At 64.4% G+C, this 46,444-nt stretch carries 34 protein-coding genes and 1 pseudogene (1 of these 35 cut by a window edge); 14 read left to right on the forward strand and 21 right to left on the reverse strand.

Going from position 1 to position 46,444, the window contains the following annotated elements:
- Positions 1 to 5,659 carry the 5' portion of a retention module-containing protein gene (locus tag E3U47_RS09250; protein ID WP_134690977.1) on the reverse strand. The gene continues 713 nt to the left of window position 1, outside the view, so only the first 5,659 of its 6,372 coding nucleotides appear in the window; the start codon lies at positions 5,657 to 5,659; its stop codon lies beyond the left edge, outside the window.
- A 490-nt stretch (positions 5,660 to 6,149) separates the two neighbouring features.
- On the opposite strand from E3U47_RS09250, the gene E3U47_RS09255 reads away from it, so the two are divergent.
- From E3U47_RS09255 to E3U47_RS09265, 3 genes are all read left to right on the forward strand, one after another.
- Positions 6,150 to 7,523 (forward strand): TolC family outer membrane protein, encoded by a 1,374-nt coding sequence (locus tag E3U47_RS09255; RefSeq protein ID WP_134690978.1) that lies wholly within the window; start codon positions 6,150 to 6,152, stop codon positions 7,521 to 7,523.
- Between the two features lie 77 nt (positions 7,524 to 7,600).
- Positions 7,601 to 9,736 carry a type I secretion system permease/ATPase gene (locus E3U47_RS09260; RefSeq protein WP_134691044.1) on the forward strand — a complete coding sequence of 712 codons (2,136 nt, stop codon included), beginning with the start codon at positions 7,601 to 7,603 and terminating at the stop codon, positions 9,734 to 9,736.
- A gap of 55 nt (positions 9,737 to 9,791) precedes the next feature.
- A complete protein-coding gene (locus E3U47_RS09265; RefSeq protein ID WP_134690980.1) occupies positions 9,792 to 11,147 on the forward strand; it encodes an HlyD family type I secretion periplasmic adaptor subunit in 1,356 nt (451 codons plus the stop codon).
- Positions 11,148 to 11,168: 21 nt separating this feature from the next.
- Here the strand turns inward: E3U47_RS09265 and E3U47_RS09270 are convergent, their stop codons facing one another.
- The 5 genes and pseudogenes from E3U47_RS09270 to E3U47_RS09285 all read right to left on the reverse strand — a co-directional run bounded on the left by E3U47_RS09270 (position 11,169) and on the right by E3U47_RS09285 (position 18,872).
- A complete protein-coding gene (locus E3U47_RS09270; protein ID WP_134690982.1) occupies positions 11,169 to 15,491 on the reverse strand; it encodes an NEL-type E3 ubiquitin ligase domain-containing protein in 4,323 nt (1,440 codons plus the stop codon).
- 86 nt (positions 15,492 to 15,577) lie between these two features.
- Positions 15,578 to 16,177, reverse strand: coding sequence for a tRNA-uridine aminocarboxypropyltransferase (locus E3U47_RS09275; RefSeq protein ID WP_134690984.1), 600 nt, complete (start codon positions 16,175 to 16,177; stop codon positions 15,578 to 15,580).
- A gap of 95 nt (positions 16,178 to 16,272) precedes the next feature.
- Positions 16,273 to 17,301, reverse strand: a complete 1,029-nt coding sequence (locus E3U47_RS09280; protein ID WP_372239497.1) for a methyl-accepting chemotaxis protein — start codon at positions 17,299 to 17,301, stop codon at positions 16,273 to 16,275.
- 234 nt (positions 17,302 to 17,535) lie between these two features.
- Positions 17,536 to 17,880 (reverse strand): annotated as a pseudogene (locus E3U47_RS25485) (PAS domain-containing protein); the annotation flags it as partial.
- A gap of 98 nt (positions 17,881 to 17,978) precedes the next feature.
- Positions 17,979 to 18,872: a LysR family transcriptional regulator gene (locus tag E3U47_RS09285; RefSeq protein ID WP_134690988.1), complete on the reverse strand. Its 894-nt coding sequence runs from the start codon at positions 18,870 to 18,872 to the stop codon at positions 17,979 to 17,981.
- A 225-nt stretch (positions 18,873 to 19,097) separates the two neighbouring features.
- Between E3U47_RS09285 and speB the strand changes: the two genes are divergently transcribed.
- Entirely contained in the window at positions 19,098 to 20,048 is a 951-nt protein-coding gene (speB, locus tag E3U47_RS09290; protein WP_134690990.1) for an agmatinase, read from the forward strand.
- Positions 20,049 to 20,333: 285 nt separating this feature from the next.
- Positions 20,334 to 21,713, forward strand: a complete 1,380-nt coding sequence (locus tag E3U47_RS09295) for a sodium:solute symporter (protein ID WP_134690992.1) — start codon at positions 20,334 to 20,336, stop codon at positions 21,711 to 21,713.
- A 137-nt stretch (positions 21,714 to 21,850) separates the two neighbouring features.
- Here the strand turns inward: E3U47_RS09295 and E3U47_RS25210 are convergent, their stop codons facing one another.
- Positions 21,851 to 21,979, reverse strand: coding sequence for a PA1414 family protein (locus E3U47_RS25210; protein ID WP_256660254.1), 129 nt, complete (start codon positions 21,977 to 21,979; stop codon positions 21,851 to 21,853).
- A gap of 115 nt (positions 21,980 to 22,094) precedes the next feature.
- Positions 22,095 to 22,988, reverse strand: coding sequence for a LysR family transcriptional regulator (locus E3U47_RS09300; RefSeq protein ID WP_134690994.1), 894 nt, complete (start codon positions 22,986 to 22,988; stop codon positions 22,095 to 22,097).
- 105 nt (positions 22,989 to 23,093) lie between these two features.
- Here E3U47_RS09300 and E3U47_RS09305 point away from each other — a divergent pair, with 105 nt between their 5' ends.
- Positions 23,094 to 24,314, forward strand: coding sequence for a YbfB/YjiJ family MFS transporter (locus E3U47_RS09305; RefSeq protein WP_134690996.1), 1,221 nt, complete (start codon positions 23,094 to 23,096; stop codon positions 24,312 to 24,314).
- Here the strand turns inward: E3U47_RS09305 and E3U47_RS09310 are convergent.
- A complete protein-coding gene (locus E3U47_RS09310) occupies positions 24,265 to 25,191 on the reverse strand; it encodes a DMT family transporter (protein ID WP_134690998.1) in 927 nt (308 codons plus the stop codon). The two genes, E3U47_RS09305 and E3U47_RS09310, sit on opposite strands and share 50 nt — an antisense overlap.
- Before the next feature lie 91 nt (positions 25,192 to 25,282).
- Positions 25,283 to 25,687: a transcriptional regulator gene (locus E3U47_RS09315; protein WP_134691000.1), complete on the reverse strand. Its 405-nt coding sequence runs from the start codon at positions 25,685 to 25,687 to the stop codon at positions 25,283 to 25,285.
- A 141-nt stretch (positions 25,688 to 25,828) separates the two neighbouring features.
- On the opposite strand from E3U47_RS09315, the gene E3U47_RS09320 reads away from it, so the two are divergent.
- Positions 25,829 to 26,098 carry a hypothetical protein gene (locus E3U47_RS09320; protein WP_134691001.1) on the forward strand — a complete coding sequence of 90 codons (270 nt, stop codon included), beginning with the start codon at positions 25,829 to 25,831 and terminating at the stop codon, positions 26,096 to 26,098.
- A 12-nt stretch (positions 26,099 to 26,110) separates the two neighbouring features.
- Here E3U47_RS09320 and E3U47_RS09325 read toward each other — a convergent pair whose 3' ends face one another.
- The 3 genes from E3U47_RS09325 to E3U47_RS09335 all read right to left on the reverse strand — a co-directional run bounded on the left by E3U47_RS09325 (position 26,111) and on the right by E3U47_RS09335 (position 28,112).
- The gene (locus E3U47_RS09325; RefSeq protein ID WP_134691003.1) at positions 26,111 to 26,344 is read right to left on the reverse strand and encodes a BrnA antitoxin family protein; all 234 of its coding nucleotides are present in this window, start codon (positions 26,342 to 26,344) and stop codon (positions 26,111 to 26,113) included.
- The gene (locus E3U47_RS09330; protein ID WP_372239496.1) at positions 26,319 to 26,627 is read right to left on the reverse strand and encodes a BrnT family toxin; all 309 of its coding nucleotides are present in this window, start codon (positions 26,625 to 26,627) and stop codon (positions 26,319 to 26,321) included. The genes E3U47_RS09325 and E3U47_RS09330 overlap by 26 nt, the downstream gene beginning before the upstream one ends.
- 159 nt (positions 26,628 to 26,786) lie before the next feature.
- Positions 26,787 to 28,112, reverse strand: a complete 1,326-nt coding sequence (locus E3U47_RS09335) for a DEAD/DEAH box helicase (protein WP_134691005.1) — start codon at positions 28,110 to 28,112, stop codon at positions 26,787 to 26,789.
- Positions 28,113 to 28,256: 144 nt separating this feature from the next.
- Here E3U47_RS09335 and E3U47_RS09340 point away from each other — a divergent pair, with 144 nt between their 5' ends.
- Together E3U47_RS09340 and E3U47_RS09345 are read left to right on the forward strand one after the other, a co-directional pair.
- The gene (locus E3U47_RS09340; RefSeq protein ID WP_134691007.1) at positions 28,257 to 29,558 is read left to right on the forward strand and encodes a mechanosensitive ion channel family protein; all 1,302 of its coding nucleotides are present in this window, start codon (positions 28,257 to 28,259) and stop codon (positions 29,556 to 29,558) included.
- A 139-nt stretch (positions 29,559 to 29,697) separates the two neighbouring features.
- Positions 29,698 to 30,903 (forward strand): MFS transporter, encoded by a 1,206-nt coding sequence (locus E3U47_RS09345; protein ID WP_134691009.1) that lies wholly within the window; start codon positions 29,698 to 29,700, stop codon positions 30,901 to 30,903.
- 12 nt (positions 30,904 to 30,915) lie between these two features.
- Here the strand turns inward: E3U47_RS09345 and E3U47_RS09350 are convergent, their stop codons facing one another.
- From E3U47_RS09350 to E3U47_RS09360, 3 genes are all read right to left on the reverse strand, one after another.
- Complete coding sequence (locus tag E3U47_RS09350) at positions 30,916 to 31,788, reverse strand: carboxylate/amino acid/amine transporter (RefSeq protein ID WP_134691011.1); 873 nt, start codon at positions 31,786 to 31,788, stop codon at positions 30,916 to 30,918.
- A 271-nt stretch (positions 31,789 to 32,059) separates the two neighbouring features.
- Positions 32,060 to 32,659: an FMN-dependent NADH-azoreductase gene (locus tag E3U47_RS09355; protein WP_134691013.1), complete on the reverse strand. Its 600-nt coding sequence runs from the start codon at positions 32,657 to 32,659 to the stop codon at positions 32,060 to 32,062.
- A 110-nt stretch (positions 32,660 to 32,769) separates the two neighbouring features.
- Entirely contained in the window at positions 32,770 to 33,084 is a 315-nt protein-coding gene (locus E3U47_RS09360) for a 3-phosphoglycerate kinase (protein ID WP_134691015.1), read from the reverse strand.
- Between the two features lie 49 nt (positions 33,085 to 33,133).
- Here E3U47_RS09360 and E3U47_RS09365 point away from each other — a divergent pair, with 49 nt between their 5' ends.
- Genes E3U47_RS09365 through E3U47_RS09380 form a run of 4 tightly spaced genes read left to right on the forward strand, consistent with a single transcriptional unit; the run spans position 33,134 to position 37,318 of the window.
- Positions 33,134 to 34,057 (forward strand): LysR family transcriptional regulator, encoded by a 924-nt coding sequence (locus E3U47_RS09365; protein WP_134691017.1) that lies wholly within the window; start codon positions 33,134 to 33,136, stop codon positions 34,055 to 34,057.
- 13 nt (positions 34,058 to 34,070) lie between these two features.
- A complete protein-coding gene (locus E3U47_RS09370; protein ID WP_134691019.1) occupies positions 34,071 to 34,883 on the forward strand; it encodes an alpha/beta fold hydrolase in 813 nt (270 codons plus the stop codon).
- Positions 34,877 to 35,434, forward strand: a complete 558-nt coding sequence (locus E3U47_RS09375) for a peptidylprolyl isomerase (protein ID WP_134691021.1) — start codon at positions 34,877 to 34,879, stop codon at positions 35,432 to 35,434. The genes E3U47_RS09370 and E3U47_RS09375 overlap by 7 nt, the downstream gene beginning before the upstream one ends.
- Before the next feature lie 51 nt (positions 35,435 to 35,485).
- Positions 35,486 to 37,318, forward strand: a complete 1,833-nt coding sequence (locus E3U47_RS09380) for an ABC transporter ATP-binding protein (RefSeq protein WP_134691023.1) — start codon at positions 35,486 to 35,488, stop codon at positions 37,316 to 37,318.
- Between the two features lie 50 nt (positions 37,319 to 37,368).
- Here the strand turns inward: E3U47_RS09380 and E3U47_RS09385 are convergent, their stop codons facing one another.
- A complete protein-coding gene (locus tag E3U47_RS09385; protein WP_134691025.1) occupies positions 37,369 to 38,496 on the reverse strand; it encodes a GNAT family N-acetyltransferase in 1,128 nt (375 codons plus the stop codon).
- 239 nt (positions 38,497 to 38,735) lie between these two features.
- Between E3U47_RS09385 and E3U47_RS09390 the strand changes: the two genes are divergently transcribed.
- On the forward strand, positions 38,736 to 39,980 hold the full coding sequence (locus E3U47_RS09390; RefSeq protein ID WP_134691026.1) for a putative porin: 1,245 nt from the start codon (positions 38,736 to 38,738) through the stop codon (positions 39,978 to 39,980).
- A 181-nt stretch (positions 39,981 to 40,161) separates the two neighbouring features.
- On the opposite strand, the gene E3U47_RS09395 is transcribed toward E3U47_RS09390, so the two are convergent.
- The 4 genes from E3U47_RS09395 to E3U47_RS09410 form a co-directional block, all read right to left on the reverse strand.
- The gene (locus E3U47_RS09395) at positions 40,162 to 41,283 is read right to left on the reverse strand and encodes a beta-ketoacyl-ACP synthase III (protein WP_134691028.1); all 1,122 of its coding nucleotides are present in this window, start codon (positions 41,281 to 41,283) and stop codon (positions 40,162 to 40,164) included.
- Between the two features lie 219 nt (positions 41,284 to 41,502).
- The gene (gene hrpA / locus E3U47_RS09400; RefSeq protein ID WP_134691030.1) at positions 41,503 to 45,408 is read right to left on the reverse strand and encodes an ATP-dependent RNA helicase HrpA; all 3,906 of its coding nucleotides are present in this window, start codon (positions 45,406 to 45,408) and stop codon (positions 41,503 to 41,505) included.
- Positions 45,409 to 45,512: 104 nt separating this feature from the next.
- Complete coding sequence (locus E3U47_RS09405) at positions 45,513 to 45,761, reverse strand: hypothetical protein (RefSeq protein ID WP_102684407.1); 249 nt, start codon at positions 45,759 to 45,761, stop codon at positions 45,513 to 45,515.
- 12 nt (positions 45,762 to 45,773) lie between these two features.
- Entirely contained in the window at positions 45,774 to 46,271 is a 498-nt protein-coding gene (locus E3U47_RS09410) for a hypothetical protein (RefSeq protein ID WP_134691032.1), read from the reverse strand.
- Between the last annotated feature and the right edge of the window lie 173 nt (positions 46,272 to 46,444).

Genomic DNA, 46,444 nt, shown 5'->3' on the forward strand with positions numbered 1-46,444 from the left:
CCGCCCCCGCCACCAGCACATCGTTGCCGGCACCACCGTTGAGCGTGGTATCGCCGGCCCCGGCCAGCAGTACATCGTCACCGCCGGTGCCGGTAAGGGTGTTGCCGGCCTGGTAAGTGATATCCACCGCTGCGCTGCCATAGCCGCCATGGTTGTCGCTGACGGTGTAGCTGCCGTGATAATCCTCGTTGCTGGCATTGCTGTAGTCCACCACCAGGCTCAGCTTGTAGTTCTCGGCAGCCTTGCTGTTGCCGGCGGCGTTCTCGGTATTGATCACATGGATGCTGTACACCCCGTCATGGGTGGCCGTGAAGTTGCCGCCATCGGCGATGGTCTGGTAGCTGCCGCTGGCATCCTTCCATTCCATCAGCAGGTTGCCCGCGGGACGGTCATGGTCGAGGGTGAGGGTTTCGCCCTTGCGCAGAGTCACCGTCAGGGTGTCCTCGTCGTTGGCATTGGCGGTGCTGATCGAGCCCAGGTAACCAGCCACCACCAAGGCTGCGGTCATGCTGCCGTTGAGGCTGGTGAACTCGCTGCGGGCCAGGTCGCGCAACTGGTTCTCGGCCTTGTTGGCGGTGGCGTCGAACTTGATGGTCTGCGCCTGGGTGCCCGCCGTGAAGCCTGCGCCCTTGTCGGCGAAGTTGGTATTGAAGGTGGTCGGCGCGGCACTCAGGGTATCGTGGTCCGGGTCACGGTCATTGGCCAGCAGCGCCTCTGCCGGCACTGTCAGGGTGGCGCCCTTGATATTGGTGATGATGTGGTCGGCACCGGCGATCGGCGCGCCATTGCTGTTGATGTTGACCGTCAGGCTGGCGCTGCGGGTATCGCCGTCGTTGTCGCTGGCGGTGAAGCCGAACTTCTCCACCTGGCCGCTGCCGTTGTCCTTCGGTGGCGTGTAGGTGAACTCGCCGTTGTCCATGTTCACCACCAGGGTGCCGCCCAGGCCGGTCTTGATGCTCAGGCTGTTGCTCACGGTGTCGAAGGTGGCCTTGTCCGCGCCGCCACTGGCCGCGTAACCGCCCTGCCCAGCATTGGCCTTCGGATCGTAGGTGTAGGTGGTGCCATCGACCAGCAGCGCCTTGATGAAGCCGCCATCAGCCCCGAAATCGCCGCCGCTCATGAGGCTGCCGGTAATCGGCGCGCCCTGTACCGTGCCGGAGAGCACAGCGCCGAGCTGGCTGAGGTCGGTGACCACTACCGAGTTGGTATCGGTATGGCTGCTGCCGTCGTAGGCCAGCGGATTGAGGTTGCCCTCGTTGACCCCGCTGCCCATGCCGATGGCGTAGGACTTGATGCCGTTGCTGTCGAGGAAGGATTCCCAGGCGGCTTCCCGTGGAGCGGTCATGGCATGACCATTGGTGGGCTCACCGTCGGAGAAGAAGTAGCTGATGTTCTGCGCGCCCACCAGCTTGCCGGTGGTGGCGAAGGCTTCCTGGGCCTTGGTCGCCGCCGAATCGTAGTAGGTCGAGCCACCTGGGCTGAGCCCGGCGATCAGGTTCTTGGCCTCGCCGATCGTGACCCACACCGGGGTCTGCACCTGCGCACCGGTGCCGAAGGTGACGATCTGCACCTTTATGTCGCCCATCTCGTCGTACTTGTCGAGCAAGGCATTGATCGCCTGCTTGGCCAGTTCCAGGCGGGTCAGCCCCGGCACGCCGGAGCTTGCCGCCATGCTGCTGGACACATCCACCACCAGCAGGATGTTCGAGTCCACCTGGCCGGGCGTGATGCTGCGTACCGCGCACTGCACCGTCGGCACATCGTCGACGATATTGATGGCGATGGTGCTGGTGACATTGTTGCCCAAGGCGTCGGTAGCCTTGTAGATAAAGTACTCGTTGACCGTGTTGGCGCCGTCGTTGGCCCCCCCCGGGGTCTTCGGCGCCGAGGTCAGGGTGTAGGTGTAGGAACCGTCGGCATTGAGCTGGATCTGCCCGTACTGGCCCACGGCATTGCCGACCAGGCTGTAGGTCAGCGCGCCAACGCCGCCCTGGACCGAACCGACCAGGCTGCCGGAGGCCGTCTCGCCAGTGGAGCCCGGGTCGCTGCCAGTGACGGTGCCGGCGGCCAGGTCATTGCCGTCCTTGTGCAGGTCCAGGGCTTTTTCATACACGGTGACGTCGTTGTCCTCGCACGCCACCAGCTTGCTGTCCTGCACATTGATGCGAATGGTCGTGGTGCTCTCGTCGCCGTCGGCGTCACGGATGGTGTAGACGAAGCTGTCGGTCGCGCCGGCGGCCGGCACGCTGTCGGGGTTGGCGTGGTAGGTGGCGTTGCCCTGGCTGTCCAGGGTCAGGTAGCCGTACTGGCCGACGATGGTGTCGCCGACATGGCCGATGGCCGAGGTCGAGGTGTCGGAGCCGGCACGCACACCGACCACGTACTGCCCATCGGCTCGCACATCGGCGCCGACCACATCGTTGTCCAGCACGTTGCCGCTGACACTGGCGCCCTCCTTGACCGAAGCCACGTCGCAATGGGCCTTGGGCACGTCGTCGACGATGCTGACCACGATGGTGCTGGTGGTGGTATTGCCGAGCGAATCCTTGACCTGGTAAGTGAAGCTCTCGGTGACCACGTTCGGGCCATCGTTGATGTGGTTGGGCGAGTTCGGCGCCGAGGTCAGGGTGTAGGTGTAGCTACCATCGCTGTTCAACTGGATCTGGCCATACTGGCCGCTGGCATTGCCGACCAGGGTGAAGGTCAAGGCACCGATACCGCCGCTGACCGAGCCTGCCAGCGAACCGCTGGTGGTTTCCGTGGTGGCGTGCGGGTCGCTGCCGGTGACGTTGCCTGCAGCCAGGTCGTTGCCGTCCTTGGTCAGGTCCAGGGCTTTCTCGTAGACCTTGGCCGTGTCATCCGGGCAGGCCACCAGCGAAATGTCGTGCACATCGATGGTGATGGTGGTGGTGCTCTCGTCGCCATCGGCATCGCGGATGGTGTAGACGAACACGTCCATGGCACCGGCTGGCGCCACCGCATTGGGGTTGGCGTGGTAGGTGGCATTGCCCTGGGCGTCGAGCGTCAGGTAGCCATATTGCCCCGCCACGTTGCTGCCCAGCTGGCCGATGGCCGAGGTCGAGGTGTCGCTGCCTGCGCGCACGCCGACCACATACTGCCCGTCGGCACGCACATCGGCGCCGGTCACATCGTTGACCAGCACATTGCCGCTGACCGTGCCGCCTTCGTAGACATTGGCGAAATCGCTATGGGCCTTGGGCACGTCGTCGACGATGCTGACCACGATGGTGCTGGTGGTGGTGTTGCCGAGCGAATCCTTGACCTGGTAGGTGAAGCTCTCGGTGACCACGTTCGGGCCGTCGTTGACGTGATTCGGCGAGTTCGGCGCGGAGGTCAAGGTGTAGGTGTAGGTACCATCCGTATTGAGCTGGATCTGGCCATACTGGCCGGTGGCGTTACCGACCAAGGTGAAGGTCAGCCCGCCCACGCCACCGCTGACGGAACTGGCCAACGAACCGCTGGCCGTCTCGCCGGTGGAGCCCGGTTCACTGCCGGTAACATTGCCGCCTGCCAGGTCGTTGCCATCCTTGTTCAGGTCAAGCGCTTTCTCGTAGACCGTGACCTCGCTGTCAGGCCCGGCGATCAGCGAGCAATCGCGCACGTCGATGGTAATGGTGGTGGTGCTTTCGTCGCCGTCACTGTCACGCACGGTATAGACGAAGACATCCGTGGCGCCCGCCGGCGCCACGGCATTGGGGTTGGCGTGGTAGGTGGCGTTGCCTTGGGCATCGAGGGTCAGGTAGCCGTACTGGCCCTGGACCGGATCGCCCAATTGGCCACTGGCCGATGTCGAGGTATCGGAGCCGGCTCGCACACCCACCACGTAGCGACCATCGGCCCGTACGTCCGCGCCGGACGTATCGTTGTCGAGCACGTTGCCGCTGACCGTGCCGCCTTCGACGACACTGGCCGCATCGGGATTGGCCTTGGGCAGGTCGTCGATGATGTTCACGTCCAGCGAACCAGTGGCCGTGCTGCCATCGGTGTCCGTGGCGGTGACGGTGAAATGCTCGGACAGGCTGTTGGCGCCGTCGCCGTTGGCGTGGCTCTCGTTGTCCAGCAAGGTGTAGCTGTAGCTGATCACCCCCGTGGCCGGGTTGTAACCGGTGATGGTCAGGGTGTTGCCCAGCGCCGTGGTGATCGACTGCGGGAAACTTGCCGCCACGCCGCCGCTGACCACGGTGATGCCGCCGACGCTCAAGGTCTGCAGGCCATCGGGCGCCGCCACCGTGAAGGTGCCGCTCTGCGTCAGCGCAGCGGGATTGGGCGCACTGCCGTCGGCCAGGTTCTTCTCGTAGACGGTCAGCTCGCCGCCATTGACATCCAGGCCGCCGAGGGTCACCGGGTCATCGAGGTTGCTGACGTTGAGGGTCAGGGTCGCGGTGCTGGTGTCGCCGTCGGCGTCTTTCAGGGTGTAGGTGAAGTTCTCCACCCCACTGCCGCCACCGTGCAGGTTCTTGAAGTCCGGATCGTTGGTATTGAGGGTGTAGGTGTAGGAACCATCCGCCGCCAGCACCAGGGTGCCGTAGGTGCCGACGAAGGTACCGGCCACCACCGGGCCGCTGGGGATGCGGTCCGCGCCCTGGATATCGTTGGTCAGCACATTGCCGCTGAGTTCCAGATGCTGCTCGGTGGCGGTGCTGGCATTGCTGTCGTTCACGGCGCGTGGCACGTCGTCACGAACGATTACGTCCAGCGTGCCACTGGCCACATCGCCATCAGTGTCGCTGACCAGTACCGGGAACTGCTCGCCCAGCGTATTGCTCCCGGCACCGTCCGGATGATGTTCCGCGCCGGTCAGGGTGTAGCTGTAGCTCACCACGCCCGTGGCCGGGTTGTAGCCCGTGATGGTCAGCACATTGCCGAGCCCGGTGACGATGGACTGGCCGACGCCGGTCACCACGCCCGCGGTGACCACATTGATGCCACCGACACTGAGGTTGAACACGCCATCGGCGGCAACCACCGTGAAGCTGCCCGACTGGGTCAAGGCCGCAGGATTGCTGGCCGAGCCCTGGGGCAGGTGCGCCTCGTCCAGGATCAACTCGGCAGGGCTGACCTCCAGGCCGGTGAGGCTGACCGGGTTGTCCGCGGGTGGCGTAGTGGCCGGCACAGGTGCGTCGTCATTGCCATCGAGGCCACCGAGTTCGAGATTGGCCAGCAAAGGGAAGCCGTTGAAGCCCGCCGTGGGGAAACCAATGGTGGGATCCACCCGGCCGGCCACCTCGGTCAGTATCACGAAACTGTGGCCGCCACCGAGCGCACCCGCCACGCCACCAGGGTTGCCGCCCGCCGCGGTCGCTTCGGCTTCCTGCGTGGGGTCGGCGCCTGCGGCAATGGCTTTTTGCAGTTGCTCGACGTCACTGAGCTGGGCGTTGCTGGGCTGCGCGTCCGGCGCTTGTACATGAGGAGCGCGATCGGCCAGCAGGTCGGGGGTCATCTCCAGGCTGCTGCCACGGCCCAGGGTCAGTTCGGCACCGTTTTGCAAGCGCACCGCCACCGCGCCCTCGCTCCCGGTTTCCAACTGCTCGCCGGCGAACAGGCGATCCCCTTCCACCAACAGACGGCGATGACCGTCATCGCCCACCGCGAATACCTGGCCGACTACCTTGCCGACCACACCGACTAATTTAGCCATGAGCGTACGCCTCCCCTGCCGATGGGCTTTTCGCAGATCAAGGCGTGCCGGGTAATGTGCGCAAGGTTCCGAGTGCCATGGTTGTTGGAACCGTTGCTGTCACGCTCGTGAGAAACCACGCTCCCTGTGACGACTGCCGCGATAGTGGACGGGGCGAATGGCCATTATTGAGTGCCATTTTTTTGTCGCCAAATTCCGCTTTCGCCTTCCTCCCCTGTCTCCTTAGCTGCAAAAAATCTGGAACTTTCACCAAGGCCCGAAAATCGCCTGTCCCAGCCAATTCCCGTAACCACCTGAATGAAACAATGTCGCGGATTCCTTAGATCGCATAAGTTTTTTTTCGCATATAACTTATGAAAAAATCTTCTTAGCTCGCCCGGTAAATGTTCTTAGCTCTGTTGTTACAAACCTGAAACGGTTTGATTCTAATTTTTCGTCATTTTTTTGGCGAATCAGCAGGACATTATTCAAGACCAGGGAGATGTACCCCATGCGCGCTTTAACCCCCATCACCAGTGCGATTTTGTTGGCCATGGCGTGTGCCAACAGTCAGGCGATGTCGATTACCGAGGCTGTCCAGAACGCCGTGGACCAGCATCCCGAGATCAGCGCCAGCCGCAACAGCAGGCTGTCGGCCGACGAGGATGTGAAGTTCGCCCGCGGGGGGTACTACCCAACCGTCGATCTGGTAGCAGGCTACGGCCGGCAACGTTCGGACAACACCAACACCCGCGGCTTCAACCCGGACAACACGCGTAACCACAACAAGGAAACGCTCAACTACACCCAATCGGAACTGCGTCTGCGGCAGATGCTGTTCGACGGCTTCAATACCTCCAACGAGGTCGCCCGCACCGAAGCGGTGGCCACCTCGCGCGCCTACTACACCCAGGCCACCGCCGAGAGCATCGCCCTGCGTGCCATCGAGGTCTACCTCGAGGTGCTCAAGCGCCGTGAACTGGTAACCCTGGCCAAGAACAACCTGCAGGCCCACCTGCGGGTCAACGACCAGATCGGCCTGCGCAGCGAACGCGGTGTGGGCAGCAACGCCGACCTCGACCAGTCCCGTGCCCGTCGCGCCCTGGCCGAAAACAACCTGGACACCGCCGAGGTCGACCTGGCCGACGCCGAGGCCAACTTCTACAGCGTAGTCGGGCGCCTGCCCGACGAGCTGGAAACACCCGTCACGATCAAGGGCGAAGTGCCGGGCGACCTGCTCAATGCCCGCCAGGGCATGCTGGAGAACAACCCCTACCTTAAGTCGGCGCAGGCTGACGTGCGCTCCGCCGAGCAACAGTACGAAGTGGCCAAGTCGCCCTTCTACCCGCGGCTGGACGCGGTGCTGGCCACCGGTGCCAACAACAACCTCGGCGGCCAGAAGGGGCACGACAACAATGACTGGCAGGCCGGCGTAGAGCTCAGCTACAACCTGTTCCGCGGCGGCAGCGACAAGGCCCGCCTGCAGTCGGACGCGCACAAGATCAACCAGGCGATGGACATCCGCAACAACGCCCTGCGCGAGCTGAACGAAAACCTCAGCCTGGCCTGGAACGCGATGAACAACGCCCGCAAGCAGACCCCGAGCGCCCGCGAGTACGCCGAGACCACCCAGCGCGTGCGTGCCGCCTACCAGGACCAGTTCGGCCTGGGCCAGCGCACCCTGCTCGACCTGCTCGACAGCGAGAACGAGCTGTACAACGCCAACCGTCGCTACACCGAGGTGCGCTATACCGAAGAGTTCTCCATGTACCGGGTGCTGGCGACCATGGGCGAGCTGCTGAGCAAGCAGCGTATCTCGCTGCCGCCGGAAGCCATCGCCAAGACCGAAGTACGCAACGAGGCGAAATTGCCTGACATGCGTTAGGTTCTGACGAGACAAGGGACTTTTCGCCAGCGCCCATTTCCCGTCCACCGCGGCAGGAGTAGGCCATCGTGACCAGTATGCAAAGCGCGCAACCGCGCCTGGATGTTGATGATCCGTTGCTCGATGGCCTGCTGATCCTGTGCAAGCTGCATGGCTGCACGGCCAGCCGTGCCAGCCTGTGCAGCGGCCTGCCACTGGCCGAGCAACGCCTGGGCCTGGGCCTGCTGCCCCGCGCCGCCGCACGCGCCGGGTTGCAGGCTCGCGTGCTGCGGCGTGACCTGGACGCCATCTCCCCGCTCAACCTGCCGGTGCTGCTGATCCTCGATGATGGCCGCAGCGCCGTGCTGCAACGCTGGGGCGAAAACGGCCGGGCATTGCTGCTGCCCTGCGAGGCCGAAGGCGGTGAGCAGTGGGTCGAGCGCGAGGCCCTGGCGCAGGCCTACAGCGGCCAGGCCCTGTTCGCCCGCCCCCGGCATACCCTGGAGGATGTGCGCGCGCCGCTGATCCCGCGGGTCAACGCCTGGTTCCGCGACACCCTGCGCCACTCCCGCTGGCTGTACGGCGATGCCCTGCTGGCCAGCCTGTTGATCAACCTGCTGGGCCTGATGGTGCCGCTGTTCGTCATGCAGACCTACGACCGCGTGGTGCCCAACCAGGCGGTGTCGACCCTGTGGGTGCTGGTCGCCGGCCTGTTCATCGGCACCGCCTTCGAGCTGGTGCTGCGCATGGTCCGCGCCCACCTGCTGGACCAGGCGGGCAAGAAGACCGACCTGATCCTTTCCGCCACCCTCTTCGAACGCATCACCGGCATGAGCATGAAGGCGCGCCCGGCCACCATCGGTGGCTTCGCCCAGAGCATCCATGACTTCCAGGGGCTGCGCGAATTTCTCACCGCAGTGACCCTGACCAGCATCATCGACTTGCCCTTCGTCGCCCTGATGCTGCTGGTGATCGGCCTGCTCGGCGGCTGGCTGGTGGTGATCCCGCTGATCGCCTTCCCGCTGGCGGTAGGCCTGGCACTATTCATCCAGGTGCGCCTGCGCGACACCGTGCAAAAAAGCCTGAGCCTCGGCGCGGTGCGCCAGGCGCTGCTGATCGAGACCCTCGGCGGCCTGGAAACCCTCAAGGCCTGCGGCGCCGAAAGCGAGCGCCAGTACCAGTGGGAACACACCAACGGCGCCATCGCCCGTCTCGACGCCCATGCCCGCAACCTGTCGTCGCTGGCCAGCAACGGCACGCTGTTCATCCAGCAGTTCTGTGGCATGGCGACGATCGTCGCCGGGGTATACAGCATCATCGCCGGCAACCTCAGTGTCGGCGCCCTGGTGGCCAGCTACATGCTCGGCAGCCGGGTGCTCGCCCCACTCGGCCAGATCGCCGGGTTGATCACCCGCTACCAGCAGGCCCAGCTGACCATGCGCAGCACCGACGCCCTGATGAGCCTGCCTCAGGAGCGCGAGGCCGAGCACCAGGCGCTGGAGCACACCGCGCTGCAAGGTGGCATCACCATCAACCACGCCACCTTCCGCTATGCCGGGCAAACGACGTCAGCCCTCAACGACGTGAGCGCCACCCTCAAGCCGGGCGAACGCATCGGTATCATCGGCCGCAGCGGCTCGGGCAAGAGCACCCTCGCCCGGCTGCTGATGGGTTTCCATCACCCCGACGAAGGCCAGGTGCTGCTGGACAACCTCGATCTGCGCCAACTGGATATCAGCGATCTGCGCAGCCAGCTCGGCTACGTGGCACACGACCTGCCACTGCTGGCCGGCAGCCTGCGCGACAACCTCACCCTCGGCGCACGGCACGTCAGCGATGCGCGCATGCTCGAGGTGGCCGAACTGACCGGCGTCAGCGAGCTGGCCCGCCAGCACCCGCAAGGCTTCGACCGCCCGGTGGGCGAGCGCGGCCAGCTGCTCTCCGGCGGCCAGCGCCAGGCCGTGCTGCTGGCCCGGGCCCTGCTGCTGGAGCCGCCGATCCTGATACTCGACGAGCCCACCAGCCACATGGACAACAGCAGCGAGGAGCAACTGCGCCAGCGCCTGTTGAACTGGGTGCCCGGCAAGACCCTGCTGCTGGTCACCCACCGCACCTCGATGCTCAGCCTGGTGGACCGGCTGCTGGTGCTGGACAACGGCAAGATTGTTGCCGACGGGCCGAAGGACGCGGTCATCGACGCGCTGCGCAAGGGCCGTATCGGCGCGGCACTGTGAACCAACAAACCTGAAGCCCGTTCCCAAAGGCCCCGGTCTGCATCGGAGGTAGAACATGCCCCTCAGCCACAGCGTGCGCAGCTACCTCCAGGGCGGCGATAGCCGCGCCGAACGCGACTATATGCCAGAGCTGGCGGGCGCCACCCTGCAGGAGTCCCCCAGCCTGTCGCGCCTGACCGTGTGGCTGGCGGCGATCCTGCTGCTGGTGGCCCTGGCCTGGGCCAACTTCGCGGTGCTCGACGAAGTCACTGTCGGCGAAGGCAAGGCCATCCCGTCTAGCAAAGTCCAGGTGGTGCAGAACCTCGAAGGCGGCATCGTCACCGAGATCTTCGTGCGAGAGGGGCAGATGGTCGACAAGGGCGCCACCCTCCTGCGCCTGGACGACACGCGCTTCAAGTCGAACAAGGGTGAAAGCGAGGCCGACCGTTACGCCCTCAGCGCGCAGGTGGAACGCCTGTCGGCCGAGTCCGAAGGCCGCCCCTTCGTGCTGTCGAGCGAAGTCCGCGCCAAGGCGCCGCAGGTAGCCGAGGACGAGGCCGCTCTTTACCAATCACGCCAACGCCGTCTGGCCAGCGAAAAACAGACCCTCAACGAACAATTGCGGCAAAAGACCCAGGAGCTGGCCGAGTTCCGTTCCAAGGTCGACCAGTACCGTTCGGCGGTGGGCCTGTTGCAGCAGGAACTGGACATGTCCTCGCCACTGGTGAGCAAGGGCGCCATCTCCCCGGTGGAGATCCTGCGCCTCAAGCAGCGCAGCGTCGAGGCCCGCGGCCAGCTGAACGCCACCAACCTGGCCATTCCCCGCGCCGAAGCGGCGATCGCCGAGATCCGCAGCAAGATCCAGGAATCGGACGCGAGCTTTCGCTCCGACGCCGCCAAGGAACTCAACGACAAGCGCACCGAACTGTCGAAGATCACCGCCACCAGCATCGCCATCGACGACCGGGTCAACCGCACCACCGTGGTGTCGCCGGTGCGCGGCATCGTCAAGCTGCTCAAGGTCAACACCATCGGCGGCGTGGTGCAGCCCGGCAGCGACCTGGTGGAGATCGTGCCGATCGAGGACAACCTGCTGATCGAGGCCAAGGTACGGCCACAGGACGTGGCCTTCCTGCACCCGGGACAGACCGCGATGGTCAAGTTCAGCGCCTACGACTACACCATCTACGGTGGGCTCAAGGCCAAGCTGGAGCTGATCGGCGCGGACACCGTCAGCGACGACAAGGGCAATGCGTTCTACCTGATCCAGGTGCGCACCGACAAGAACCACCTGGGCGGGGACAACAAGCCGCTGCTGATCATCCCGGGGATGGTCGCCACGGTGGATATCATCACCGGGCAGAAAAGCGTGCTGGACTACCTGCTCAAGCCGGTGCTCAAGGCGCGTACCGAAGCCTTGCGTGAACGTTGAGGGTATCCAGCACGCCCTCCGTCAGTCTGGATGACGGGCGTAAGCTTGCTCGGTCAGCTCGTCCATCAGTTGTCCCTCGGCAAGGTTGCGTTCGGCCATCAGATCTTCCACTTGATCCAGGTACTCTTGTTCCGTACTTGACTTCGCCTGCTGCTCCAAGGTCGCCAAGCGATCACGATAGGGGGCATCGAACGCCTCGAAACGTTCTCCATGACGGGTACGCAAAAAGTCCTGCCAGAAATCTCGATTCGCCAACGACCTACGCAAGACCTGCGTGTTTTCACCCGCGAGCACCGTCGCCCGGGCATCGCGCAGGTCAGCCTGAGTGACGCCGCTGGCATAGTGGTAATTCATGTACTCAGGCTGGGCCGGCAATCCCAGGGGCGCGGCCAGACCGATACGGTAAGCCAGATACACTTCGACGTCGTCCACCGTTTGGGTGGGGTCTGACGCTTGTACCTCGCTGATGTGTTCGGCGGCGATCCGATCGACCGCGTCCCGACGATAGAGCCCGCGTCCCAGGCGCAGCAATCGCGCTTCGGCCTCGTCGCTGGCCAGCCCTGCCGTGTTGCGTACCACCAGTGTGGTCAGCTCCAATTCACTCAGAATGAACAACAACTGGTCCGAACACGTACGCGGCCCAGCCGCCTGCGCAAACAACGCTTCACGGACTTCGCTGTTCTGCTCGCAACTGTCGAGGATCGCCCACACCCGTCGGCGCAAGTGCCCTGGCTGGTTCAGATAGTCTTCCGAACGCCCCAGATCACGCAGGAAGCGGAAGAAGTCAGCGGTGTTCTCGCCATCGGCATCCACCAGGTGCTGCCAGACCTGCGAGCAACGCACGTGCTCGGCGGGGCTCAACCCCTGCAGCCAAATCGCCCGGGCAGCCTCCTCGGCGCCGGCATGCACGGGGCGTGACAGTTGCCGGGAAAACGACCGTAACCGTCTCAGCGCATCCGCCGTCAGCGGGTTGTCATGCAAGACCAGGCGCCCCAGCCGGGCCCTGTGCAACTGGATCACCAGTTCACTCACCGTGGTGATCCGGTTGTCGCGCAAGTCGATGGTTTCCAGCGTCGGATGCTCGAGAAGCGCCATGGGCACAGCGCTCAGGCGAGTGTTGCGCAACGAGATCGCCTGCAGGCTGTTGGCCCCCTGCAGCGAAGGTGCCAGGCCTATGGGGTTATCACTCAGATCCAGCCAACGCAGCCGCACCAGCGACGACAAACGTCCGCCTGCCGCGGCGTCCATCACGATCTGGTTGGCGGCCAGGCGCAGATGGGTCAGTTGCGTCAGGTGCTCGATCCCGGTCGGTATGGACGTCAGTGCGTTGTTACCCAGATCAAGATGCCGTAAATCGCCGAAACGCTGAATGAAGTCGCTGACGCTGTTACCCAGTTGCATGCGCCGCAGCGTCAAACGCCTCACATGGTCGAAGCGCACAGACGCAGGCAGGTTGGGCAAGCCCGCCAACGACTCGCCGTCGAGGGTCAGCACGAACACCCCATCCGCATCGTGCAGCTTGCGCCGCCAGACGCGGCGGATCTGCTTGGCCACCTGCCGCCGCCGGTAGCGCTGCAGCGAGCTGCCAGCTGCCTGACACCATGCTTGCAAGGCTTGGCGCAGTGAAGCCAACTGCTGGCGCAGGCCTGCCAGGTATTCCCAGGGCGACTGGCCCGCGTTGCCTATCTGAGTGAGGAGGTCCTCGATCTGACCGTCGGTCAATGTCGGATACACGCTGCGCAAGCCACTGCGCACACTGCTACCCGCGCCCGGCTGCCGCCCACTGAGCGGATACCCCAGGCGCCCATCGCCCAGTCGCACCGGTGGGCGCATGCCAGACGCTGGCGAGACCATGCCGATCAGCTTGGCGGCGGCTTGACGATTGCCGCCCAGCCAACGAACACAGGCATCGGTCAACTGTCGCGCCGTCGGTTCGGCATGACCCAGTTGGAGTTTCTGTACACTATCCATATGCAGCAACAACGCCTGGGCCAGGCTGTCGCCCGCCGCGGCGCCGGCGACGCCATGGCCGTTGTCGTCGACAGCCAGGTAACCTTCGCCCGTACGTAGTATCCGGCGAACCTCGGCGGCCTGTTCGCCCCCTTGCTGCGCAAGCAGCAGCCCCTCCACCCGGCCCTCGCGCAGCTCGATGCGAACCTGCTCGCGCCAGGGCGTCAGGGTATCAGCGACGTGCAACATCAGCTTTTCGCAATCGCTGTTGATTGCCGCAGCCTGATAGAACCCCGCGCAAGCGCGATCCAGCCGGCTGTCCCACAACGCCCAGCGCGCCTGCTCGGCCAACGGCAACGGTACTTTCTTCCCGAGGCGCAGTTGCGCATGCTGGCCACCGCTGGCCGAGGCGACGAGCATTTCTGCGCTGCGCGCACTCAGCCCAGGAAAATCACGACGCAACAGTTGCGCGGGGTCGCCCACGGGCTTCTGCTGCGCGGCGATACGCTGCTCGAAAGCCTCGGCCTTCAGCGCAGGCTCAGCAGCATGCAGGCGATGACGCTCCAGGGCATCGACCAGACGCGCCGGCGCCTGGGCGCCTTCAACATGTAGCCGCCGCAATTGCTCGGTATCGAAGCCGGTAGTTCCGAGGACAGCCTCGGCCTCGGGTTCGGTCACCGCGGCCAGGGAGCCGCCGAGACGGCCCAGCAAGAGCCGTTTTTCTGCCCAGCCATGAGCCTGTTCGAACTCATGGGCCCAGCCGCCATCGCCATTGTCGCGCAGTAAAGGGCCATAGGCCGTTGACCGGTGCGGATGACGAATACGCCATTCGCCCTTGGGCTCCAGAGGCTCGAGCAGAAAACTTCCTTGCCCAAGTTTGATCCGCTGCGCCCCGGCTGGCCCCATCACCGAACCCAGCGAGCCTTGCTCATCGGCAATCTTGTAGCCGCGCAGGCTGCCATCACACAGACGCAGGCGCCCCTCGTCGGACAGCACCGGCAGCAGGCCATCGACGAACGACACCCGCTCGAGGAGCTTGCCCACCCCAGCCGTGACCAGGCCCGTGCCGAGCATGCCGGCCACATTGAACAGGTGCCCCAGGGCCGACTCTCGATCCCCGAGTTGCCAGTCCTGGTAGCCCTCGTAGACTTCATCGACCAGTTGCGCCACGGCAATACCCGCCATCGCCAAGCCAAGCCCCGGGACGAAGAGCGCGGCCAGCGACAGCAAATCGAGCCCTGCGCTCTGATAGCCCTGTAGCCGCGCCTCACGGGTCGCGGCGTCTTCGTCTTCAGTCGGCACGGCCAACATGCGGGCATCGGCGATGATTTTGTCGATATGGGTCTGGCGCAGATGGGCGAACAGTGCGCCTGCAATTGCCTGGTTGCGCCCGTCCAGTGGCAACGCCGATGTCCCCGTGGCGGGCTGGAGGTTGGCCAGTACCCGCACGAACGCCGGGCGATCGGCCTCGCTGATGAAACGCATGAAGAAGGCCAGATAATCCGGTTGCCCCAGGCGCTGACCGAGCGCCTCGTACAACGCGGCCCATGAGGGGTAGCGCGCAAGCTCTGCCTGGGGGTCACCCGGCAGCCAGGCGACCACGCCTTCCAGGCGCGCTGCGCGGCTTCTGTCTTTGCGGATCTCCAGCGTCACCACACCCACGACTGGCTTGCCGAGCAGGTACAACTGACGAGGCCGAACATCGACCGGGTAGGCAGCAACGATAGGCTCGGCACTGATCAGCGGCAGCAGTTGCAAAAAGGTGCGTTCGTCGATGATCTGCTTGAGGGCCGCATGGCGCACGGCAACCTCGAAATTGCCTTGCTGCACCTGCTCCAGCAGGCGCTGCAAGGCTTGCGCCTGCACCGCGTCATCGGGTCGGAAGTGTCCTTCGAGATAGGCCTGGTACTTTGCGCCAATATTCAGTGATCGGCATAGCGCGGCATAGGCGCCGGGACGCACCGGCAGCGTCTCGCCCTGGCCGTCATGCAGGCGCGACTCCGCCAGCCAGTGCTCCTCCGACTCTTCGCTGGCAGCGAAGTTATGCAGGGCCGCTTGCAGCAAGGACTGACTGGCCTGCACACGTTCCCGGGGCAATGGTAGGGAGGGCCCCACTGGGGCATTGATCTTGTGCCATACCCTGAACAAACGGCCCTTGCGCACGTCATGGACCTTTCCTGTCAGGTCCTGCAAGGCGTTGACCAGCAATATCTCGGCAAAGACGTCCAATGGCGTGACGCTGCCGTAGTGGACTTGCAATTGGTCCTGCAAACGTTGCTGTTGCGTCATCGCCAGTTGCAAAGCCTTGAGGCGATCCTCGGAAGCGTTTTTCAACCAGGCAGGCAGTCGATCGCCAATCAAGCGATCGATCGAGTCAGGGGCGAGAGGAGTCATGGGCTATTCCTGATGGGAGAAATGCCCATTTCACCCGCGCGTCCCTGCCGGCTGGCGTTAGTTAAGTCTGTCCCTGCGACAACGGATCAGCGGTGGACGTGGTTGCGCTCGAAGGTCGCCATGCCCATCGCGTCGATCTGTCCCTGCACCAGTGCCTCGAAAGGCCGCAGCAAGGCATCGAAACACTGCGGTTGCTCCAGCACATTCAATGCCTGCACTACCGCCTCGAGAGTCGACAACGCCCCTGGCTCAGGCGCCTTGCGCACCCGATAGCGTGAAGGAAGTACCTGGGCCAGCGTCACCCGCGGCAGCGCCGCGAGCGCCGGGTTCAAGTACAGCAGCTTGCGTGCCTTGCGCCAGGTACCGTCGGGTACGATCAGCAGCAGCGGTAGGTCGTGGCCTTGTCCATAACGTGCCAGCACCTCGGCTTCTTCACCAGGGAACAGCAGCGCCGGTCGATACCCTGGCGTGGCCAGCAGCGCGTCCAGGTCATCGAACACCTCGCCGATTCGCAGCTCGCCGTTGACCAGCCCCAAGGTCGCCAGGCGCGCGGTATTCAGCGCATGGGCGGTCTCGCTGGGGTGTTGCAGAACGACCACGCGAGTAAGGCTGTCGAGCTGTGGGATGAGTGGACAGAGGCAATGGGCAAGCGGGCGCTGGCAGCGCTCGCAGCGAGGTCTTGGCATGGGGAACTCCTTGGGGCGGGTAGTTTGCCACAGGGTTGCCATCCTCGGGTTGCTGCGAGGCCCACTCCCACACCCCACTGTTACCCGCTGCAGCCTCAGCGGTTGAATCGCTCCGCCAGGCTGTGCAGGTACTCCGCCATGCGCTCCAGGTCCTGGCTGATTTCGGCGCCCTGCTTGGCCTGCCCCGCGCTCTCGTCGCACAGGTGGGCAATGCGCACGATCTGCTGGTTGATGTCCTCCGCCACGTGGCTCTGCTGCTCCGACGCCGTGGCCATCTGCTGGCTCATGCCGGTGATGCGGCTGACCGCCTGGGCGATCCCCGACAGCGCTTCCTGCACCGCCTCGACACTGTGCACGCTGTCGCTGGAGATCTGCTGCCCACGGCTGGCGCTGGCCACCGCGCGGTCGGCACCGGAGCGCAGGGTGGAGATGATGTGGTGGATTTCCTCGGTGGAGGCGCGGGTGCGCTGGGCCAACGAACGCACCTCATCGGCGACCACGGCGAAGCCCCGGCCCTGCTCACCGGCCCGCGCCGCCTCGATGGCGGCATTGAGCGCCAGCAGGTTGGTCTGCTCGGCGATCGAGGTGATGACATCCACCACGCTGCCAATCGACTGGGTCTGCTCGGCCAGGGCATTGACCGCCTGGCCAATGTCGCTCACGGCCTCGTTCATGCTGCCCATGGCGCGCAAACTCTGCTCGGCCAGGTCGCTGCCCTTCTGCGCCAGTTGGTCGGCATCGCTGGCGGCGTGGGCGGTGCTCTGCACGTTATGGGTCACCTGCTGGATGGTCGCGGCCATCTGCGCGATGGCGGTGGCCGACTGGTCGGTCTCGCTGCGCTGGCGGTCGAGCATCTGTGCCTGGGCATCGGACAAGTCGGCGGATTGCGCGGCCCGCGACTTGACGCCGATGCCGGCGTCCACCAGGCGGGTCAACGCGGTCTGCAGACGCGCCTCCTCGCTGATGATCGCCAGGTCGAGCTGACCCTGCAGGCCTGGGTTGTCGCTGTAGGTCAGCGCCACCAGCGGGCTGGTGAAGGCCTTGGGATGCTCCTGCAAGGTGCGCCGGATCGACTGGTTCTGCCGGTGCTCGACCACGTACCAAGCCGCCAGCAGGCTGGCCATCAGCACGCCGAGGGCCGCATAAGGGGGCAGCCACAGGTAGCCGGCGGCCGAAGCCAGGCCAGCACCGATCAACGGCCAGCCATGGCCGATGCCATGGGCCAGGCGCGCCGCCAGAGGCACCGCCGAGCGCCCGGCACGCAGGCGCGCGTAGAGCTGCTCGGCGCGGCGGATCTGCTCGCGGGTCGGCACCGAGCGCACCGATTCATAGCCGCTGATGCGACCGTTCTCGTACACCGCCGTGACATAGGCGCTGACCCAGTAGAAATCGCCGTTCTTGGCGCGGTTCTTGACCACGCCCATCCATGGCTTGCCTTGCTTGATGGTGTCCCACATATGACCGAAGACCGCTGGCGGCATGTCGGGGTGGCGCACCAAGTTGTGGGGTTGGCCCACCAATTCGTCGTAGGTGAAACCGCTGATGGCCACGAATGCGTCGTTGCAATAGGTGATGCGGCTGTTCAGGTCGGTGGTGGAGATCAGCCGCTGGTCTTGGGAAAAGGTTCTTTCGTGCTCAGTGACGGGCAAATTCATGCGCATCGTTGGCGGTCCCTTGCTTATCCAGATGAATGGGAAAATCATCAAAGCAAGTAGATATTTAGCAGATGGCCAGCACGTCAGCGGTCAAGTTTTGTAGGAAATTTGCTCGACCTGACCGAGCGGCTTGAACACGCCATGCTTCAACCCACGTTGAGTTGGCTCTTGAGCAAGTCGCGGAACGTCTGGATCAAGGGTTCCCGGCTGCGGCCACGACGAATGATCAGGGAAAACGGCGCCTGGTAGCCGAAGGTGGCCGGCGACAAGACCCGCAGGTCACCCTTGTCGACCCAGGCCTGGGCATAGTGCTCGGGCAGGTAGCCGATGTAGGCGCCGGAGAGAATCAAAATCAGTTGTGCCTCCATGCTCTCCACCGTGGCGGCGCTGTGCTTGAAGCCATGCCGGGCCAGTTCGGCCTGGCTCCAGTAGCCACGACCGACCATGCGCTGCTGGGTGACCACCGGTTCGGGGATGCGTCGTTGCGCGAACAGCGGGTGGCGGTTGCTGCAATACAGCCAGTGCTGCTCGCGGTACAGCGGTTGGTACAGCAGCCCGCTCATGCGCGAGGAAAATGCGCCGATGGCCAGGTCCAGACGGTTGTCCTGCACGCCCAGCTGCAATTCATAGGGACTGGACACCGACAAGTGCAGGTGCACCGCCGGGTGTTCCTGGCTGTAGGCGCCAATGGCTTCTGCCAGCGGCAGGGCGCTGTCGCCAACGGTGGAATCGATCACCCCAAGGTTGAGGGTGCCGCGCAGTTCGCCCTTTAGCGCGGCGGCGTACTGCTCGAAGCCGTCCAGCTCACCGAGCAGGCGCAAGGTTTCCTGGTGGAACAATTCGCCCTTGCTGGTCAGGCTGAAACCGCCACGGCCGCGATGACAGAGGACGATGCCCAGGGCGCTTTCCAGCTGGCTCATGTAGGTGCTGATGGCCGAGGTCGACAGGTTGAGGTCGCGCTGGGCAGTGGCGAATCCCTGATGGCGTACCACGCTGGCGAAGATGCGCAGCAGTTTCAGGTCGGGCAGCGATGAGGCCATGCAACGAGGTTCCGCAGGCTGGAGTTGCCCAGAGTCTAACCCGGCCTGTGCCAATAGTTCAGAGATTCCTGAAGTAAGTATTTGTCGGTAGCGATTCTTCCCGGCCACTACCTTGCGCAGACTGCGGCGCAATGTCCCTGCTCGCCGGTATCACACCGCGCCAATACGCGCGGCGGCAGCCAGGTTCGAACAAACAGAACAATCGACCGACTGATGAGGCCCACCGTGGACAAGATTCTCCACCAACCACTGGGCGGCAACGAAATGCCGCGTTTCGGCGGCATCGCCACCATGCTCCGCCTGCCCCACCTGCCAAGCGCCGAAGGCCTGGACGCCGCGTTCATCGGCGTGCCGTTGGACATCGGCACCTCGCTGCGTTCCGGCACCCGTTTCGGCCCGCGGCAAATCCGCGCCGAGTCGGTGATGATCCGTCCCTACAACATGGCCACCGGTGCCGCGCCGTTCGACTCGCTGTCGGTGGCCGACATCGGCGACGTGGCGATCAACACCTTCAACCTGCTGGATGCGGTGCGCATCATCGAAGAAGCCTACGACGAGGTCCTCGAGCACAACATCATCCCGCTGACCCTGGGCGGCGACCACACCATCACCCTGCCGATCCTGCGGGCCCTGCACAAGAAGCACGGCAAGATCGGCCTGGTGCACATCGATGCCCATGCCGACGTCAACGACCACATGTTCGGCGAGAAGATCGCCCATGGCACCACCTTCCGCCGCGCCGTGGAGGAAGGCCTGCTCGACTGCGAGCGCGTGGTGCAGATCGGCCTGCGCGCCCAAGGCTACACCGCCGACGATTTCAACTGGAGCCGCCGCCAGGGCTTCCGTGTGGTCCAGGCCGAGGAGTGCTGGCACAAGTCGCTGGCCCCGCTGATGGCCGAAGTGCGTGAGAAAGTCGGTGGCGGACCGGTGTACCTGTCGTTCGACATCGACGGCATCGACCCGGCCTGGGCGCCGGGCACCGGCACCCCGGAGATCGGCGGCTTGACCACCATCCAGGCGATGGAGATCATCCGCGGCTGCCAGGGCCTGGACCTGATCGGCTGCGACCTGGTCGAAGTCTCCCCGCCTTACGACACCACCGGCAACACCTCGCTGCTGGGGGCCAACCTGCTGTTCGAAATGCTCTGCGTGTTGCCGGGCGTGGTACATCGCTGACGGCAGCGACACCGCCCGTTTTTTGTAGGAGCGGCCTTGTGGCGCGATGGGGCGCGAAGCGCCCCCAAGGTCCTCGCCTCATGCAAGATTGCCGGGGCTGCTACGCAGCCCATCGCGACACAAGGCCGCTCCTACAGAGAACCCAGTTGCAAAGACTTACTGCACCCCGGCAGGAGCCATTCGGGAGGGCCATAGAGGCCCGCCAACACCACAAAGGACCGCCGGGCGCCGTGAACCGTCCGGACGGCCAATCTCGCCATAATAAAGATAATCGGGAGACCCCCAATGGCCTTGGACATCATCGTTGTACTGATCTATGCCGCCGGCATGCTCGGCCTCGGCTGGTACGGCATGCGGCGCGCGAAGACCCATGAAGACTACCTGGTGGCCGGGCGCAACCTCGGCCCGACCCTGTACATGGGCACCATGGCCACCACCGTGCTCGGCGGCGCCTCCACCGTCGGCACCGTGCGCCTGGGCTATGTCCACGGCATTTCCGGTTTCTGGCTGTGCGCCGCCCTGGGCCTGGGGATCATCGCCCTGAACCTGTTCCTGGCCAAACCGCTGCTGCGCCTGAAGATCTTCACCGTCACCCAGGTGCTGGAGCGCCGCTACAACCCGATGGCGCGCCAGGCCAGCGCGGCGATCATGCTGGCCTATGCGCTGATGATCGCGGTGACCTCGACCCTGGCCATGGGTACCGTGCTGCAGGTGCTGCTCGATGTACCATTCTGGATGGCCCTGCTGTTTGGCGGCGGCGTGGTGGTGGTGTATTCGACCATCGGCGGCATGTGGTCGCTGACCCTGACCGACATCGTCCAGTTCGTGATCAAGACCGTGGGCCTGATGTTCATCCTGCTGCCAGTGTGCCTGTACAAGGCCGGGGGCTGGGACGCCCTGGTAGCCAAGCTGCCGGACACCAGCTTCAGCTGGACCGCCATCGGCTGGGACACCATCATCACCTACTTCCTGATCTACTTCTTCGGCATCCTGATCGGCCAGGACATCTGGCAACGGGTATTCACCGCCCGTGACGAGAAGGTCTGCCAGCGCGCCGGCACCACCGCCGGTGTCTACTGCGTGCTGTACGGCCTGGCCTGCGCGCTGATCGGCATGGCCGCCCACGTGTTGATGCCCGACCTGGCCAATCCCAACAATGCCTTCGCCGAGATGATCAAGGGCCAGTTGCCCGAGGGCATCCGTGGCCTGCTGATGGCCGCCGCCCTGGCCGCGATGATGTCCACCGCCAGCGCTGGCCTGCTGGCCGCCTCCACCACGCTGACCGAAGACCTGCTGCCGAAACTGCGTGGCGGCAAGCAGTCGAGCCTGGGCATCAACCGCCTGTTCACCCTGCTCACCGGCTTGGTGGTGCTGGGCATCGCCCTGGCGGTCAACGATGTAATCAGCGCCCTGACCTTGGCTTACAACCTGCTGGTGGGCGGCATGCTGATCCCACTGATGGGGGCGATCTTCTGGAAGCGCGCGACCACCGCCGGGGCCATCGCCAGCATGTCGTTGGGCTTTGCCACCGCGCTGTTGTTCATGTTCAAGGACGGCCTGGACGCCAATTCGCCGATCTACTACAGCCTGGCCATCGGTCTGGTGAGTTTCGTGGTGGTCAGCCTGGCTTCGCGCAAGCCGGTGAGCGCCGTGAAATTGGCCTGATACCTTCTGTCCTGGCCGCGCTCGTCGTAGGAGCCGGCTTGCCGGCGAACACCGGCGCAGCCGGTGCCAGCCTCCGCGTCGCCTGGTTCGCCAGCAAGGCTGGCTCCTACGGGGCTGCGCTAGAACGCAAAAGGTGGTCAGCGACGACGCGGCTGGCGCTTGCGCTGTTCTTCGTCGGTCGGGATCGGCACCGGCTGCAACGGTGGCGGGAGCAAGCCCAATGCGACGGCGAGGTCGTGGAGCCAGTTGTACATGCGTTGGTTCATAATGCCCCCTTGACGGGTGGTCAATCAATCCTGCGATGCGTCATACAGATCATAGTCCCATGTCCTGTATCCCGCATGCTTCTGTTCTTACACATATGGGCGATTTTGACCCGGATCAAGCGCGGATGGCAGCTTCCGACGGTCGGTCAATCGTTTCGCTTTGTTGCAAATCAATCCAGGCCTGCAAATTTGCCCCACACATGCCCTGGCGCCACATCAGCCAGGTCTGCGCCTGGTCGAACGGCGCCTGCAACCGATGCACCCGCACCCGTTCATGGCCCGGCAGGCTGTCGAGCATCGACTGCGCCATCAACGCCACCCCCGCCCCGGCGATCACGCAGGCCAGCATGCTCTGGTACGACTCGATCTCCATCACCCGCCCCATGGGCGTGTGGGCATGGGCATACCAGGCTTCCAGGCGCATGCGGTACGAGCAGCCCTGTCGGAAGGTGAACACCGCCTTGCCCGCCACGTCGCGGGCCGTTTGCACCGGAGGGTGTTCCGGGCTGGTGATGAGCACCAGCACCTCATCGCACAAGGGCACGCCATCCAACCCGGCCAGGCTCGGTGGGCCATCCACCAGGGCCGCGTCGAGGGTGTGGCCGAGCAGGCCCTCGAGCAGCTCGCCACTAGGGGCGGCACGCACTTGAAGGTTCACCGCTGGGTAAGCCTGGTGATAGCGCGCCAGCAGCGCGGGCAGGTGAGTGGCCGCGCTGCTGTACATGGTGCCGAGCAGGAAGTCACCCGCCGGCTGGCCACCCTGCACTGCGGCCATGGCCTCGTCGCGCAGGGCCGCCAGGCGGTTGGCGTAGTCCAGCAGCACCTTGCCCGCTGGCGACAGCTGCAGACGCTGGCGCTCGCGCAGGAACAACTCCACCCCCAGTTGTTCCTCGAGCTGACGCAGGCGCGTCGACAGGTTCGATGGCACCCGGTGCAGGCGCTCGGCGGCACGGGTCACCGAGCCTTCCTCGGCCACGGCCTGGAAGATACGCAGTTGGCTGAACTCCATGAGATTCTCCAAAACAGAACAACTTTATCATCATTATTCAATTTTGCTGAAAGTAAATCCACCCTACCCTGCCAGCCATCGCATCCTTCGTGCAGGAGACGCTCCATGTCACCCTTCGTCCAACTGCTGGCCAGCGCCGTGGCGCTGATGATGGCCATGGGCATCGGCCGCTTCGCCCTCACCCCGCAACTGCCCCAGCTGATCGCCGAGGGTCAGCTCGACCTGACCGCCGCGGGTCTGATCGCCGCCGCCAACTACCTGGGCTACTTCCTTGGCGCGGTGGACGGCATGTTCGCCCGCCAGCCGGCCCAGGTGCGCTTGCGCCTGCATGGCGGCCTGTGGCTGTACGTGCTGCTGACCCTCGCCTCCTGGGCCGCCGACGGTTTCTGCAGCCACCTGTTGCTGCGCTTCGGTACTGGCGTGGCCAGCGCCTGGGTGCTGGTGATGATCACCAGCCTCAGTCAGCAGCTGGCCAACGCCCATGGCCGGCAGCGGCTGGGCGCCCTGGTATTCGCCGGCCCCGGCGCCGGCATCGCGCTGACCGGCCTGCTGGCCCTGGCCGCGCACCTGCTGGGGCTGGGCTCGGCAGCACTGTGGCTGATCTACGGGGTGGCAGCCCTGCTGATGCTGCTGGCTGTGCTGCCGTGCTTGCCACGGGCACTGGAACCCGCGCCAGCAGCAGCCCACGACGGCCCGACCCAGGGCACCGGCATCGGCCGTCTGGGCTTGGCCTATGCGCTGTACGGTATCGGCTACATCCTGCCCGCGACTTTCCTCGCGCAGATGGCCAACCAGCAGTTCCATGGCCAATGGCTGGCTGATCTGTTCTGGCCGGCGTTCGGCCTGGCCGCAGCGCTCGGCGTGGTGCTGGCCAGCCTGCGCCGCCCCGGTCACACCAGCGTCTGGTTGACCACCACGTTGTGGCTGCAAGGGCTGGGGGTACTGGCATGCCTGATGGGCGGCGGTATCGGCCTGGGGCTGGGGGTATTGCTGTGCGGCGGGCCGTTCCTGGCCTGCATGCAACTGGTAATGCAACGCTCGCGGGAGTTGGCGCCCCAGGCCACGCAGCGCAACGCCGGGCTGTTGACCGCCTGTTTTGCCCTGGGGCAGTTGAGCGGACCGTTGCTGGCGGCGTTGAGCAGCCATTTCAGCGGAGGCTTGCAACCGGCGCTGGTGCTGGCGGCGCTGGGGCTGGGGCTGGCCGGGATATTGGTGCTGGCCGGTGGTGCGTCGCGCTCGGTGATGAACCCATGTTCGCCAGCCTTGCCAGCGAATCCTAGCCCACGACCCTGCGCAACTGCTGGCGTACCCAACCCTCGGCACTGACCAATATCACCCCCAGCAGCACCATCACCGCGCCGATCACGAAGTTCAGGCTCAGCGGCTCATCCAGCAGCAGCACGCCAAAGCTTACACCGAACAACGGCGTGATGAACGAGAACACCGCCAGGTTCGATGCCAGGTATCTGCGCAATAGCCAGAACCAGGTCAGGTAGCTGATGAACGACACCACGATCCCCTGGAACAGCACACTGCCCACCGCCAGGGGCGTCAGGGCGAAGTCGGCGATCTGCCCGCTGAACAAGGCGATCGCCAGCAACCCGACGAAGCCCACCGCCAGTTGGTAGAACAGGGTCAAGGTCACCGGTGCCTCGGACAGCCGCGAGCCACGCACCACCACCGTGGTCGCGCCCCAGGCCAGCCCGGCCAGGATTGCCAGGCCATCGCCCAATAGCATGCGCCCATCGAGCTGCTCGAGCGACACGCCTCCGGCGAAGGCCAGGGCAATGCCACAGAAGGCCAGCAGGATGCCTAGCCACTGCAGCCAGCGCAGCCGCTCGCTGGGCATCATGAAATGCAGCCCCAGGGCGGTGAAGATCGGCGCGGTATAGAGAAACACCGACATGTGCGCCGCCGACGTCAGTTTCAGGCCCTCGGCAATGAACAGGAACTCCAGCCCGAACAATGCGCCGGCCAGCAGCCCAGCGCGCCAGGTGGTGCCCAGCAGCCCCCAGCCTTCACGCATGCACACCAGCAGGCCGACCAGCAGCGCGGCTATGCCATTACGAAATGCCGCCTGCATCACCGGGGCGATGTCCACGGCGGCCGACTTGATCAGCACTTGTTGGCAGCCCCATACCAGGCATAGCCCCAGCATGACCTGAAAAGCGAAGGCGTCGGGGTTCTTGCGGGCCGCGATCATGCGCGCCCCCTTGGTTGTTGCAACGTCATGGGCAAGGCTCGGCAGTGGAATGGATCCCGATTATTAGACGTCGAGCCTTGCCGATACCAGCCTAAATTGCGCCTCCGGCGATTCGTGCCTCGGCAGCTATCCGGTCGAAGGTGCTCTCGTCCAGCGCGTCTTCCTGCTCATCCAGCACCTGGCGCGGGTGCTCGAAGCCGGGGATGCTGCTGTCGATCAGGCTGAGCAGGCGCGAGCCACGCTCGGTGAGCACGAAGTTCTCGCCGTTGCCGCCCTCCTCTTCGGGTCGGCTTTCGATGAAACCGCGCTCGAAGAGGATCTTTTCATACTCGCAGGCGCGGGTCTTCAGATGGTCCAGGTCGCCCGGCGCCTGGCCCTTGGCTGCCAGGGCCGCGGCATGTTGCTCGGCGTAGGGGCGTGGGGTGAAGCTGTGACCGGCGCCGTTCTGCACTTCGTGCAGCAAGCGTTCGATCAGGTCCCAGTCGTAGGTGCTCATGGAGGGGGCCTCCTGCTGTGGACGGATGGGGTACACAAGGTGTGACCCAGGAGCCCTTCCAGGTGTTCCACTTTTTACGTGTCTGAACTTTTGCCAGGCCCCGACCATCAACCAGTATCATGCCCTGCAGAGGCCTGGACGATGAAAACCTCAACCTGCATCACCCTGTTCGCCAGCCTGCTGTGCAGCGCCCCCACCTGGGCTTGCACGCCAGAGGAAGCCACCCATAAAAGAGAAGAACTGGCCGGGCTGGTCAGCCAGCTCACCGAGCAGAACCCGCAAAAGGCCAAGGAGATCAATGACGAACTCCAGGGCATGGAGCTCGGCACGGCGAGCAAGGACCTGCCAGACAAATGCCAGTTGATCGACAAACGCATCCAGGAACTGAAAGCCGCGGAGAAGAAGACCTGACTCGCCTGGCGGTCAGCGGCGTTGCTGGGCCTGCATGTACTGGCGCAGCAGCTGGTTGATGCGGGTCTGGTAGCCGGCGCCCTGCTCCTTGAACCAGGCCAGGACGTCGGCGTCGAGGCGGATGGTCACGGTCTGCTTGGCAGGCACCCGCAACTCGGCGCGGCTGAAGAAATCATCATCGAGCTCGGGAATGTCCGAGGTATCGACGGGTGGCTGTTGCTCAGGGGTTGCGGATGGTTTCGACATAGCGCTGTTCCTCACGTCGAGCTGCTCGTCTGGCGGAAATGACTCGGATCACATCACCCTGCCTTTCGGTGTAGGCCACCACACAGACCCAGGCATTGATCCAGCCCATGCTGATCCAGCACGGTTCCTCGTACGCGAACCGCTCATCACGCAGCACCAGCATCGGCTGGCGAAACATGAGCGTGACATCGTCGAAGTCGACGCCATGCTTGCGGATGTTGATTAGGTTCTTTTGCTCATCCCACTCAAATCGTATTGAGCCGTCGTATTTACATACGTACATACGCTACACCTCCTTGGCTATAGATGCCATAGGAGTCTGGTGGGCTGGCGACAAAGTGCCGGGGCAAAAGGGTAGTTTGGGAAATGGGCTACAAACGCCTGGGGAAGGCGTGAAGTAACCCGCCACCGTTGCAGTGGCGGGTTCGCTGCAAGGCGGCCTTTACTCAGCGGCAGGCTTGCGCTTTTTCAGCGGTGCCAGGCCATCGGCACTGGCCAGCGGAGCCTTGTTCCTGGGCTTGGCGGCCGGCTTTTTCTTGGCGGCGCCCTTCTTGTCGGCGCCAGCTTTCTTCTCGACCTTTTTCTTCTTGCTGCCAGCGGCCTTGCCCGAGGCCTTGACCTTCTTCGGCCCGTTGTAGGTGCCCTTGACCTCCTTGATGACGCGGCGCTCGAACTGCTGCTTGAGGTAGCGCTCGATGCTCGACATCAGGTTCCAGTCGTTGTGGGTGATCAACGAGATCGCCAGGCCTTCGCCACCGGCACGGCCGGTCCGGCCGACACGGTGCACGTACTCGTCGCCGCTGCGCGGCATGTCGAAGTTGATCACCAGGTCCAGGCCGTCGATGTCCAGGCCGCGGGCGGCGACATCGGTGGCTACCAGCACCTTGGAGCTACCCTGTTTGAAGCGCTCGATGGCCTGCTTGCGGTCTTTCTGGTCCTTCTCGCCGTGCAGCACGAAGGCCTTCACATCCTTGGCCACCAGGTGACCGTAGATGCGGTCGGCCAGGGCGCGGGTGTTGGTGAAGATGATCGCCTTGTCGAAGGTCTCGTTGGCCAGCAGCCACTGCACGATGGCTTCTTTATGCTGGTCGTGGTCGGCAGTGATGACCTGCTGGCGAGTGCCTTCGGCCAGTTGCGAGACGCTGTTGAGCATCAGGTGCTCAGGGTCCTTCAACACCTTGCCGATGATGTCGCGCAAGGCCGCGCCACCGGTGGTGGCGGAGAACAGCAAGGTCTGCTCGCGCTGCTCGCACTCCTTGCACAGGCGCTCCATGTCTTCGGCGAAGCCCATGTCGAGCATGCGGTCGGCTTCGTCGAGGATCAGCACCTGCACGTGGGACAGGTCGAGGTTGCCGGCGTTGAGGTGCTCGAGCAGGCGGCCCGGGGTGCCGATCAGCACGTCAGGGACCTTGCGCAGCATCGCGGCCTGTTCCTTGAAGTCTTCACCGCCGGTGATCAGGCCCGCCTTGATGTAGGTGAACTGCGAGAACAGCTGCACTTGCTTGAGGGTCTGCTGGGCCAGCTCGCGGGTCGGCAGCAGGATCAGCGAGCGAATCTCCACGCGTCCGCCTTTCAGGTCGACCAGACGGTTGAGCAGCGGCAGGACGAAAGCCGCGGTCTTGCCGCTGCCGGTCTGCGCGGTCACCCGCAGGTCACGCCCTTGCAGGGCCAGGGGAATGGCCGCCGCCTGCACCGGGGTCGGCTCGACAAATTTCAGCTCGGCCACGGCTTTGAGCAGGCGTTCGTGCAGGGCGAATTGGGAAAACACGGGGGTAACCTCGGGCAAGTGCGAAAAATTCAAGTTGCATAGGGTAACGTTTTCCGCCGCCAGAACCGAATTTCTTTTGGCAACTTTGCGCCGATCCACGCTCTAATGTCGCCTCGTACCGCAATACAGACCGTTTCCAAGCCCATGGACATCCAACGTTTCTGGCGTGACGCCCTCGACCTGTGGGGCACGCTCGACCAACACCCGATGCTGCACGCCGCCCTCGGCCTTATCGTGCTGCTGCTCGTCTCGCTGCTGATCGGCCGCCTGGCGCGCTTTCTGATCCTGCATTCCACCCGCCTGCTGGCACGGCAACCGGCGCTGCGCTGGCTGGACGACCTGCGCCACAACAAAGTGCTGCACCGCCTGGCCCAGACCACCCCGTCGCTGGTGGTGCAGTTCGGCCTCAAGCTGGTGCCAGAGCTGTCCGCCACCGCCCAGCACTTCCTGGGCAACGTCGCCCTGGCTGTGACCTTGCTGTTCATGACCCGCGCCCTGTCGTGCCTGCTCGATGCCCTGCTGGACATCTACGCGCGCAGCGAACACGCCCGCACCCGCTCGATCAAGGGCTACATGCAGTTGGCCAAGATGATGCTGTGGATCTTCGCCGCCATCGTCATCGTCGCCACCCTGATCGATCGCTCGCCGCTGTTGCTGCTATCGGGCCTGGGCGCCATGTCGGCGGTACTGCTGTTGGTGTACAAGGACACCCTGCTGTCGTTCGTCGCCAGCGTGCAACTGACCAGCAACGACATGCTGCATGTCGGCGACTGGATCGAAATGCCCCAGGCCGGCGCCGATGGCGACGTAGTGGACATCACCCTGCACACGGTGAAGGTGCAGAACTTCGACAAGACCATCGTCTCGATCCCCACCTGGCGCCTGATGAGCGAGTCGTTCCGCAACTACCGCGGCATGCAGCAATCAGGCGGGCGGCGGATCAAGCGCAGCCTGTTCATCGACGCCGCCGGCGTGCGTTTTCTCAACGCCGAAGAACAGCGCCGCCTCGGCCAGGTCAGCCTGCTGGGCGACTACCTGAGCCAGAAGCGCCAGGAACTGCACCAATGGAACGAAGCCCTGGGCCCGGTGGCGGAACTGTCGGCCAACCGCCGCCAACTGACCAACATCGGCACCTTCCGCGCCTTCGCCCTGGCGTACCTGAAAAGCCATCCCAACGTGCACCCGAACATGACCTGCATGGTCCGTCAGATGCAGACCACCGCCGAAGGCGTGCCGCTGGAAATCTACTGCTTCACCACCACCACGGTGTGGGCCGAGTACGAGCGCATCCAGGGCGATATCTTCGACTACCTGCTGGCGGTGCTGCCGGAGTTCGGGCTAAGTCTCTACCAGCAGCCGAGTGGCAATGACATGCGCGCTGGGCTCGCCGCCCGGCCGCAAGCACAACCGCAACCGCGCGGCTTGGAAACGCTGAGCGACGCATGAGCACTCAAGGCGCCCCATGGGCGCCTTTTGCTTTTTACCCCTCTGCCCCACTACGCTAGGCGCAAAACGTCATCAAGGAAGATCGACGGACCTGCCCTGATGACCGATCAACGCCACTCGCAGCCACCGTGAGCGAACCATGCGTCAGGATCTGTCCCTAACCCCGCCCCACGTCACCGCCGACACCGGCCCAAAACGCAAAGCCCTGGCCGCCGCCAGTCTCGCCCATGGCGCGCATGACGGCCTCACCGATGTCATCTACGTGCTGCTGCCTATCTGGCAGGCCGCCTTCGGCCTCAGCTACGCCCAGGTTGGCCTGCTACGCGGCGCCTACGCCGGAATGATGGCGGGCTTTCAACTGCTGGCCAGCAAAGGGGCCCGACGCTGGGGGCGCGAAGCGCTGTTGATCCGGGGCACGGCGCTGGCCGGGCTGGCCTACCTGCTGGCCGCCCAGGCCAGCGACCTGAGCCTGTTGCTGATCGCCCTGATGCTCGCCGGCCTCGGCGCCAGCCCCCAGCACCCGCTGGCCAGCGCCCTGGTCGCCGATGCCTACGACGGCAGTGGCAAGGTCAAGCAGGCCCTGGCCCAGTACAACTTCGCCGGCGATATCGGCAAGGCGGTGATTCCGGGGCTAAGCGGCCTGGCGCTGGTGTATCTGTCCTGGCAGGCCAATGCCACGCTGCTCGGCCTGCTCGGGCTTGGCGCGGCGGCGCTGCTGTGGGCGCTCTTGCGCCAGCCGCCATCACAGATCGAGCCTCTCGCCAAAACCACATGCCAGCACCAGGCTGGCGCGCCCTCCGGCCTGGTGGCGCTGATCGCCACCGGCACCCTCGACAGCGGCGTGCGCATGGGGTTTCTGACCTTCCTGCCGTTCCTGCTGCAGGCCAAGGGCGCGGCCACCGCCCAGATAGGCCTGGCCCTGGCGCTGTTGTTCATCGGCGGGGCATTCGGCAAGCTGTTCTGCGGCTACCTGGGGGCGCGCCTGGGACCGGTGCGCACGATAATCTGCACCGAGTTGCTGACGGCCGTGCTGATCCTGGTGGCACTCATGCTGCCACTGTTGGCGCTGATGCTGGTCATGCCGCTGATCGGCGTGGCGCTCAACGGCACGTCTTCGGTACTGACCGCGCTGGTGCCGGATTTCGCCGGGCGCGCGCACCGCGAACGGGTGTTCGCCTGCTACTACACCGGCACCGTGAGTGGGGGCGCGCTGGCCCCGCTGCTGATCGGCGCGATGTCCGACCATGCTGGGGTGGCCCAAGGCCTGATGGTGCTGGCTGGCACCTTGTTGCTGACCTTGCCGCTGTGCCTGGTGATACGCCACGGCCTGCGTCAGCCGGCCTGAGCCACACGCGGCTCAGGCTGCGCCCGGCAGTCTCGCGCGCTGGCCACCCAAACGGCTCAACCACACCGAAGCCAGAATGATCCCGCCCCCCATGGCCAACCGCCCCAGCGGTTCGTCATGGTTCCAGATCAGCAGATTGAGCAGCAGGCCCACAGGCACATGCAGGTTGTTCATCACCGCCAGGGTCCCCCCGGAAACCAGGCAGGCGCCCTTGTTCCACCAGTACAGGCCCAAGGCTGTCGGGCACAGGCCGAGGAACAGCAATACCAGCCACTGGGTGTCGGTGCTCGGCAGGTGCTGGGCATTGCCGAACAGCAGGAACGCCGGCAGCACCACCAGCAGCGCGCCCAGGTAGAAGTAGCCGAAACGCCGGTAGTGCGGCAGGTCGCTGGGATTGCGCGCCACCAGGTGGCGGTACAGCACCTGGCCGGCGGCGTAGGTGAAGTTGGCCAGTTGCAGCAGCAGGAAGCCCATGAAGAACTCGCCGGTGACGGTGTCGAAGCGAATCACCGCGGCGCCGGCCACCGCCACCAGCGCGGCCAGCAGCGCCCAGGGATTGAAACGGCGGTTCAGGGCGTCTTCGATCAGCGTTACATGCAGCGGCGTGAGGATGGTGAACAGCAGCACCTCGGGTACCGTCAGCACGCGGAAACTCAGGTACAGGCAGACATAGGTGATGCCGTACTGCAAGGCGCCGATCAGCAGCATCGAGCGCATGAAGCGTGGTTCGACCAGGCGCCAGCGGGTCAGCGGCAGGAACACCAGCCCGGCCAGCAGCACCCGCGCCAGCACCGCGAAGTAGCTGTCGACGTGGCCGGCCAGGTACTCGCCGATCAGGTTGAAGGAATACGCCTGGATCAGCGCGACGATTATCAGGTAGCCCATGGTTGGCCCTCGTGGATCAAGGCGGCGACCTTAGCGGGTTGGGTCTGGCCAGTTCAACCATGAGGATTGTGGGGGTGCTTGGGGGAGCCGCAGAGGGCCTGGGGTCTGGTGTCATCGCAGGAATCGCCGGGGCCGCTACGCGGCCCTTTCGCGGCACAAGGCCGCTCCTACAGAGCACGCGTAAAGCAGATAAAAAAGCCCGGCCATGAACTGGCCGGGCAGGTACACCCAAAGGAGCAACAAGGTGTCAGGGTTGGGAATTCATCGCGGCTCAGGCCACCGCGGCCAGCTTGGCCTTGGCCTGGTTGAGGCCCTTCTCGTGGAACTCGCCGCTCATGTTCAGGCCTTCGGCGTGAATGAAGTCCACCTCGTGGATGCCGATGAAGGCCATCACCTGGCGCAGGTAGGGTTCCTGGTGGTCGCTACTGGCACCGGCATGGATGCCGCCGCGGGCGGTCAGGACGATGGCGCGCTTGCCAGCCAGCAACCCCTGCGGGCCGGTGGGGGTGTACTTGAAGGTGATGCCGGCGCGCAGCACATGGTCCAGCCAGGCCTTCAGGGTGCTGGGGATGGTGAAGTTGTACATCGGCGCGGCCATCACCAGCACATCGGCGGCCAGCAGTTCATCGGTCAGCGCGTTGGAACGCTCCAGCGCTTCACGCTCGGCGGCGCTGCGCTGCTCCTCGGGCTTCATCCAGCCGCCGAGCAGGCTGGCATCCAGGTGCGGCACCGGGGCCACCGCCAGGTCGCGCACCGTGATCGCGTCGGCCGGGTGCGCCGCCCGCCACTGCTGGATGAAATCCTGGGTCAGTTGGCGGGAAACGGAATCCTGCTGACGGGCGCTGCTTTCGATGATCAGTACGCGGGACATGGGTGCCTCCATCGGCGGTAAAGGGGTGCAATTCGATGGAGGTGAGATTAGAGGTTGACCTATCGATAAAAAAGCGTAAAAAATGGGTTCAATCTATCGATTAATCAGTTTTATTCCGCTTTGCAGTCCAGCGCGATGCGCAGCTTGATGATCTGCCGGTTGAACTTGGCCGTCACATCGACGCTTTTGCCCGCCGGCACGTTGACCCGGCGCACCCGTGGCGCCTCGGGCCCATTGCGGAAACTGACCTTGCATGCCGCCGCCACCTGCCCATAGTTGTTCAGGCTGATCGAGCCAATGTCGTAGGCAGTGTCATAGGCGGTGTAGTCAACCTTGACCCCGGTCATCTGCTTTTCCACGTCGATGGGATAAGCCATGGCCCCGAGGGGCAGGCACAGCAGCACGGCCAGACAACTTTTCTTCATAGGGCGCTCTCCTTGAGAAGAGCGCAGCTTAGGACAACAGGAGCCATAGATGAAAGCGCCGCGCGTAACCCTGGATCAGTGGCGGACCTTGCAGGCGGTGGTCGATCACGGCGGGTTCGCCCAGGCCGCCGAGGCCCTGCACCGTTCACAGTCGTCGGTGAGCTACACCGTGGCGCGCATGCAGGAGCAACTGGGCGTTCCGCTGCTGCGCATCGACGGGCGCAAGGCGGTGCTGACCGAGGCCGGCAGCGTATTGCTGCGGCGCTCGCGACAACTGGTCAAGCAGGCCAGCCAGCTCGAGGACCTGGCCCACCACATGGAACAGGGCTGGGAAGCCGAGGTGCGCCTGGTGGTCGACGCCGCCTACCCCAGCGCCCGCCTGGTGCGCGCCCTGAGCGCGTTCATGCCGCAGAGCCGCGGCTGCCGCGTGCGTCTGCGCGAAGAAGTGCTGTCCGGGGTCGAGGAAGTGCTGCAAGAGGGCATCGCCGACCTCGCCATCAGCGGCTTCAACATCAGCGGCTACCTGGGCACCGAACTGAGCTCGGTGGAGTTCGTCGCCGTTGCCCACCCCGAACACAGCCTGCATCGCATGGGCCGCGAGATCACCTTCCAGGACCTGGAAAGCCAGTTGCAGGTGGTGATCCGTGACTCCGGCCGCGCCCAGCCGCGCGACGTCGGCTGGCTGGGCGCCGAGCAGCGCTGGACAGTGGGCAGCCTGGGCACTGCCGCGACCTTCGTCAGCAGCGGCCTGGGCTTCGCCTGGCTACCCCGGCACATGATCGAGCGCGAGCTGCGCGAAGGCGTGCTCAAGCCGCTGCCGCTGGATCAGGGTGGCAGCCGCCACCCACTGTTCTACCTTTACTCGAGCAAGGAAAAGACCCTGGGCCCGGCCACGCAGATCCTCATCGAACTGCTGCGCAATTTCGACACCGCGCCGCTGGACGTGCCCTTCGCCGCTCCCCCGCAAGCCTGAAAGGACCGCGCCCATGGCCTGTTTCGAACACGACGGATGCCTGCTGCATTACGAGGAACACGGCCAGGGCGAACCCCTGGTACTGCTGCACGGGCTGGGCTCGAGCAGCCAGGACTGGGAGTTGCAGGTACCGGAGTTCAGCCGTCACTACCGGGTGATCCTCATGGACATACGCGGCCATGGGCAGTCGTCCAAGCCGCGCCGGGGCTACCAGATCAAGACCTTCAGCGAAGACCTGCTGGCCCTGCTCCAGCATTTGGGCAGTGGGCCGGTGCATTTTGTTGGCCTGTCCATGGGCGGCATGCTCGGCTTTCAATTCGCCGTCGACCACCCCGACTGGCTACGCAGCCTGTGCATCGTCAACAGTGCCCCTGAAGTGAAGCGCCGTACCCCGAGCGACTGGCTGTGGTGGCTCAAGCGCTGGGGCCTGGCACGCCTGCTCAGTGTCGAGACCGTCGGCAAAGGCCTGGCCGCACGGCTGTTCCCCAAGCCGCAGCAAGCCGAGCTGCGACGCAAGATGGCCGAGCGCTGGGCACGCAACGACAAACGCGCCTATCTCAAGAGCTTCGACGCCATCGTCGACTGGGGCGTGCAGGAACGCATCGGCCAGATCCGCTGTCCCACGCTGGTGATCGCCGCCGACCAGGATTACACACCGATACCACTGAAAGAGCGCTACGTCGCCCTGATGCCCAACGCCAGGCTGGCAGTGATCGCCGATTCACGGCACGCTACCCCCCTGGACCAACCCGAGGTCTTCAACCAGACCCTGCTGCACTTCCTCGCAGCCGCTTCCACCTCTCAAGGATCTTTGAGCCCATGCTGAAAAAACTTCTGCTCACTGCCTGCTCGGTCGCCTTCGCCGCCAGCGCCATGGCCTCCGACAAGACCCCGCACGTCGAACTGGTCACCAGCTTCGGCAAGGTCGAAATCGAGCTGAATGCTGAAAAAGCGCCCATCAGTACGAAAAATTTCCTGACGTATGTCGACAGCGGTTTCTATGACAATACGATCTTCCACCGCGTGATCCCGGGCTTCATGGTCCAGGGCGGCGGCTTCACCGACCAGATGGTGCAAAAGAGCACCGAGGATCCGATCCGCAACGAAGCCAGCAACGGCCTGCAGAACACCCGCGGCACCCTGTCGATGGCGCGCACCTCCGACCCGAACTCGGCCACCAGCCAGTTCTTCATCAACGTCGCCGACAACGATTTCCTCAACCCGGGCCGCGACCGTGGCTACGCGGTGTTCGGCAAGGTCACCAAGGGCATGGAGGTGGTCGACCAGATCGTCAACTCGCCGACCACCGTCAAGAAAGGCATGCGCGATGTCCCGGCCGACCCGGTGTACATCAAGTCGGCCAAACGCATCGACTGACCACGCACCACACAGGGACGTGGGTCGGGTCACACAGGAGTCTTGTCACCCATGCTGTACCGTCGTTTCGAGCAACTGATCGATATCTTCCGCGAGGCGCCCAGCGAGGCGCCTCCCGGTAAAGTCTGGCCCTTCTATCTCTACTACCTGCGTCAGGTCTGGCCGAGCTTCCTCGCCCTGCTGATCGTCGGTCTGGTCGCCTCGCTGATCGAGGTGGCGCTGTTCAGCTACCTGAGCCGCATCATCGACCTGGCCCAGGGTACCCCCAACGCCAACTTCTTCAGCGAGCACAGCGCCGAGCTGACCTGGATGGTGGTGGTGGTGCTGATATTGCGGCCAGTGTTCTTCGGCCTGCACGACCTGCTGGTGCACCAGACCATCAGCCCAGGCATGACCAGCCTGATCCGCTGGCAGAACCACACCTACGTGCTCAAGCAGAGCCTGAACTTCTTCCAGAGCGACTTCGCCGGGCGCATCGCCCAACGCATCATGCAGACCGGCAACTCGCTGCGCGATTCGGCGGTACAGTCAGTAGATGCCTTGTGGCACGTGCTGATCTACGCCATCAGCGCCCTGGTGCTGTTCGCCGAGGCCGACTGGCGGCTGATGGTGCCGTTGCTGGTGTGGATCGCCGGCTACATCGGCGCGCTGTACTACTTCGTGCCGCGGGTGAAGGAACGTTCAGTGATCTCCTCCGACGCCCGCTCCAAGCTGATGGGGCGCATCGTCGACGGCTATACCAACATCGCCACCCTCAAGCTGTTTGCCCACACCGACTACGAACAGCAATACGCCCGCGAAGCGATCAGCGAACAAACCGAAAAAACCCAGCTGGCCGCGCGGGTGATCACCAGCATGGATGTGGTCGTCACCTCGCTCAACGGCTTGCTGGTGGTGTGCACCACCGGCCTGGCCCTGTGGTTGTGGAGCCAGTCATCCATCACCGTCGGCGCCATCGCCCTGGCCACCGGCCTGGTGATACGCATCGTCAACATGTCGGGCTGGATCATGTGGGTGGTCAACGGCATCTTCGAGAACATCGGCATGGTCCAGGACGGCCTGCAGACGATTGCCCAGCCGGTCAGCGTCAGCGACAAACCCCAGGCGCCGGTGCTCAAGGTCAGGCACGGCGGTGTGCGCTTCGAGCATGTGGGTTTTCACTATGGCAAGGGCAACCAGGTGATCGACGCGCTCAACCTGGACATCCGTCCGGGCGAGAAGATCGGCCTGATCGGCCCCTCCGGCGCCGGCAAGTCGACCCTGGTCAACCTGCTGCTACGCCTGTACGACGTGCAGGCCGGACGCATCCTCATCGATGGCCAGGATATCGCCGAGGTCAACCAGGCCAGCCTGCGCGCGCAGATCGGCATGATCACCCAGGACACCTCGCTGCTGCACCGCTCGATCCGCGACAACCTGCTGTACGGTCGCCCCGACGCCACTGACGAAGAAGTCTGGGAAGCGGTGCGCCGGGCCCGGGCCGACGAGTTCATCCCGCAGTTGTCCGATGCCCAGGGCCGCAGCGGTTTCGACGCCCATGTCGGCGAGCGTGGGGTGAAGCTGTCCGGCGGCCAGCGCCAGCGCATCGCCATTGCCCGGGTGCTGCTGAAGAACGCACCGATCCTGATCATGGATGAAGCCACGTCGGCACTGGACTCGGAGGTGGAAGCGGCGATCCAGGAGAGCCTGGAAACCTTGATGCAGGGCAAGACGGTGATCGCCATCGCCCACCGCCTGTCGACCATCGCCCGGATGGACCGGCTGATCGTGCTAGACAAGGGCCATATCGTCGAGAGCGGCAGCCACAGTGAGTTGCTGGCCCAGCGCGGGTTGTACGCGCGGTTGTGGCATCACCAGACCGGTGGGTTCGTCGGCGTCGATTGACGCCGGGTCAATGGGCGGGTGTTCGTGGGAGCGGGCTTGCGCAAAGGCAGTCAAACCTGGCGATAAGGCAACATCCCCCGCGCCTCTTCGGCATACGCCCGGACCCCCACCCGCTCCTGCGCCAGAAACTCTTCCACCGCCCGGCGCAACCCTGGGTGCAGCAGGTAATGCCACGAGTGCGTGATCACCGGCTCGAACCCACGAATCAGCTTGTGCTCGCCCTGGGCCCCGGCATCGAAACGTCGCAGGCCTTCAGCAATGGCAAAGTCCATGCCCTGGTAGAAACAGGTCTCGAAATGCAGCCGGTCGAATTCGTCCAGACAACCCCAGTAGCGACCATATAAGCGGTCGCCCCCCACCAGGCTGAACGCCATCGCCACCTCCCGCCCCCGCTGCCGGGCGATCACCACGCGGATGGCCTCTGGCATGCGCTCGGCGACCAGGCTGAAGAATGCCCGGGTCAGGTACGGCGCACGGCGCCGCACCGCATAGGTGTTTGCGTAGCAGCGGTAGACGAAATCCCACTGCGACTCGCTCAACTGTTCGCCCCGGTACCAGGCGAAATCGATGCCCTGCCCCGCCACCTGCTCGCGCTCCTTGCGCATCTGCTTGCGCTTGCGCGAGCTGAGGCTGTCGAGAAAATCCTGGAAATCCCGGTAGCCGGGGTTGCGCCAGTGGAACTGGCAGCCCAGGCGTTCCATCCAGCCTGGCAAAGCGCCAATGGCCTCATCCAGCGCGGGGTCGGTGAAGTTGATGTGTGCCCCGGACAGCCCACCCTTGCCCAGATACTCCGGGATCGCTTGCAGCAGCAGCAAGCCATCGGCCGGGTCGGCGGTCAGCAGCCGCGGCCCGCTCACCGGGCTGAACGGCACGGCGCCGAGCAACTTGGGGTAGTAGGCGATGCCGGCCCGCTCGCAGGCATCGGCCCAGCCATGATCGAACACGTACTCACCGAACGAATGCCACTTGCGGTACGCCGGCAGCAACGCGCGCACTTCACCGTCGCGCTCCAGCACTAGATGCTCGGCGGCCCACCCTGTGTCGGGGGTTACGCTGGCGCTGTCTTCCATGGCCGTGAGAAAGGCATGGCGCAGGAACGGCTGGGCAACGGGCACCAGGGCATCCCAGGTGGTCGCCGGCAGGTCGCGCAGATGGGCAAGGCTGTGGAGGCTGATCACGTTTGCAACTCGCTGAAGAGAGAGTGCCAGTATTGCCAAGTCGCCGGCGACACTCAAATGACAGGCCGCTTACTTAACAACAGTGCCACTGTTTAGACATTATTCTGTCATCCACCCCCGCAATACTTGCGCCTGTTTTCCGGAACCCCAGAACCTGTCTAGTCAGGCCCTTTCCGAAGACATGCCAACTTGGGGGCGGGCGCTTGAGCCTCCCCACTTTTTCCAACAGGGAGAACCTTATGCGTCTTGTTTCTACACTTACTGGAGTGAGCCTCACCGGCATGATGCTGGCTCTGAGTACTCCGGCCAGTGCTGCTGTCGACGCCAAGCTGCTCGAAATGCTCCGCGCCAATGGCTCGATCAACCAGGCGCAGTACAACGAACTGCAGGGCGACCTGGCAAAGGAAACCAAGGAAAAGGCCGACCAGAAAGCCCAGTCCGAGCGTCTGAGCTCGTTCGAACAAAAAGTGGCATGGGCCGCCAAGACCCAGATCAAGGGTGATGTGCGCCTGCGTTACGAAGACGTCAACGTCGACAACCCCAATAGCCGCAGCGGCAACCAGGACCGCGAGCGCGTGCGCGCCCGGGTCGGTTTCTACAGCGAGATCAACCCACAGGTCGACGCCGGTATCCGCGTGGCCACCGGCAGCAGCTCGGACGCCCGCTCGACCAACCAGAGCCTGGACAACTACTTCGACAAGAAATCGCTGTGGGTCGACCTCGCCTACCTCGACTGGCACCCGACCGCCGTGCCCAACCTGCACCTGATCGGCGGCAAGATGATGCAGCCATGGGTGAGCATGGGCGACGTCATCTGGGACAGCGACATCAACCCTGAAGGCGTGGCGGTCACCTACAAGACCAACCTGGGTGCCGCCGAGCTGTTCGGCAGCGCCGGCCACTACACTCTCAAGGACAACGTCGACGGCGACGGCGTGCAGTTCAAGCATGACGCACAGCTGTACCACGGCCAATTGGGCACCAAGTTCAATGCCGCCGATACCGTCAAGGTCACCGTGGGCGGCAGCATCTACGGCTTCGACAACGACAAGAAGTCGGCCGTGCTGCGCAGCTTCGGCAACACCACCGACGAGTTCAACCTGGTGGAAGGCTTTGGCCAGGTGGACTTCACCGGCTTCGCCATCCCGCTCTCGGCCTATGGCCAGTTCGTCAAGAACACCGAAAGCACCGACGGCGAGGACAAGGCCTGGCTGGCCGGCCTGAAAACCAAGCTCGGCGCCTGGAGCCTGGACTACAACTACCGCGATGTGCAGCGCAACGCCGTGGTCAGCCTGTTCACCGACTCCGACTTCGGCGCAGGTTTCACCGGCTCACGCGGCCACAAGTTCAAGGTGGGTTACGAAATCGACAAGAACTTCTCGTTGGGCGCGGCCTACCTGATGGCCAAGACCGACCTGTCGCAGTTGCCGAACAGCAATGCCGATGTAGACACGCTGCAAGTGGACCTGGAAGCCAAGTTCTAAGCAGTCGCTCCCCTGCGTTGCTCAGGCGGGAAATGCCGACCCCATCCGGCATTTCCCGCCTTTTTTTGCCTTTTTGAAATGCGTCGGCCCCTTCGCCAGCAAGGCTGGCTCCTGCAAGGATCGCGTCCACCTGTAGGAGCCAGCCTTGCTGGCGAAGAGGCCGGTACAGGCGCTACAAGCCTCAGCGCTTGCGCAGCACCACGCTACCGATCGAATACCCCGCGCCAAACGAGCTCAGCACACCCAGCGCCCCCTGGCCCAGGTCATCCTGGTACAGGTGGAAGGCAATCACCGAACCGGCCGAACTGGTGTTGGCATAGCGATCGAGGATCACCGGCGCATCTTCCTCGGCCACTTCACGGCCCAGCAGCTTCTTGACGATCAGGTGGTTCATGCTCAGGTTGGCCTGGTGCAGCCAGAAGCGCTTGACGTCCGACGGTTGCAGGTCGTTCTCGGCCAGGTGCTGGCCAATCAGCTCGGCGACCATCGGGCAGACTTCCTTGAACACCTTGCGACCTTCCTGCACGAACAGCTTGTCGCGGGCACCGATGCCCTCTTCGGCGGCGCGGTTGAGGAAGCCGAAGTTGTTGCGGATATTGTTGGAGAACGCGGTCAGCAGCTTGGTGCTGACGATATCGAACTGGTGCTTGGAAGTCGCAAGGTCGGCCCGTTCGATCAGCACGGCGGTGGCGGCATCACCAAAGATGAAGTGGCTGTCACGGTCGCGGAAGTTCAGGTGGCCCGTGCAGATCTCCGGGTTGACCACCAGCACCGAGCGCGACTGGCCCAACTGCACGCTGTTGGCGGCGGTCTGGATACCGAAGGTGGCCGACGAGCAGGCCACGTTCATGTCGAAGGCGAAGCCCTGGATGCCCAGCGCCTGCTGTACTTCGATGGCGATGGCCGGGTACGGACGCTGCAGGTTGGAACAGGCGACGATCACGCCGTCGACATCGGCAGCGGTGCGACCGGCACGCTCGAGGGCCTGGCGGGCAGCAGCCACGCCCATCTCGCAGAGGATCGATTGCTCGTCGTTGCTGCGCTCGGGCAGGCGCGGTTTCATGCGCTGTGGGTCGAGGATGCCGGCCTTGTCCATGACGAAGCGGCTCTTGATGCCCGAGGCTTTCTCGATGAAAGCGGCATCGGACAGCGGCGCCGCCTCGACCTCGCCGCGCTCGATGGCGGCGGCGTTATCACGGTTGAAACGCTGTGCCCAGGCGTTGAAGGACTCCACCAGTTCTTCGTTGGAAATGCTCTGGGCCGGGGTGTACAGGCCGGTGCCGCTGATGACGACGTTGTGCACGGTCGTTCCTCTGGTCTGGGGCCATCGCCACAAGGCGCTGGCCGGAATAAGGGCAACTTAATGGCACCTTGGTACCAATTTTGAGGCGAGGGCTGCGCCCTCGTTCGCGGCACAAGGCCGCTCCTACAGCATCGGCGTTCGCCTGTAGGAGCGGCCTTGTGCCGCGATCGGCCGCACAGCGGCCGCAAATTCCTGCAAGTTTGCCACAACTTGGGGAGGTTAGGCTTCCACCTGACTCCACTGTTTGCTCAGTCGTTTATCGGAAACCGCCACCTTGGTCCCTAACTGCTGGGCGAACAACGAAACCCGGTACTCCTCCAGCAGCCAGCGGTACAAGGTCAGTTGCTCATCGCGCTTGCCTTCCTGGGCGTGCTTGTCGGCGCGGGCCTGGTAGTGGGCCCAGCAATTGGCCAGCTCGCCACTCCACACCCGGTCCTTCTGCACCTGCGCCCCCAGCTTCTCCAGGCGCAGTTCCACCGCCTTGAGATAACGCGGCAACTCCTTGAACCAAGTACTTGGTGTCTCGCGCACGAAGCCGGGATACACCAGGTTGGCCAACTGTTGCTTGATGTCGTTGAGCGCCACCGCCTGGGCCAGGTCGATCTTGCCCTTGAAGCGCTTTTGCAGGCCATGCCACAGCTTCAACACCTCGAGCGTCTGGCGTGCCAGACGCTCGGCATGCTCGGCCCAACTGCCACGCTTGCGCTCGGCCAGCGACGCCAGGCCGGCGCCATCGCGGGGTAGCACCGCCTCGCCCTCCAGCACGCAACTGTCGAGGCTGGCCAGCAGGATATCTTCCACCAGTGCCTCGACCCGGCCCAGCTCGCGATACAACAGGCCCAGCTCGGTCAGCCCCGGCAGCTTGCCGCGCAGGAACTTGGCCGGCTCCGCCAACTGTTGCAGCAACAGGCGCTGCAAGGCGCGACGGTGCTGGAATTCGGCCTCGGCCTGGGTCGAGAAGCGCCCCTCACGCACAGTGCCGTTGTCTTCGACCAGCGCCGGATAGACCGTCATCGACAACCCGGCGATCTTCTGCTGGGCAGTCTGCGCCACTTCGGCGAAGACCTTGGCCTGCACCGGCTGCTCGGCCTTGTCGGTGCGCGGCAGGGCCAGCGCGGCCTGGCTGGCGGCGGCAAAGCGCGCGGTCAGCTCGGCCAGGTCGCGGCCCTCGCCGAGGAACTTGCCCTGAGCATCGACCACCTCGATGTTCATGCGCAGGTGGCCTTCCACTAGACTGGCGGCCTCGGCCCAGGCCTCATCGGACACCCGCGCGCCGGTCATGCGCAGCAACTCCTGGCCCAATGCTTGCGGCAACCCGCCCTGGCCGAAGCTCATGCGCGCCAGCGCCGCCTTGACGAAGTCCGGCACCGGCACGAAGTTCTTGCGCAGGGCCTTGGGCAAGTTGCGCACCAGGGCGATGCACTTGGCCTCGAGCAAGCCCGGCACCAGCCACTCCAGGCGCTCGCCCGGCAGGTTCGGCAGCAGCGGCGCCGGCACCCGCACGGTCACCCCGTCACGCGGGTGGTTGGGCTCGAAGTGGTAGCTCAGCGACAGACGCAGCTCGCCCACTTGCAGATGGTCTGGGTACTGCGCGGCGGTGACCTCGCTGGCTTCGCGGGCGAGCACGTCCTCTTCGCGCATGATCAGCAGGTTGGCGTCCTTCTGGCTGTTCGTGCGGTACCAGCTGTCGAAGGTCGCGGCCTGGTGGATTTCCTCCGGCAGGCGCGCTTCATAGAAGGCGTACAGCGTTTCTTCATCGGCGAGAATGTCGCGCCGGCGGGCCTTGGCCTCCAGCTCGTCGAGCTGTTCGAGCAGGCGTTTGTTGGCCGCCAGGCACTTGGCCCGCGACTGGATTTCGCCACCAACCAGGCCCTCGCGGATGAACAGCTCACGCGAGGTGGCCGGGTCGATCGGGCCGAAATGCACCGGGCGCCGGCCGACCAGGATCAGCCCGTACAGGGTGATCTGCTCGTAGGCCACCACCTGGCCGCGCTTTTTCTCCCAGTGCGGCTCGAAGTGGTTCTTCTTGATCAGGTGGCTGGCCAGCGGCTCGATCCAGTCCGGCTCGATCTTGGCCACCACGCGCGCGTACAGCTTGGTGGTTTCCACCAGCTCAGCGGCCATCACCCACTGCGGACGCTTGCGGCCAATACCCGAGGATGGGTGAATCCAGAAACGACGCTGGCGTGCGCCCTGGTAGTCGCCTTCCTCGGTCTTCTGGCCGATCTGGCTGAGCAGGCCGCTGAGGATGGCCTTGTGCAGCGGCTGGTAGTTGCACGGCTCCTTGTTCACCGCCAATTGCAGTTCACGGCAGATCAGTGACAACTGGCGATGGGCGTCGCGCCACTCGCGCAGGCGCAGGTAGTTGAGGAAGTTCTTGCGGCACCAGTTACGCAGCGGGTTGGCGGTCAGTGCCTGGCGCTGCTCTTCGAATCCGCGCCACAGGTTGACCAGCGCGGCGAAGTCGGAATCGACGTCCTTCCACTGCGCATGGGCCTGGTCGGCGGCCTGCTGGCGCTCCGGCGGACGCTCGCGCGGGTCCTGCACCGACAGCGCCGAGGCGACGATCAACACCTCCTGCAAGCTGCCCTGGCGCGCGCCCTCAAGCAGCATGCGGCCCAGCCGCGGGTCGATCGGCAAGCGCGCCAACTGACGGCCCAGCGGGGTCAGCTGGTTCTCGCGGTTGACCGCCGAGAGCTCCTGCAACAGGTTGAAACCGTCGCTGATGGCCTTGCCATCCGGCGGCTCGATGAACGGGAAGGCGTCGATAGCGCCCAGGCGCAGGTGCAGCATCTGCAGGATCACCGCGGCCAGGTTGGTGCGCAGGATCTCCGGGTCGGTGAACGCCGGCCGGCCGTTGAAGTCCTCCTCGCTGTACAGGCGAATGCAGATGCCCGGCTCGACCCGGCCGCAGCGACCCTTGCGCTGGTTGGCGCTGGCCTGGGACACCGCCTCGATGGGCAGGCGCTGGACCTTGGCGCGGTAGCTATAACGGCTAATGCGCGCAGTGCCGCTGTCGATCACATAGCGAATGCCCGGCACGGTCAGCGAGGTTTCCGCGACGTTGGTCGCCAGTACCACGCGTCGCCCGCTGTGGGACTGGAAGATCTTCTGCTGTTCGGCCGGCGACAACCGCGCATACAGCGGCAGGATCTCGGTATGGCGCAGTTGGGCCTTGCGCAGGATCTCGGCGGCATCGCGGATCTCGCGCTCGCCCGGCAGGAACACCAGCACATCGCCCGGGCCCTTGCCCTGGCTGCGTTCGTGCTGGGCGATTTCATCGAGGCTGGCGAGGATCGCCTGGTCGACCGAGAGGTCATCCTCGACCTGGTTGCCCTCCTCGTCCTGTTCACTGGTCAGCGGCCGGTACCAGGTGTCCACCGGGTAGGTGCGGCCGGACACCTCGATGATCGGCGCGCCGTCGAAGTGCTTGGAGAAACGCTCCAGGTCGATGGTCGCCGAGGTGATGATCAGCTTGAGGTCCGGGCGACGGTGCAACAGGGTCTTCAGGTAACCGAGCAGGAAGTCGATGTTCAGGCTGCGCTCGTGGGCTTCGTCGACGATGATCGTGTCGTAGCGCTCTAGGAAGCGATCGTGCTGGGTTTCGGCCAGCAGGATGCCGTCGGTCATCAGCTTGACCAGGGTGTTCGAATCGCTCTGGTCCTCGAAGCGCACCTGGTAGCCGACCAGCGCCCCCAACGGCGTGCCCAGCTCCTCGGCGACCCGCGCCGCCACGCTGCGCGCGGCGATCCGCCGGGGCTGGGTATGGGCGATCAGGCCATGGCTGCCGCGGCCCAGCTCCAGGCAGATCTTCGGCAACTGGGTGGTCTTGCCGGAACCTGTCTCGCCGGCGATCACCAGCACCTGGTGTTCGGCCAGGGCCTTCTTGATCTCGTCGCGCTTGGCGGCGATCGGCAGGTTGTCGTCGTAGCGAATGCTCGGCACGCTCTGCTGGCGCGCGGTGACCTGGGCGCAGGACGCCTGGACCTTTTCCACCCACTGCGCGAGCTTGCCCTCGTCGGGGCGCTTGCGCAATTCGTGCAATTGCCGACGCAGCCGATGGCGGTCGGCGATCATGGCGTGGTCGAGGTTGTTCAGCAGTTGGTCGATGGCGTGGTCTGTCATGGGGCTTTTTAATGATGCAGGCGAATGCTGCTTTTTCATGATCGGCAGGCGTAAGAGGCGCAATTGTCGCAGATTTGCGAAATCGATGCTGCCTGTGCCCGCGTTCAGTCGCGATCACGCTCGAAATAGCGGGAGCGCTTGAACAACAACGGGGTAGCAATTGCCACGAAAAAAGCTGACCAGCCAATACCATCAAGTTGCAGGAACTGTTCTTCACCCAGTTGAGTACAGGCGGTGATCCCGGTGACGTTGAACACGATGTAAAGAAAAAACCTGATGCACCTTGACCGGCATGCCCAGTCGACCAACGTGCCGACCACGAGGGCATAGCAAATACCATAAAGCACCCACATATCCGCTCCCCTTCAGATAATCAACATCAGGCTGCTGGATTGGGGACCAATACCGCCTTTCACGGTTGCTGATAGCGATGCCAGTACATCCCCAGCATGAAAAGTAGGAATCTTATTCTGAATCAACCACCCCACCGCTCCGGTGACGGCGATCCCTGCGACCGCCGCCGCAGGCCCACCTGCCATTGCTAGCGCGACATCCGCCGTCGCTTTACCCGCTGCGGTACTGAAAATGCCCGAAACCCTGTACCTCTGCTGATTGAGGCTGTCCTCCTGCTGGCGAGTTAACGGCCGCGATACCGCAACCGTCATCAGGCAAGGCCGCTGCCCTGCCAGCATCCGGTCGTAAAGCTCCGCCATTTTTTCAACGACCCGATAGTGCCCGGCATGAACCCATGGCAGACCCGTTTGCCGGATTTGGCAACATTCTCCTGGCTGGATGATGAACTCGCTGACATCGAAGACGATCGCGTGATGTGCAACTACCTGATAAGTCCTTTGTGCTTGCATGGCTGTCCCTGTCGCTGCCTATCCTGCAGAACTTAGGGACTTTCACCGCAGGCCCTGGCTCTGCAAATTAGCCTGGGTCCGATAAAGCCATGGGAAGCTTCCCAAGCTCCCGCGAAGCGGCGGGCAAACCTTGCCAATGTTTAGCGCCCACTGGAATGAACGTCGCCATTCAC

It is taken from the genome of Pseudomonas sp. RIT623 (assembly GCF_004519305.1).
GTDB lineage: Bacteria > Pseudomonadota > Gammaproteobacteria > Pseudomonadales > Pseudomonadaceae > Aquipseudomonas.

Bases quoted from the DNA above. Each gene is read 5' to 3' on its own strand.
- E3U47_RS09255 (WP_134690978.1), top strand. From the start codon at position 6,150: ATGCGCGCTTTAACCCCCATCACCAGTGCGATTTTGTTGGCCATGGCG.
- E3U47_RS09260 (WP_134691044.1), top strand. From the start codon at position 7,601: ATGCAAAGCGCGCAACCGCGCCTGGATGTTGATGATCCGTTGCTCGAT.
- E3U47_RS09265 (WP_134690980.1), top strand. From the start codon at position 9,792: ATGCCCCTCAGCCACAGCGTGCGCAGCTACCTCCAGGGCGGCGATAGC.
- E3U47_RS09270 (WP_134690982.1), bottom strand. From the start codon at position 15,491: ATGACTCCTCTCGCCCCTGACTCGATCGATCGCTTGATTGGCGATCGA.
- E3U47_RS09275 (WP_134690984.1), bottom strand. From the start codon at position 16,177: ATGCCAAGACCTCGCTGCGAGCGCTGCCAGCGCCCGCTTGCCCATTGC.
- E3U47_RS09280 (WP_372239497.1), bottom strand. From the start codon at position 17,301: ATGGCCAGCCTGCTGGCGGCTTGGTACGTGGTCGAGCACCGGCAGAAC.
- E3U47_RS09285 (WP_134690988.1), bottom strand. From the start codon at position 18,872: ATGGCCTCATCGCTGCCCGACCTGAAACTGCTGCGCATCTTCGCCAGC.
- E3U47_RS09295 (WP_134690992.1), top strand. From the start codon at position 20,334: ATGGCCTTGGACATCATCGTTGTACTGATCTATGCCGCCGGCATGCTC.
- E3U47_RS25210 (WP_256660254.1), bottom strand. From the start codon at position 21,979: ATGAACCAACGCATGTACAACTGGCTCCACGACCTCGCCGTCGCATTG.
- E3U47_RS09300 (WP_134690994.1), bottom strand. From the start codon at position 22,988: ATGGAGTTCAGCCAACTGCGTATCTTCCAGGCCGTGGCCGAGGAAGGC.
- E3U47_RS09305 (WP_134690996.1), top strand. From the start codon at position 23,094: ATGTCACCCTTCGTCCAACTGCTGGCCAGCGCCGTGGCGCTGATGATG.
- E3U47_RS09310 (WP_134690998.1), bottom strand. From the start codon at position 25,191: ATGATCGCGGCCCGCAAGAACCCCGACGCCTTCGCTTTTCAGGTCATG.
- E3U47_RS09315 (WP_134691000.1), bottom strand. From the start codon at position 25,687: ATGAGCACCTACGACTGGGACCTGATCGAACGCTTGCTGCACGAAGTG.
- E3U47_RS09320 (WP_134691001.1), top strand. From the start codon at position 25,829: ATGAAAACCTCAACCTGCATCACCCTGTTCGCCAGCCTGCTGTGCAGC.
- E3U47_RS09325 (WP_134691003.1), bottom strand. From the start codon at position 26,344: ATGTCGAAACCATCCGCAACCCCTGAGCAACAGCCACCCGTCGATACC.
- E3U47_RS09330 (WP_372239496.1), bottom strand. From the start codon at position 26,627: ATGTACGTATGTAAATACGACGGCTCAATACGATTTGAGTGGGATGAG.
- E3U47_RS09340 (WP_134691007.1), top strand. From the start codon at position 28,257: ATGGACATCCAACGTTTCTGGCGTGACGCCCTCGACCTGTGGGGCACG.
- E3U47_RS09345 (WP_134691009.1), top strand. From the start codon at position 29,698: ATGCGTCAGGATCTGTCCCTAACCCCGCCCCACGTCACCGCCGACACC.
- E3U47_RS09350 (WP_134691011.1), bottom strand. From the start codon at position 31,788: ATGGGCTACCTGATAATCGTCGCGCTGATCCAGGCGTATTCCTTCAAC.
- E3U47_RS09355 (WP_134691013.1), bottom strand. From the start codon at position 32,659: ATGTCCCGCGTACTGATCATCGAAAGCAGCGCCCGTCAGCAGGATTCC.
- E3U47_RS09360 (WP_134691015.1), bottom strand. From the start codon at position 33,084: ATGAAGAAAAGTTGTCTGGCCGTGCTGCTGTGCCTGCCCCTCGGGGCC.
- E3U47_RS09365 (WP_134691017.1), top strand. From the start codon at position 33,134: ATGAAAGCGCCGCGCGTAACCCTGGATCAGTGGCGGACCTTGCAGGCG.
- E3U47_RS09370 (WP_134691019.1), top strand. From the start codon at position 34,071: ATGGCCTGTTTCGAACACGACGGATGCCTGCTGCATTACGAGGAACAC.
- E3U47_RS09375 (WP_134691021.1), top strand. From the start codon at position 34,877: ATGCTGAAAAAACTTCTGCTCACTGCCTGCTCGGTCGCCTTCGCCGCC.
- E3U47_RS09380 (WP_134691023.1), top strand. From the start codon at position 35,486: ATGCTGTACCGTCGTTTCGAGCAACTGATCGATATCTTCCGCGAGGCG.
- E3U47_RS09390 (WP_134691026.1), top strand. From the start codon at position 38,736: ATGCGTCTTGTTTCTACACTTACTGGAGTGAGCCTCACCGGCATGATG.
- hrpA (WP_134691030.1), bottom strand. From the start codon at position 45,408: ATGACAGACCACGCCATCGACCAACTGCTGAACAACCTCGACCACGCC.
- E3U47_RS09405 (WP_102684407.1), bottom strand. From the start codon at position 45,761: ATGTGGGTGCTTTATGGTATTTGCTATGCCCTCGTGGTCGGCACGTTG.
- E3U47_RS09410 (WP_134691032.1), bottom strand. From the start codon at position 46,271: ATGCAAGCACAAAGGACTTATCAGGTAGTTGCACATCACGCGATCGTC.